A 56,678-nucleotide genomic window follows, 5' to 3' on the forward strand; every position below is an offset into this window, starting at 1 on the left:
GCCTATGCTGCGGGCGACCCGACGGTGCCGCCGTCGTGTCCTGAAAGGCGGACGAAGTGGACATGCAGCGGGTGGTGCGCATCCTGCGCGCCTATTGGAAGGCGATCATCGCTCTGATCGCCGTGGGCGGATTGGCGGGCCTCGGGTGGAGCTCTCTGCAACCGCGGGTGTACACGGCGGATGCGAGCGGATACGTCGCCGCCGTGGCGTCCGACGGCTCCACCGGTGCCGCGCTCGCCGGGGATCAACTCGCCCTGTCGAAGGTGAAGTCGTTCATCGACATGGGGTACTGGCGCAGTGTCGCCGAGACGGCACGGCAGGAGCTCGGGCTCACCGACAGCCCCGAGTCGCTCGTTCAGCGCGTCCGCGTCTCCAACCCGATCGACACCGTCAACGTGAGGGTGGATGCCACCGGGCCGACCCCGGAATCAGCGCGCGATCTCGCGGAAGCATGGGTCCGCGGGATGACGGCCGAGATCGATCAGCTCGAGACGGGCGGGGTCGGGCAGAGCGCGGTGAGCCTGGTCGCGGGCGACTCGGCGCGTCTTCCGACCGCCCCGTCGTCACCGAACGTCCGACTCGACGTCACCCTCGGCGCCCTCGCCGGCGGCGTGACGGGCATCATCTTCGCCCTCGTCCGCCGGGCGTTCGACCGGCGGGTCCGCTCCCCACGCGACATCACCGACGCCGTCGACGCCTCCGTCGTCGGGGTCCTTCCCGTCGACAAGGAGCTGGCAGGCGGACGGGCGGTGTTCTCCTTCGATGACATCAAGGACGGCCGGGGCTCGTTCGCCCACAAAGAGGCGATGCGGGAGCTGCGGACCAACCTGCAGTACGTGGATGTCGACCGGCCCGCCCGGGTCATGGTCGTCACGAGCCCGCTCCCGGGTGACGGCAAGTCGACGACCGCCGCCAACCTCGCGGTGAGCATCGCCGCGACCGGCCAGTCCGTGGTCCTCATCGACGCCGATCTGCGGCGTCCGGTCCTCGGCGGGATGTTCGGTTTCTCCGACGACGTCGGCCTGTCGGACGTGCTGGCCGGCCGCGCGCAGATCGAGCAGGTGGCGCACCAGGTCGACGAGCACGGGCGGCTGTTCGTCGTCGCCGCCGGCCGCACGCCGCCGAACCCGAGCGAGATGGTCGGTTCGCAACGCATGCAGTCCCTGGCCCGCAAGCTCGCCGACGACATGGTGGTCATCGTCGACTCGCCGCCGACGCTCACGGTCGCTGACGCGGCTGTCATCGCGAGCTGGGCCGATGGTGCCGTCGTCGTCGTAACCGCCGGGCGGACGACCGACGACATGCTGACCCGCGCCATCGACAACATCGCCAAGACGCGGGGTCACCTTCTCGGGATCGTGCTGAACCGGATGCCGCTGCGCGGTGTCGACTCGAGCTACTACGGCACGCAGTACGGCGGGTATTACGGGTACGGCGTTCCCCAGTCGTCACCTCGGCCGTGGTGGCGGCTCAGTCTTCGTCGACGGGGGAAGAACCCCGCCGGCACGGGCACGGAGACGGGGCCACGCCGGCGATCCGGGGGGCTGCCGCCCGAGAACGTCAGCGGGTTACGCACTCTCTCGCAGCGCAGGACCTCCGCGGTGGCGGAGGGTGACACCACGGGTGAAACCGGAGCGGCGGCCCCGGCCGGCGTCGAGACCGCGGAGACGGTGAGCAGCCGCCGCACCCGACGAAACTGATCGCCCGCACGGAAACGACGAAGGCGCCGGCTCAGATGAGCCGGCGCCTTCGTCGCGTTCAGTGGGCGGTGCCGCCGGGAGCCAGCACGGCTTTGAAGGTGCGGAGGAGGATGACGATGTCGCCGATGAGAGACCAGTTCTCGACGTAGAACAGGTCGAGGCGGATGGCGTCGTCCCACGCCAGAGCGGAACGACCGCTGACCTGCCACAATCCGCTCATGCCCGGTCGGACGATGAGGCGACGGTGGGCGTCGTCGTCGTAGAACTGCACCTCGGCGTCTCGCTGCGGTCGCGGCCCGACCAGGCTCATCTGGCCCCCGAGGACGTTGAAGAGCTGCGGCAGTTCATCGAGCGAGAACTTGCGGAGCCACCGACCCACCGGGGTGATTCGGGGATCGTTCTCCACCTTGAACAGCGGCGTTCCGTCGCGTCCCTGAGCGCTCAGCAGTTCCTGCAGACGGGAGTCGGCGCCGTCGATCATCGACCGGAACTTCAGCATGCCGAACGGGTTGCCGCCCTGGCCGACGCGCTCCTGCCGGTAAAGGATCGGTCCCGGCCCGGATGCGCGCACGAGGACGGCCAGCGTGGCGAAGATCGGGGCGAGGAGCAGCACCAGGCTGCCGGCGCCCACGATGTCGAACGCCCGCTTCATCACGCGCTGTGTGAGTGAGTACTGGGGGGTCTCGATGTGAACCAGAGGGAGCCCCGCCACGGGTCGTGTGTGCAACCGAGGACCGGCCACGTCGGTCAGGTTGACGGCCACGATGAGGTGCCGACGCCCCGGGTCGAGGCTCCAGCCGATCCTGCGGATGTCGTGCGCATCGAGGACCGCCCCACCCGAGACGAGGACGCTGTCGGCGCCGAGATCGTCGAGCCGCCCGCGCAGGAGGCGAGCTTGCTCTTCCGACCACGTGGATCCGAACTCCGCGCGATCAAGGGTGTGGACACCCACGACATGGAGGCCCGCCGATGGCTGGCGGGCGAGTTCGGTCGACACCCGCGCGTTCTCCTCGGCGCTGCCGACGAGGACGACGCGGGCACTCATGGCGCCGTACCGCCTCCGCCGTGCGAGCCAGCTCCGGCAGAGGAGTCTGCCCAGGATCAAGGCGAGGGAACCGAGGGGGAGTCCGAGGAGGAAGTACCCGCGCGACAGGTCGGCCCCGGTCAGGTACGTCACGATGGCCACGAGTCCGAAGAGCTGCACGGAGGCGCCGAGCACGAGTCGGTACTCGGCGACGCCGTATCCGATCACCCGCCCCTGACGCGTCCCCCACAGGGACAGGGCCGCCATCCAGGCCAGGCTCAGCCCCGCGGAGACGGTCGTGTAGGTGAACGGCGACGACGCGACGGCGACGGGGTGCGGTCCCAACCAGAGGATCTGTGTGCCGAAGGTGACCGTTGCGACGACCATCGCGTCGGTGATGGTGACCCACAGGGCATAGCGACGCGGCCACGGGGAGGGGCGCGGGCTGCGGCTTTGGATGACGCTCGGCCGCTGTTCGGGTGATTCGACGAGTGAGAGTGATGTTCGCATGTGAGCTCCGTGGTCCATGCCCGGGGGATGTTCACGAGACCGGCGCCCGGGAATGGACGCGACGGTGGGCGCGGGGACTCTCTCACCGCGCCGTCCGGTCGCGATGGACCGGAGCATCGGGCCCGGCGGGGTGAAGCGGGCATCGACGGTAAGGGATGCCGACCCTGGCGGGCCTGACAGACCCCGTCCGCCGGGGCGGGGAGCACAGGCGCGAGACACGATCGCCTCCGCGGTCACCCGAGGGGCTCGACTTCTCACCAGGAACGCCGCCGGTGCGCAGACGAGCCGCTCTCTCATACGGAGAATGTTTACATGTTCATGTGAGCGTAAGTGGGCCTGCAAGCTGGACGCATGAGCGACGAGCCCGACCCCTGGACCGACTTCGCCCGCGAACTCGGCGCCAGGATGCTCCGCGCGCGCGCAGAGAAGCGGATGTCGCAGGAGCAGGTGGCGCACGCCGCAGGACTCGCCACGTTCACCTATCGGAAGCTGGAGAAGGGCGAGTCCAACCCCGGAACGGCGGCGAACCCGAGACTTCGTACCCTGGTGGCGCTCGCCGACGTTCTCGAGGTTCCGCTGCGCGACCTCATCCCGGCGCCCCCGCAGGGGCTTCCTCCCGCTCGCTGACCGCGATGTCGGAGGTTCGCGATTCACTCATGTCGTGCCCACCGACGTTCGGGTCGTCGTTTCCGTCGACGTCCCCGCGAGAAAGGTGTGAGGCATGAGCAAGCGACTCCCGAGCGAGGTTGTCGACAAGAGTCGGTGCGTCTTCGCGTGGTGCGTCACCGAGCACGGGGCGACGGTGCATCCGGACGACGAAGATCACCGCAGCGTGGGCGTGTCCGTGACGGTGAGGGCCCGCCGAGGAGACGCCGGGGGCCCCGGAGAAGAGACCGAGCTCGAACTCGGAGCGCTGCGCCGCGCGGGTGATTCCGAGACGTGGATCGTCATCGAGACGGGGATCGGTGTGTCTCTGGCGTTGACGCGGGAGGGCGCGCACCTTCTGCAGCGCCGACTCCTCGGCGAGATCGGGACCGACGGTGCACTCAGCCGCGACGGCGACGACCGCTGAGAGACAGTCCCGTGGCGGCCGTCACCCGGAGGAGCGGGCGCGGCGAGCTAGCCGACGGTCATGCACCCATGTCCAGGCCGCCGCGCCCACGTAGAGGACGCAGAGCGGCAGGGCGATGATGAGCATGCTCATCAGGTCGGCCGGGGGCGTCACAGCCGCTGAGAAGATCACGATCACCACGAGCGCGATGCGCCAACCGCGCAGCACACTGCGCGCGCTGAGCACGCCGACCGCATTGAGCGCGATGATCGCCAGGGGCGAGACGAAGGCCAGGCCCACGCCCACCACGAGTTTGAGGAGGAAGTCGAAGTACTGACTCGCGGTCAGCATCGTGGTCGAGCCGGTGGGGGCGAATCCGGCGAGCAGCTCGACGATCTGCGGTACCACCAGCCAGCCGAAGCAGGCACCGCCGAGGAACAACGGCACGGCCAGACCGACGAAGACCATGCTCGTTCGTCGTTCGCGCGACGTGAGGCCGGGGACGAGGAACAACCAGATCTGGGTGATCCACACCGGCGACGCGATCACGATTCCGAGGGTCACGGCGATCTTGAACTTCAGATCGAACGCTTCTCCGATCCGGGTGAAGTTCAGCCCGGTGATCGACGGGCCGGTGACATGGGCGAGCGGTTCGGCAGCCGCCGCGATGACGGCGTCCGACAGGGAGAACCCCGCGATCCCGCCGATCACCACCGCGATCGCGGAGACGGCTGCGCGCCGGCGCACCTCAGACAGATGGGACAGGAGGGGCATGGCCCCACCTGTCCCATCTGCAGGACGCCGCGCTCGCGGACGACGAGGCTTCGAGGCGCGCGTCACGTTGCGGTCGGTGACCCGGGCCGACTGCGGTCCGAGTTCTCGGCCGCGGGCGCGGGTTGCTCGTCTTCGCCCACGGAGGCGGAGTCCTTACTCTCGGTCCGGAGAATTCGCACCGACTCCCCGACGCTCTTGGCCAGCCCGGGAAGCTTCGCCGCACCGAACAGCAGCAGGACGACGGCGAGGATGAGGAGGAGGTGCCAGCCCGAGAAGGCGTTACCGAAAATACCCATGACGGCCTTTCGTTGGGGTCAGGTCTCCATGTTCGATCGCGTCGGTGCCGCCTCGGCGAGAGGTCCGGCAACCTCGCCCGTCGGCACCCGGGATATCACCCTGTCGCGATGATGCGTGAATCGCCCACCGTCGGGCCGTCGCGCACCGGAGGTGCATTTGACTGGGCCGCGAGGCGACCTTGCACGGGCGAGTGGCGCTGGTGGGAGGAGATCCGTGGTGGGGAATCGTATCGTCGTCGTCTGCACGGCCAACAAGATCCGGTCACCCTTCGTCGCCGGGCTCGTGTTGTCCCGACTCCCGGCGTTCGCGGGGCAGCGCCCGATCGTCGAGAGCGCCGGGACGGCGGCGCGACCGGGCGATGAGGCGGCGCCGGAGGTGGTGGAACTGGGGCGCACGTACGGAGTCGACCTCGCCGGGCACCGCACACGACGGCTCGACGACGGAGTGCTCGCGACGGGAGACACGGTGCTGTGCGCGGAGCGTGCGCACCGCCGCGTCGTCCTCGATGTGCGCCCCGACCTCATCTCGAACGTCTTCACAGTGAGGGAGTTCGCGCGTCTGGTCGAGCAGCCCGCCGTTCGAGACGCGGCGTCGGACTGGGCCGGTCTGGTCAGCGCCGCATCTCGCGCGCGTCTGGCCGCGCGGACTACGGCGGACGAGACCGATGATCTGGTCGATCCCGTCGGTCGGCCGCGGGCCGTGTGGACCGAGTTCGAGCGCCAGGCCACCGGGGCCGTGTCGATCATCCTGGGAGCGGTGGCAGCCCTCCCCGCGAGATCGGCGGCGGCAGAGACGACCCCTCATGTGGGCGCCACGCGGCGTAGTCATCGGGCGCAACTCGATGTGCCGTCGACCCGCCGTGCGATGCGGAGGGGCTGAGATGTTCGGCATCGAGCTCGACAAGCTCCTCTTCGTGGGCGTCCTGGTGGGACTGATCGTGGGGCCGGCGCGGCTCGGGGAGTGGCGTCGGAAGCTGCCCCAGGTCGTCGGGCGAGTGCACGCCCTCTACCAGCAGGGCCGAGCCCAGGTGACTCGGGATCTCGACGATATGGCCCCCGACTGGCGCGAGTACGACCCGCGGCAGCTGCACCCCCGGCGCATCCTCCGCGAACTCGGCACAGATCTCCGCACGGCCGCGGAGAGCGACGACACGCGGATGAGATCGGGCACTCAGCCGGGTGAATCGCCGGTTGAGTCGGATTCGGGCACGCTCGTGGAGCGGGGCCGCCGTCGCCCGGCCGCAGGTGCGGGCGATCAGGGCGACGTCACCGTTCGGTCGGAGAACGAAGCGGAAGCGCTCGTCGGGTCGCTCCGGACGCCGGAGGACGACCTCGAGGGCGACGAGCGAGAGCGGCGCGTCGAGGGCGGGCCTGGAGACGGTCGCGACAGCTCGACGGCGCACGGACAGCCCGCACGCGGAACGCGCGACTCGACGTCGGCGGCATCGGAGGCAGGTCGACCTGTTGATCGCGATTCAGTCGCGACGAGTGAAGGTGCGGCGCACGATCCGCAGCAGCCCGAGGAATCCGAAGAGACCGACGACGGCGCCGAGGACCGCGAAGAGCGTGATCGATCCGCCGAGGACGGGGCCGCCGCCGGCGATCACGAGGACGACGGCGATCACCACCGCGGCGATCGACACGAGTGTGGAGGCGATCTCGCCCGTCACACGCGACAGGATGCCGCTGACGTCGGAGCCGTCCTCTCCCCGGAGCGTGATGCCGATCGACCCCTTCTCGGCGCCGGTCAGAAGGGCGTCTAGTCGGCGTGGGATCTGCTCGAGGCGCGCGAGGGCGATGACGGACTGCGCCTGCAGGTCGGTCGCCATCCTCGAGAGCGACAGAGTGCGCCGCAGGAGCGTGGGCATGAGCGGCAGGGCTCGACCGGCCATGTCGAAGTCGTCCACGAGCACGCGCAGACATCCCTCGAGGGTGGCGAAGCTCCGGAACGCCGACGCCAGCTCGCCCGGCAGCGCGATGCGGTGCTGTCGGATGACGTCGACCATGCGGGTGAAAATCGATCCGTGGCCGGTCGTGCGCAGATGCTCGGTCGTGAGGACGACGCCCACATCGTGGCGGAAGGCGTCGAAATCGAGATCGTCGGGGACGTCGACGATCAGCAGAAGGGCATCGGCTGCGGCGACGTCGTTCTCGCTGAGCGCCGCGAGGAGGAGCGCGGTCAGCTGCTGACGGCGACTGCGTTCGATGATGCCCACGGCGCCGAAGTCGATGAGTCCCAAGGTCCCGTCGGCGCGGAGCAGGACGTTCCCCGGGTGCAGGTCGGCGTGGAAGACGCCATAGACGAGGATCTGCTCGATCACCGTCGACATGAGGACCTGTGCGAGACGGTCGCGCTGCTCGGCATTCAAGGCGGACAGGCGTTCGGCGGAGTCGCTGAGCGCCGTCCCGTCGACGAGCTCCATCGTCAGCACCCGTTGGTGCGAGGCGGCCGGGAACACGCGGGGCGCCGTGACGACGCCGCGTCGTCCGGGTTCGGCTCGGTCGATCTCGTCGAGCGTCGCTCCGATCATCGACGTGTTGCGCGCTTCGATGCGGTAGTCGAGCTCTTCGAGCAGGGTGGCCGTGAAGCCGCGGGCCACGGCCTCCAGCCGCAGGTCACGGCCGACGCGGGTGCGCGCCTCGGCGCGATGGGCGAGTCGGCCGATGATGTCCGCATCCGCCTCGACCTGGGCGCGCGCGGCCGGGCGCTGCACCTTCACGACCACCGGAGTTCCGTCGAGCAGGTGTGCGCGATGGACCTGGGCCACGGACGCGGCCGCGAGCGGCGTGGGCTCGACGTCGGCGAACACCTCGTCGATGGGGGACCCGAGGTCGGCCTCGATGACCTGACGTACCGTCGACCACGGCAGCGTCAGGGCATTCGTCTGCAGGGTCGCGAGAGCGCTGAGGTAGGGCTCGGGGACGAGGTCGCGGCGGGTGGAGAGCACTTGGCCGAGCTTGACGAAGCTGACGCCGGCGTCGTTGATCGTCGCGACGATGGCGTTGGCCCGCTCTTCGGAGGTGCTGAGCTGATCTTCGACACGGGACCGGCCGCCGTGGAACAGCCAGCCCACACCATGCCGCGACGCGATGGTGAGGATTTCCAGATAGCGGCGCGTGCGCTTGCGCTGACGCAACGCCGCACGGATCAGATCGATCGGATTCGGCAGGGGACGGGTGGGGAAGATCGCCTCGCTCGCCACGAGGGCGGCGACTCCGAGGGCGAAGACCCAGGCGAGTGACAGAGCGACCAGACCGATCCACAACCACACCTCTTCGGCGGCGACGGCGTCTCCCGCCTCCCCCAGCCCGGTCTGTCGCAGCGTCCAGGCCGCCGACGGCACGCCCAGGACGAAGACCAGGAGCCCGACCACGATGCTCCGCGGCCAGCCCACCGCTGTGCCGATGATGCGGCGCGCGACGAAGCCGACGAGCACCGCCGAGACGATGGCGGAGATCGAGATGAGGATGCTGGCGACCACGGGGTCAGCGTAGCCGTCCGCGATCAGCCGATGAGGGCCAGTCCGCACCCCGGGCACCGCCACGCGACGGCGCGGCCCGCCTCCCAGGGCTCAGACGTGTGGAGGCACGCCGGACAACGCGGAGCGAAGCCGACGGCGTCGTCGTCGGGATCGCCCGCATCGTCGGTGCCGGGGGATGGGAGCGGAATGGTGCGCATGGGCCTCCTCGGTGTCGCATGCACATCTTTACATGTGCATGCAGCGGGGCTCGAGCGGTATCCACAGGTGACCCGGCGATCGATCGTCGGTCACCGCCCTCCTCAGCGGTGCAGACCGCGCAAGGCCTTCTTCGCGCGCTTCTCCGCGGCCGCCGCGGCCTTCTTGGCCGCCTTGCGGCGGCGTCTGCGAGCACTCGGGTCGTTCCACAGGCGCACCACCTGATGACCGACGGACTCCCGGTTCTTCACCTGGACCCTCGGCGTGCGGGTGCCCACCGCGTAAGCGATCAACGCGACGGCGCCGATCAGGATGATCTTGTTGCGCATGGCATCCTCCGTTCGGACGAGATGATCCGGCTCGCACGTCCCCTGATCGGGGCGGCGGAAGGGCTCGTCATCAACAAGACGTGTCGACGCGGCCATTCGTCACGCCGGTCCCCGATCCCTCTGCGCTGACGAACCGCCGGAGCCGGGGATCGCCCAGGTGAGGAGAGGGGGCGCCCGAGTCATGCGCTCCCCCGCAGGACGCCCCGACCCAACGGCCGGGGCGTCCTCGCGGGGAGGGGCGGATCAGGGGCGACCCATGCCGTAGTAGGTCCAGCCGGCGGCGCGCCAGGCGACGGGATCGAGGCAGTTGCGTCCGTCCACGACGACGCGCCCGCGAGCCAACGAGGCCGCGTGCTCGGGGGAGAGCTCGCGACGGTACTCGTCCCACTCCGTGACGACGATGACGGCGTCGGCGTCGCGCAGAGTCGCGTCGAGGTCCTCCTCGTAGGTCAGCTGCGGGTGGAGGCGGCGCGCGTTCGCGATCGCTGCGGGGTCCGTCAGCGTGACGTGCGCCCCCAGACCGTGCAACCGCACAGCCACGTCGAGAGCGGGGGAATCGCGGATGTCGTCGCTGTGCGGCTTGAAGGCGGCGCCGAGCACGGCGATCTTCTTCTCGAACGCGCTGCCACCGAGCGCCTGCGTGGTGAGCTCGACGGCGCGGTCGCGCCGGCGCAGGTTGATGGCGTCGATCTCGCGGAGGAAGGCGACCGACTCGCCGCGGCCGAGTTCTTCGGCGCGGGCCGAGAAGGCGCGGATGTCCTTCGGGAGGCAGCCACCGCCGAAACCGATCCCCGCGCCCAGGAAGCGTCGCCCGATGCGGGCGTCGTGTCCGATGGCGTCGGCCAGCGTCGTGACGTCGGCGCCGGTGACCTCGGCGATCTCGGCGATCGCGTTGATGAAACTGATCTTGGTCGCCAGGAACGCGTTGGCCGAGACCTTCACGAGCTCGGCGGTGGCGTAGTCGGTGACGATGAAGGGCGTGCCCTTGGCGATCGACGGGTGGTAGATCTCGCGCAGCACCTGGGCCGTCCGCTCGCCCTCGGCGGTCGGGGCACCGTCCTCGGTGGGCACACCCGCCACGAGGCGGTCGGGGTCGATGGTGTCCTGCACCGCCCAGCCCTCGCGCAGGAACTCGGGGTTCCACACCAGGGTGGCGCCGCGCTCGGACACGCGCGGAGCGAGGCGGGCCGCGGTGCCGACGGGGACCGTCGACTTTCCGGCGACGATGTCGCCCTCGCTGAGATAGGGGAGGAGGCCGTCGATGGCGGCATCCACGTAGGTCAGGTCGGCGGCGTGCCCGCCGGCCTGCTGAGGCGTGCCGACGCCGACGAAGTGCACCTTCGCCCCCTGCGCGGCCGAGGTGTCGGTGGTGAACGACAAACGGCCCGACGCGATGCCCTCGGCGAGGATCTCCTGGAGACCGGGTTCGAAGAAGGGCGCCTCGCCCTTCGACAGCGCAGCGATCTTGCGCTCGTCGACGTCGATGCCGACGACCTCGTGACCGATGGATGCCATGGCCGCGGCGTGCACGGCCCCCAGGTAGCCGCAACCAACTACAGACAGACGCAAGATGAAAGCCTTTCGGAGGGGTGACGCCCCGAACCGGCGGTGCCGGCGAGCGGGGGTGGGACGGATTGAGAGTGTGTCACGCGGCGGTCTCACCCGGAGCCAAAGCGGCCCGGGCGGTCCTGCCGAGGATGGCGAAGTCGCCGAGCAGGGTCCAGTTCTCCACGTACGACAGGTCGAGTCGAACCGACTCCTCCCACGACAGCGACGAGCGTCCGCTGACCTGCCAGAGACCCGTGATGCCCGGCTTGGCGAGGAATCGACGGTGGACGTGGTCGGCGTAGACGGCGACCTCCGACGGGAGCGGGGGACGCGGGCCCACCAGCGACATCGATCCGCCGATCACGTTGAACAGCTGGGGGAGTTCGTCGAGGCTGTACTTGCGCATGACGCGTCCGATGGGCGTCACGCGCGGGTCGTTCTTCATCTTGAACAAGACCTCGTTGCCGGAGTCGCGCTGCTGTTCGGCGAGCTGGGCGAGCAGCTCCTCGGCATTGACGACCATTGAGCGGAACTTGATCATCGTGAACTCGTGACCGCGGAAACCCACACGCGTCTGCCGGAAGAAGATCGGTCCGTCGCTCGAGAGGCGCACCGAGAGCATGAGGAAGACCAGCAGAGGGCTCAGCAGCACGACGCCGACCGTCGCCGCGATGAGGTCGACGGTGCGCTTGAGGAAGCTCTGACCACGGGAGAACTTCGGAGTCTCGACGTGGATGAGGGGAAGGCCCGCGACCGGACGCGTGTGCAGACGGGGACCGGCGATGTCGACGATGCTCGGCGCCAGCACGAGGTGCTGACGGCCGGCCTCCAGGCTCCAGGAGATCTCCTTGACCTTGTCGGCGGGCAGGTCGTCGGCGCTCGTGACCGCGACGGTGTCGGCGCCCGTGACGTCGAGGGCTCGGGTGACGTCCCCGACATGGCCCATGACAGGGATGTCGGTGCCGGGGATGACGTCGGCGATCTTGCCGTTCGGGACGCAGGCGCCGACGACGCGATACCCCGCGCTGGGCATGCGTGCGAACTCATGGGCCAGATGCGTGACCGAGCCGAGGGATCCGACGAGAAGGACGCTCGCCGAATACAGGCCTTTCGAGCGCTGGACGATCAGCCACTGTCGCCAGATCCACCGGGTGAAGAGGAGGACGACGATACCCAGCGGCAGACTGATGAGGAGGTAGCCGCGAGCCACGTCGATCTGTGTGAGGAAGGCGATGATCGCCACGGTTCCGAAGAGGCGGAAGCTGGCATCGGCGATGCGGACGTACTCGGCCGACCCGGTGCCGATGACGCGATCACTCCGTGACTCGACGAACGCCAGAGCCCACATCCAGGTGACGACGAGGATGGCGGAGAACGCCCAGTACGACAGGTCGCTGATCCGACCGTCGTGACGTGCGGCGAGCTGGGCGTTACCCAGGCCGAACCACAGCAGCTGCGTGCCGTAGACGACCCAGAGGAGCGAGGCGAGGTCGGTGATGACCAGGTTGCGGCGATAAGTACGACGCCAGGGATTGCGGGGGTGCATCGGGTCGGAGCGCGCAGCGGAGAGTGGTACCCCGGACGTCCGGGCGATCGCCGATTGCGACTCCGCTGCTGCCTCGCTACCCCGAAGGTCGACTGCCACGACTTCTGCCTCCCCCCGATCGACCTGCGTCGATCCCACCTCGCGAACAATAACAGGCGAATGTCACCTGGAAATTCACCCGTCGGAGGTCTTCATACGCCCGAAACGTGAACGGGTGGCACGGGATTCGCGGCGACCGTCGACGCATTCGCTGCCCCGGGTGGCCATCCCCTACACTCGGGCGCGCGCCGGTCGGGCACGGCTGCCGCGGAATCCCGCGTCGCGGGAGAGCATCCCGCCCCGTCCGTGAAAGGGACCTCGATGTCACGCGCGCCCTTCGGGACGCGGCGGTCCCGCCGCCGTCGCCGGTCAGCGGGCCTCTTCGCGGCGGTCGCCGTCGCCGCGGTCGTCGTGGCGGCAGTCGCCGGCGTATTCGGGTTCGCCCTCCTGCGTCCGGCTGTCTCGTCGACGGCACCCCCGGCTTCGCCGACGCCGTCGTGGTCGGCGGCCGCCACCGAGAAGCCCTCGCCGACGCCTCGGACGACCGCAGCTCCGGCGCCGACCCCGTCGGTCGCCGCGAGCTGCGACGGGACGGCGACGCTCGTGAGTGTCTGGGCGCACCCCGACGACGACATCATCTTCGCCAACCCCACCATCTCCGACGCGATCGCCGCCGGGGAGTGCGTGCGGACGGTTTTCCTGACCGCCGGCGACGCGGGGAAGGGCCTCGGGTACGTCGAGGCGCGCGAACTCGGCATCCTGCGCGCCTACAACGACATGCGCGGGACCGAGGGCCTCTGGGACACCGCGGACGTCGTGCTGGAGAGCGGCGTCCACGTGCGTCGACTGACACCCCACGGTAATCCGCGTATCTCGGTGCTCTTCTTCCGCCTCCCCGACGGCAACATCACCGGCGGCGGTTTCGCCTCCACCGGGTTCGCGACCCTGGGCCGGTTGCTCGACGGTCAGCTCTCCGCCCTCTCGCCGATCGACGGTGGCGTCTCCGTGTCGCGGGACCAGGTGCTCGCATCCGTTCGAGACCTCGCTCGAGAGTTCGCCCCCGAACGCCTCTTCACCCACATCCCGCGAGGCAGCTCCTTCGCACCGGGTGACCACCCCGACCATTCCGTCGTCGGCAGCATCGTGCGCGACGCGCTCTCGGGCGATCCGGCCATCGCTCCTGGCATCCGCTACGTCGTGGGGTATCCGTCGGAGACGCTGCCGCGGAACCTCGACGGGCCGGTCCTGGATGCCAAGGTCGACACGTACCGCATCTATGCGCAAGAGGACGAGGTGATCCGCTGCGCGGACCGCGCTTCGTGTCTCGGGACGCGGAAGTTCGGCGAGTGGCTGCGTCGGTCGTACCCGAAGACCGAGGCGGAGCTGAACCTCGGCTGACCATGATCGGCGCTCGTCGGGGGTCTTCTCGACGACCCCAGCGTCGTGCCGCCCCCCTCAGTGCCGATAGGTGCCGTGGATGACGGCGCGGCCGAGGGTGGCGAAGGCGAGGGCGAAGGACGCCGCCGCGGGGCTGGCATCGGGTTCGAGGCCGAGCGTGGGTTCGCCGACGGCGTGCACCACGAAGAAATACCGGTGCGGCTGGTCGTCCCGCGGGGGAGCGGCGCCGAGGAACCCGGCCACGCCGCCGTCGTTGCGCAGGTGGAACGCCCCCGACGGCAGTGTCGCGGACGCGGCTCCCGTGGGCAGTTCCCGAGCGTCGGCGGGAAGGTCGACCAGGACCCAGTGCCAGAAGCCGCTCGGCGTGGGGGCGTCGGGGTCGAAGCAGGTGACGGCGAAGGACTTGGTCCCCTCGGGGACGTTCGACCAGCGCAGATGCGGCGAGGTGTCGCCCTTGTCGGCCACCTGTGCGTCATCGAGCGGCTGGCCGTCGACGATGTCGTCGCTGGCGACGTCGAACGCGGCCACGGCCGGGAGGAGCGGATACGGATCAGGTGACTGCGGGCGGGTGAGATCGGCGACCATGCACGGCACGATAGAGCGGCGATCCGAACGGGCGGCAGGGCTTGTCCACCCTGCGTCGGGGGGATAAGGATGCCGCGCTCAGGGCACGAGAGCGAGTAACGCGCGGGCGGCGCCGCGGCATCCATCGGGGGCGGGGATGCCGTAATCCACCTCGACCACGGACCGGAGGTCACCGGCGAGCTGATCGAGAGTCGGTTGCGCCGAGAGGGCCTCGAGGATGGGCAGGATCAGGTCGTCGTACTCATCGTCGGGCCAGCCGTGGCCGATGTGGTGGACGCCGATCGGATCCCACTCGTTGAGCACCCCGCGGACGCGGAGGGCGACGGGCGACAGTGACCGTGGCGGTGAGGAGATCTGCATAGGGCGAGTGTCGCGATCGACCTTAGGTGCCCGCTGAGGATCACCGATGCGTGGGGTGCGGACCGCGACGCCGCCGCCGCCACCCGCTGGATGATCGGTTCAGCCGGCGCTCACGGCACGGTGCGGTGTGTTCGGGGGAGTCGCGTCGAGCGCGATAGCGTCGAGGGGCGCCCACGGGCGCGACGTACCCGAAATCCGTCGCCGGGGGGCGCATCACAGGACGGAGTCGCCGTGAGTGACATCGACGAGCCTTCACCCGGCGACGGCGCGGAGGAGGAGCGTCCGCCGAAGCGGCATTCCCTCGTCGGCCGCCGCGCTCTGGTGTTCGGGGGGATCGCCGTGGGAGGCCTCGCCGTGCTGGGGGGAGGGGCTCTGGTGTATCGCGACATCCGACGGTCAGCCGGGCCGGAGGGTGCGTGGGTGGAACTCGATCCGATCGTCGCCGTCCCGAGCAGGGCGCCGGGCGAGACGTCGCCGGCGTTCGAGGAGCCGGGGACGGACACCACCGTCGCGGTGTGGGCGCACGCCGACGACGACATCATCTTCGCCAACCCGCACCTCGCCGGCGTGATCGCATCGGGCGCCACCCTGCGGACGGTCTTCGTCACGGCCGGTGACGCGGGGCGCGGCCTCGATTATGCGCAACAGCGCGAGGCCGGCATCCGCGGAGCGTACGACGTGATGCGCGGGAGTACCTCCGCGTGGGAGACGCGAGAGCTCACCCTGCTGAGCGGCGCACGCGTGACGCGGTTCGTCCCCGTCGACGACCCGCGCCTGTCGATCACCGTGTTGCGCCTGCCGGACGGCAACCTCAGCGCCAAGGGATTTCCCGGCACGGGGGATGCCGGATTGACCCAGCTCATCAACGGGAGCGTCCCCGCCCTCCGCCCCATCGACGGCGGGCCGCCGATCGACCCGAACCGTCTGGCCGCGACCGTCGCCGAGCTGATCCACGCCGGACGCCCGGACCACGTCACCACCAACATCCCGCACGAGAGCGCGTTCGCGCGGGGTGATCACCCCGATCACGCCTGTGTCGGCTCCCTGGTGCGAGCGGTCGCGCCCGCCGCCGGGGTGGGAGCCGAGGCCGTCACGTACTACGTCGGTTACCCGTCGCAGCACCAGCCCGTCAACGTCGAGGGTGAGGACCTTGACGCCAAGGTGGCCGTCTATCAGACGTACGCCGCGCAGGATCCCGTGGTCACCTGCGACAGTGCGTCCGCCTGCCTCGCGCAGCCGGGATTCGGTCAGTGGCTTCGCCGTTCGTATGCGAAGACCGAGGACGAGCTGCAGGTGAGCTGACCCTCGCGAACACGCGTCGACGCCGCCTGCGGGGCAGACGGCGTCGACACCATGAGAGCCGGGACAGGGCGCGATACGTGGGCTCAGCGCCCCGCCCCGGTGTCGGGGGAGGTCAGTCCTCGGAGACCGTGACAGTGACCTCGATGTTGCCGCGCGTCGCGTTGGAGTACGGGCACACCTGGTGGGCCTCGTCGGCGAGCTGCTGAGCGAGCTCCGCTTCGACGCCCGGGAGCACGACCTCGAGCAGCACGGCGAGCTGGTAGCCGCCCTGGCCGTTGGATCCGATCTGTACGCGTCCGCCGACCGAGGAGTCCTCGAGAGTGACCTTGTGGCCGCGGGCGACCGCGTGCAGTGCGCCGTGGAAGCAGGCGGCGTAGCCGGCGGCGAAGAGCTGCTCGGGATTGGTGCCCTGACCGGAGCCGCCCATCTCCTTCGGGGGAGCGACCTCCAGATCGATGTAGCTGCCCGCGGTGACGTGGCCGGTGCGGCCGTGGCCGCTCGAGACGGCTTCGGCGGTGTAGAGGGCTTCCATGTGTGTGTCCTTTCGAAGGGGCGGTGGGGAGTGGTCGCGCTCACGCCGGGGGGCGAGGGGCGTCGACGGAGGCGAGCACCGTGTCGGGATGGTCGCGGAGGTCTTTCATGGCGACGGTGAGTCGGTGCAGCGCATCGATGAGGTCGCGCGCACTCTCAGCGTCGGTGAAGCCGGCGCCGGCGGCCATGCACCGGGGGACGTGCGCGAGTTCTTCGCGCAGCGCCGCGCCGCGCGCGGTGAGCGCGATGGTGACGACGCGTTCGTCGTCGGTTCGACGAGAGCGGGTGACATGACCGGCCGCCTCCATGCGGGCGAGCATGGGCGACAGGGTGCCGGAATCCAGCTGCAGGACCTCGCCCAGGCTCTTCACCGTCTGCTCGCCGTCGGCCCACAGTGTCACCAGGGCGATGTATTGCGGGTACGTGAGGTCGAACGGCTCGAGCAGGGCGCGATAGGCCTGGGTGGTCGTGCGATTGGCCGCGTAGAGCGCGAAGCAGACGAGAGCGTCGACGGCAGGCATGGAAAAGAGCATTGCACACAACTAAGTTGTGCACAACCGATTTTCGGGAAAGACCCCGGCGACCGGATGTCAAGCCCTCCCGCGACGCGCGCGACCCGCGTGAACATGGGCCGCATGATCAGCCGAAGCGACGCGGGCTCCACGGCACCCTCGACCTTCTCCCTCGAGGGTGACCGGGATCTTTTCGCCATCAACGGGCACCACTTCGAGTTGGATGGCGCCGTCGCCCCGCTCGGCGGCGCATCCGCCTGAGGCGCCGCCACGTCCCGCCGACGGGGCATGCGCCCTGCTCGCGGGTCAGGCGACGGACGAGGGGGCGGCTTCGTCCACCGGATGCCGTGTCACCAGCAGCTCGGCGACGCGACGACGCTCCACGGCACGTACCTGCAGGGTCGCACCGTCGACCTCCACGGTGTCGCCCACCTTCGCGAGGCGGCCGAGCCGCTCCACGACGAAGCCGCCGACCGTGTCGGCGGCGCCACGCGGCACCGTCACACCGGTCGCCTCCTCGAAGTCCTGCAGGTTGAGTCGTCCTTCGACGACGCCGTGCTCGCCCTCGGCGAGGGGCTGTTCCGCGTCCGTGTCGTACTCGTCGAAGATCTCGCCGACGACTTCCTCGACGAGGTCCTCGAGGGTGACGATGCCGTCGGTCCCGCCGTACTCGTCGACGACCACCGCGATGTGACTCCCGTCGGCGCGCATCGCGGTGAGGGTCGGCAGCACCCGCGCGGTGGAGGGGATGTACCGGATCTCCCGCATCACGGCGCTCAGCGGACGGGCGGTGTCATCGGACACGTCGCGCACGTGCACGAATCCGACGACGTCGTCGATCGACTGCTCCGCCACCGGGTAGCGCGAGTACGGAAGATCGCGCACCGTCTCCCTCGCCTCGGCGATGGTGCCCCCGGCATCCAGGGTCACCACTTCGGGGCGAGGGCGCATGACCTCGCTCACGTGGCGGTCGCGCAACGACAGCACGTCGTCGAGGATGCGCCGCTCGTCGGCGGGAAGACCCTCGTGGCTGGAGACGATGTCGCGGAGCTCCTCGTCGGTGAGCTCCTCGCCGGTCTTGTCCGGGTCGCCGCCGAGCCGGCGCACAAGCACATTCGTCGAGATCGACAACAGCCAGATCACCGGCCGCATGAGCTTCGCGAACCCGTTCAACACCGGGGCGACGGCGTAGGCGAACGCCGCGTTGCGCTGGATCGCGAGGCGCTTGGGCACGAGTTCGCCCAGCACGAGCGACAGGTAGGCGATCACCAGCGTCAGCGCGATCGTCGCCACGGTGCTCGCCGTCGCCGGCTCCATGCCCAGGTTCTCGAACAGCGGGGCGACCGAGGGGGCGATGGACGATGCGCCATAGGCGGCGGAGGCGAAGCCGGCGACCGTCACGCCGATCTGCACGGCGGAGAGGAACGTGTTGGGATTGCGTGCCAGGTCGGCGACCTTCTGTCCGCGCTTCCCGCGGGCGGCCAGGGCGTTGACCTGGCTCTCTCGCAGGGTGACCAGGGCCATCTCGGTCGCCGCGAACACTCCGCCGATGAGCACGAAGGCGACCACGAGAGCGATGTTGAGCGCGAGGTCGTTCATCGGCCGGTCACTCCCGACCGGGGAGAGGGGGCGCCCGGGGTCACCCGGGCGCTCGGACTGTGACCGTCGGAGTCGCAGGTGTGTCTCATGGCGCGAGTGTAATGAGGACCGCGCGCCCGCCCGCGGTCGGCCGGGAGGGGTTGCGTGCGGTCGCAGGCTCTGGCACCGGGTGCGTCAGAGGACCGCCCCGTCGGCGGCGGAGATGCGCACCGTCGTGCCGCTGATCATCTCCGCTTCCCAGGCCCACGTGTCGTCTTCACGGTCGAGTTGCACGTCGTCGAGGCGCTCGCGGCCGGGGTTCTGCGCCGTCGCGATCCGCACGGCGTCCGCCAGCGTCGTCACGGCCGCGTCGAGGGCAGCCCGCTCGTCGGCGTCGATGCCGTCGTCGTCGCGCGAGGACTGCACGCCCGTCCCGTCCGGGGCGACGCGCACCTCCACTTCGCGATCGCCCACCGCGACGTGCACCTCCCACGTGTCGTCGTCACCCCGCTCCAGTTCGAAGGCGCGGCCACCGGCCGTGGCCTCGGCGGTGTTGATCGCGGCGACGGCCGTCCTGCCGTCGTCGCCCCCGGCCGCGGACGGGGCGGCCCCGCCGGACGCGGATCCGCCGCCGGATGCGGGAGTGCAGGCGCTGAGTGTCAGTGCGCCGACGACGGCGAGCAGGGCGATGCCGGGGGTGCGGGTCGTAGTCATGCGGGCAGGCTAGCGAGGGCGGGCGGGCGTTCCGGAGCCGTTGCATCCGCGCCGCGGCTGTGCGTCGCTCGGGGAGGACCGCGTCGACCGGAGGTACCAACTCGAGACGCTCGCGTCAAGCAGGGGCTCGCGTTCAGGTGCGCCGCGAACGATGGCGCCCATGAGCGAGATCACCGCACACCACGGACTTCTGACCGACATCGATCTGCACGTCGACGACACCGGCGGAGCCGGTCGTCCCGTCGTCCTCATCCACGGCTGGCCCCTCTCGGGCGAGTCCTGGGCGCACCAGGTCCCCGCGATCGAGGCGGCCGGCTACCGCGTCGTCACGTACGACCGTCGAGGCTTCGGTCGCAGCGACAAGCCGCGCTCCGGGTATGACTACGACACCTTCTCCAACGACCTCCAGGCCGTTCTCGAGGCGCTCGACCTGCGCGACGCGACCCTCGTGGGCTTCTCGATGGGCGGTGGCGAGGTTGCCCGCTACCTCACCCGGTACGGCGCCGACCGCATCCACAGCGTCGTGTTCGCCTCCGCCGTGCCCCCGTACCTGGCGAAGACCGAGGACAACCCCGAGGGCCCGCTCGACGATGCCACCGCCGACGGCATGAAGCAGGGGCTGAAGGACGACGAGAAGGCGTTCTACCACCAGTTCACGACCGACTTCTTCTCGGTCAACGGCACTCTCGCCGTCTCGGAGGCCGACCGCGCCGAGGCGGAGCGCCTGGCGAACCAGGCCGACCACCACGCGGCCCTGAGGTCGATGGAGGCCTTCGCCACCACCGATTTCCGCGAGGACCTTCCGAACGTCACCGTGCCCGCCCTCGTCATCCACGGCGACAGCGACGCGACCGTGCCCTTCGAAGGATCGGGGAAGCGCACGCACGAGGCGATCGCGGGCAGCGAGCTGCACGTGGTCGCCGGGGCGCCCCACGGCGTGAACGTCAGCCACGCCGACGAATTCAACCGGGCGTTGATCGACTTCCTCCAGCGCTGAGCCGCCCCGACCGCGTCCTCACCCTCGCCCGCACCCGCGGTGGATGCGTCCGAACGGGAGATGCCCTGTCGCCCTCCGGCGGCGGGGCATCGTCGCGCCGGGGCCACGCTCGACGGGGCGGGGGTGAGCGCGGGGGTGAAGCCTGAAGCCGTCGCGCCCCCTCGGGCCGATGGCGGTGGACCGGCGTCCTACCCTGGCGGGCATGTCTGCGCTCGACACCCCTCGCGCCGCCCGTCGGGGTCGTCGCCATCGCCGTCGATGGCGTGAGGGGGGATCGAGCACCGCCCGGTGGGACCTCGAGATGCTCGGGTGGGCCGTGTGCGCGGTCGGAGCCGGAGCTCTCGGGGCGCATGTCGCACCGGTCGTGTTCCCCGTGGAGACCGCCGCCGGTGGCGCGCAGGGGATCATCTGGTCGTCGATGGCCGTTCCCGTGGCCGTTGCCTTCGCGCGTTCGCGACCGCGCGGTCTGCTGCGATTCCGCGCCGTCGACGTCGCGTACGGCGTCGTCTTCGGGGTGCTTCTGCGTCTCGTCCAGGGCTCGGTCGCACGGATCGGCGTCGGGGCGGCCCCGTGGCCGTCGACGTTCTCGAACGACGGGGGGTTGCCGCCGTCGTTCGCGTTCGAGGCGGTCGCCGGATCGATCGTGACCCCGACGCTGGAGGAGCTCCTCTTGCGCGGGGTCGTCCTGGTCAGCGTCTTCACGATCCTCCGCCGCGGGGTGGGCAGCATCGCCGCGGGGGTCGCCGCGGTCGCGATCTCCACTGTGCTCTTCCTCGCCGCGCACGAGCTGGCTGCGCCGCGCGACGTCTCGGAGCTGGTGGCCCTCACGCTGCTCGGCATCGTGGCGGGCTCATTCGTGATCGGCACGGGCCGTATCTGGCCGGCGGTCGCCGTGCACGTGGTCTTCAATGCGAGCGGCTTCGCCCTCGTCGCCGTCGGCACGCTGCTGGCCTGAAGGCCGGCCGCGTTTGGTTGCGGCATCCGGATGACGTAGTCTTGCTCTTTGGTGCCCGCCTCTCTGCGAGCGGGTTGCCCGAACGTGAGCCCTCCACCGGCCCTGGTTGCCCCGTCATCGACGAAGCAACGGACCACCGGAGCGGGATTCACGAACTTCTCCGTTCGATCAAGAAAGCAGCACTACTGTGACGCGCACTTTCACCCCCAAGGCCGCTGAGGTCACGCGCGAGTGGGTCGTTATCGACGCCACCGACGTCGTCCTCGGCCGTCTGGCCTCTCACGCGGCGGTCCTCCTCCGCGGCAAGCACAAGGCCACCTTCGCCAACCACATCGACTCCGGCGACTTCGTCATCGTGATCAACGCCGAAAAGGTGGCGCTCACGGGTCAGAAGCTCCAGAAGAAGAAGGCCTACCGCCACTCGGGTTACCCGGGCGGCCTCAAGTCCATCACCTACGAGGAACTCCTCGAGAAGAACCCCGTCCGCGCGGTCGAGAAGGCCATCCGCGGCATGCTGCCCAAGAACAGCCTCGGCGCGGCGCAGCTCAAGAAGCTCAAGGTCTACCGCGGCGCCGAGCACCCCCACGGTGCCCAGCAGCCCGCGGCATACACCTTCGACCAGGTCGCCCAGTAAGCGCCGCCGGATAAGGACGAAACAGTGTCGAACATCGACCCCAGCAACTACAGCACCGAGACGCCGGCCGAGCAGTCGGCCGTGGCCGCCGAGCGCCCCGTGCTCTCGGTTCCCGGCGCAGCCGTCGGCCGTCGCAAGCAGGCCATCGCCCGCGTGCGCCTCATCCCCGGCTCGGGCACGATCACGGTCAACGGCCGCGCGATCGAGGACTACTTCCCGAACAAGCTGCACCAGCAGCTGATCAACGACCCGTTCACGGTGCTCGAGCTCGCGGGCTCGTACGACGTGATCGCGCGGATCTCCGGTGGCGGTCCCTCGGGCCAGGCCGGTGCGCTGCGTCTCGGCATCGCCCGTTCGCTGAACGGCATCGACGAAGAGAACAACCGCCCCACCCTGAAGAAGGCCGGCTTCCTCTCGCGCGACGCTCGCGTCAAGGAGCGCAAGAAGGCCGGTCTCAAGAAGGCCCGTAAGGCGCCTCAGTACTCCAAGCGCTGAGTTCGACGCTCCGGATGCCTCTCTTTGGCACGGACGGGGTGCGGGGGCTGGCCAACGGCCTCCTCACCGCCGAACTCGCGCTGCACCTGGCCCAGGCGACTGCTGTCGTCCTGGGCCAGGGCCGTTCGGCGGAGGCGCGGAAGGCCGAAGGCCGCCGCCTCACCGCCGTCGTCGCGCGCGACCCGCGCGTCTCCGGGGAGTTCCTCGCGTCCGCGGTCGCCGCGGGCCTGGCCTCGTCCGGCGTCGACGTGCTCGACGCCGGGGTCATCCCCACCCCCGCCTTGGCGTTCCTCATCGCCGACCACGACGCCGACTTCGGCGTGATGGTCTCGGCGTCGCACAACCCCGCTCCCGACAACGGGATCAAGATCTTCGCGAGCGGCGGCACCAAGCTCCCTGACGAGGTCGAGCAACGCATCGAGGCCGCGCTCGAGGGCGAGCGCCTGCAGCCCACCGGCGCGGGAGTCGGACGCATCCGTCGCTTCGCCGACGCCGAGGACCGCTACGTCCTGCACCTGCTGGGCTCGCTGCCCCATCGCCTCGACGGCATCCACGTCGTGCTCGACTGCGCCCACGGCGCGGCCGCCGGTGTATCGCCCGAGACCTTCAAGGACGCCGGCGCAACGGTCACGGTCATCGGCGCCGAGCCCGACGGGCTCAACATCAACGACGGCGTGGGCTCGACGCACCTCGACGTGCTCGCCGAGGCCGTCGTGCGCCTCGGAGCCGACGTCGGCATCGCCCACGACGGCGACGCCGACCGGTGCCTCGCCGTCGACGCGCAGGGCGACGTCGTGGACGGCGACCAGATCATGGCGATCCTCGCGGTGGCGATGAAGGAGCGCGGCGCGCTCGCCGACGACACCCTCGTCGCCACGGTCATGAGCAACCTCGGGCTGCACCGCGCGATGGCCGAGCACGGCATCCGTGTCCTGCAGACCGGTGTCGGCGACCGCTACGTGCTCGAGGCCATGAACGAGGGCGGGTACTCCCTCGGCGGCGAGCAGTCGGGTCACGTCATCATGAGCGAGTTCGCCACCACCGGCGACGGCCTTCTGACGGGCCTGCACATCGTGGCGGAGATGGCACGCCAGGGGAAGACCCTCGCCGAGCTCGCGTCGCTCATGACGGTGTACCCGCAGGTCCTCGTCAACGTGCGCGGCGTCGACCGCGACGGTGTGGCCGACGAGGGAGTGCAGGAGGCGGTGGCCGCCTCGATCGCCGAGCTCGGCGACTCGGGCCGGGTGCTGCTTCGCGCGTCGGGTACCGAGCCGCTCGTGCGCGTGATGGTGGAGGCGGCCACGGAAGAGGTCGCCCGCACCCACGCGGACCGGTTGGCCGAGGTCGTGCGGACGCGTCTGGCGCTCTAGGGTCCGGTCCCTTCGACAGGCTCAGGGACCTCCGCGGGGGTGTAGCTCGCGGACCTGCGCGGGAGGTGGTTCAGGGGCCCGCCTCGGGGACCTGGGCGGGAGGCGGTTCAGGGGCCCGCGGGAGGGGGCTCGGGGACCTGGGCGGGAGGCGGCTGAGCCGGCCGGCCTCAGTACTCGAGCGACTCGATGTAGCGCAGCAGGACGCCCTCTCGAAGTGCCCACGGGGACACCTCGAGCTCCTCGACACCGAGCGCCTTCATCGCCCGCTCCACCACGACCGCCGCGGCCACGATCTGGAAGGTGCGGTCGGCGGTGATCCCCGGCAGCGCCTCGCGCGCGTCGGCGGGGATGCGGGCCAGGCGCGGAATCCAGTCCTTCAGCTCGCGGCGCGGCAGCACCATGCGGTCGATGCCCGACCACCCCGGCACGGGGTAACCCGCGAGCTTGGCGAGGGAGCGGATCGCCTTCGACGACCCGACCACGTGGTCGGGTCGCGGGAGCGCGGCGAAGCGCTCCGCCACCGGTGCCAGGACCGACATGGCGTGCTGGCGCAGCGCGTCGATCTCCTCGTCGCTGGGCGGATCGTGGGGGAGGAACCGCACGGTCGATCGGCCCGCGCCCAGCGGCACGGACTCGGCGAGATCGGGCAGCTCGTCCGCTCCGCCGGCGATCTCGAGGGAGCCGCCGCCGATGTCGAACAGCAGGATCTGCCCCGCCGACCACCCGAACCACCGCCGGACGGCGAGATAGGTGAATCGCGCCTCGGTCTCCCCGCCGAGCACCTGCAGGGGTTGGCCGAGGACGTCCTCGATCTGCGCGATGACGGCCTCGCCGTTGGTCGCCTCGCGGACGGCCGAGGTCGCGGTGGCGAGGAGCTCGTCGACCCCTTCGGCCCGGGCGCGTTCGCACGCGGCGGTCACGGCATCCACGAGTCCTCTCACTCCTTCGGGAGAGATGGATCCGTCGGGCTGGAGGTAGCGCATGAGTCGCAGTACCGACCGGTGGGAGGTGGTGGCCGTCGGCCGTCCCCCCGCGCGGGCATTGGCGACGAGCAGGTGGACGGTGTTCGAACCGATGTCGAGGACTCCCAAGCGCACGCTCCGAGCGTAGTGGTGCGATATCCCGTCGCTCACCGCCGGGGCACGGCATCCCGCCCCGGCGCACGCCGTCGGAGTGAGGGCGCGCCGGTAGCATGGGCGGGTGTCCGCCGCCGAGACCGCTGCTCCCGCGCCGTCGCTGAGCCCCTACCGTCAGATCGATCGAGACGACTGGTCACGCCTGGCCGGTGGTCTCGAGCAACCGCTCACCGAGAACGAGATCGTTCAGCTGCGCGGGATCGGCGATCGCCTCGATCCCCGCGAGGTCGCCGAGGTGTACCTGCCGCTCAGTCGACTGCTGAGCCTGTACGCCCGCGCCACCCGCCGGTTGGGCGCCGACACGAGCGGGTTCCTCGGCGAACCGGATGCCACGACCCCCTTCGTCATCGGGGTCGCCGGATCCGTCGCGGTCGGCAAGTCCACGATCGCCCGTCTGCTGCGAGAACTGATGAGCCGGTGGCCCGACACCCCGCGGGTCGAGCTGGTGACCACGGACGGCTTCCTCTACCCGAACGCCGAGCTCGAGCGTCGGGGACTCATGGACCGGAAAGGTTTTCCCGAGTCGTACGACCGGCGAGCGCTCGTGCAGTTCCTGAGCGAAGTGAAGTCCGGCGCGGAGGAGGCGAGGGCGCCGTTCTACTCGCACGTGCGGTACGACATCATTCCCGATGCCCACGTGAGCGTGCACCGGCCCGACGTCGTCATCGTCGAGGGGCTGAACGTGCTGCAGCCGCCACCCTTCCCCAACGAGGTCGCCGTCAGCGACCTGTTCGACTTCTCGATCTACGTCGACGCCGACGCTGCGCACATCGAGAAGTGGTACGTGGACCGCTTCCTCGCCCTGCGCGACAACGCGTTCTCGAACCCCACCTCGTTCTTCCGCGTGTTCGCCGACATCAGCGACGACGAGGCGGTCGAACGCGCCCTCGGTTACTGGCGCGAGATCAACCTCCCCAACCTCGAAGAGAACGTGCTGCCCACGCGGCACCGCGCGAAGCTCGTGCTGCAGAAGGGCGCCGACCATACGGTCGAGTCGGTGCTGCTGCGCAAGCTCTAGGTTCCGCCGCAGGGTTCGCCGGGCCGTCGCCCGTAGACTTGACCCCCATGTGCGGAATCATCGGTTACGTGGGTCCTCGGCAGAGCCAGGACATCCTCCTCGCGGGCCTCTCACGACTCGAGTACCGGGGGTACGACTCCGCCGGCATCGCCGTGATCGACGGCGAGGGCACCCTCGACATGCGCAAGCGCGCGGGCAAGCTGGCGGTGCTCCGTGATGACCTCGAGGCGTCGCCCATGCCGAACGGCACCACGGGCATCGGCCACACGCGCTGGGCCACGCACGGCGGGCCGACGGATGCCAACGCGCACCCGCACCTCGCCGACGACGACAAGCTCGCCGTCATCCACAACGGCATCATCGAGAACTTCGCCGAGCTCAAGAGCGAGATGGTCGGCGAGGGCTTCGCTTTCCGCAGCGAGACCGACACCGAGGTCGCCGCCGTGATGATCGGCCGCGAGTACGCCCGCACCAAGGATCTGGTGCAGGCGTTCCGTTCGGTCGTCTCGCGCCTCGAAGGGGCATACACGCTCCTCGCCATGCACGAGGACCACCCGGGCCTCGTCGTCGGCGCACGCCGCAACTCGCCGCTAGTCATCGGCCTCGGCGAGGGCGAGAACTTCCTCGGCTCCGACGTCGCCGCCTTCGTGGAGCACACCCGCAATGCCCTCGCCATCGGGCAGGACGAGATCGTCGCGATCACCCCCGACGGCGTCGAGGTGACCGATTTCTCGGGAGCGCCGGTCGAGGTCGAGGCATTCGAGGTCACCTGGGATGCTTCGGCGGCCGAAAAGGGCGGCTGGTCGTCGTTCATGGCCAAAGAGGTCTCGGAAGAGCCCGAGGCCGTCGCCAACACGTTGCGCGGTCGCATCCACGAGGGTCGTGTCGAGATCCCCGAGCTCGAGGGGCTCGACGACTTCCTCGTCGACATCGACCGCATCATCGTCATCGCCTGCGGAACCGCCGCCTACGCGGGAATGGTCGGCAAGTACGCGCTCGAGACGTGGACCCGCGTCCCCGTCGACGTCGAGCTGGCGCACGAGTTCCGCTACCGCGACCCGGTGCTCTCCGAGCGCACGCTCGTGGTGTCGATCAGCCAGTCGGGCGAGACCATGGACACGCTCATGGCCGTGAAGTACGCGCGATCCCGTGGAGCGAAGACGCTCTCGATCTGCAACACCCAGGGCGCGACGATCCCGCGCGAGTCGGACGCCATCGTCTACACCCACGCCGGTCCCGAGGTCGCCGTGGCCTCCACCAAGGCGTTCGTCGCGCAGATCACCGCGCTCTACCTGCTGGCCTTGCACGTCGGTCGCATTCGCGGAGCCATCGACCCGGTCGTCGCCGTCGAAGCGGTCACCGAGCTCGAGGCCGTGCCCGGCAAGATCGCCCGCGTGCTCGAGACCGAGCAGGCACGCATCGAGCAGCTCGCGCACTGGATGGCTGACACCCGGTCCGTGCTCTTCCTCGGGCGGAACGTCGGCTACCCGATCGCCCTCGAGGGGGCGCTCAAGCTCAAGGAGCTGGCCTACATCCACGCCGAGGGCTTCGCCGCCGGCGAGCTCAAGCACGGGCCCATTGCGCTCATCGAGCCCGGCCAGCCCGTTTTCGTCGTCGTGCCGTCGCCGCGCGGCTCGGGCGAGATGCACAAGAAGGTCGTGTCCAACATCGAGGAGATCCGCGCGCGCGGTGCCCGCGTGATCGCCATCGCCGAGGAGGGCGACGTCGCCGTGCTGCCCGCCGCCGACGAGGTGCTGCGCATCCCGCTGGCCGCGCCCCTGTTCGAGCCGCTGCTGGCCGTCGTGCCGCTGCACATCTTCGCGATGGGTCTGGCGGAGGCCAAGGGCCTCGACGTCGACCAGCCGCGCAACCTCGCGAAGTCGGTGACGGTGGAGTAGACCCGTCGTCTTCAGAGGGCCGGATGCCATGGCATCCGGCCCTCCGTCGTTCCCGGGGAGCGGGTACGTGGGGCTCGGCGCGGGGGCGGCGGCCCGGAGCCGGTGCGGGTCCCGGGAGCTGAGCCCGTGATCTTGGGGAGAGGATCCCGAGCTGGGCGACACGACGCAGGAGATCTGCGCACGGGGGAGCTCGGCGTCGCGCCGTGGCGACCGATGACGGGCAACCTTCCTGCGTTGTGCTCGGGCGGCGGCTCGAAAGGCCCCGGAATCTGCGTCGGGCGGCAGGAACGGCGGCCCGATGTCGGCGGGCACCGGCAGAATGGGGAGGATGCCAGGAAGGGAGGGCGCATGATCGTCGGAATAGGCGTCGACGTGGTCGACGTACCGCGGTTCGCCGCGACCCTGGCGCGCACTCCGCGGCTGCTCCCGCGCCTGTTCGCTCCGGCCGAGCGCGTGCTCAAACCCCGCTCGCTCGCCGCACGGTACGCGGCGAAAGAGGCGCTGATCAAGGCCCTCGGCGGATCCGACGGGGTGCACTGGATCGACATCGAGGTCGCCTCCGAACCGTCGGGGCGTCCCACCTTCGCTCTGACCGGTCAGACCGCCGCCACCATCGCCGGTCGGGGGATCACCACCCTGCACCTGTCGATGTCGCACGACGCGGGACTCGCGACGGCGTACGTCATCGCCGAGGCGGCATCCGCCGTGCCCGGCGTGGCGGCGCGGCAGGCAGTGCCCGCTGCACCCGATGCGGCGGGGGAACCCTCAGCGTGGGCCGTGCCCGACGCGGCGGCGGAGTCCTCGGCATCCGCCGTGCCCGACGTGGCGGCGCGGCAGGCAGCGCCCGCTGCAGCCGATACGGCGGCCGAGCCCTCGGCACCCGCCCCCGACACCGCCCGAGAGGACACCGCATGAGGATGCCGCGGGGAGTGCTGCGCGAAGCGCTGATCGACGTCGAAGCGATCGCCGAGAACGTGAGTCACCTGAGAAAGCTCACCGGGTCGCAGGTCATCGCGGTCGTGAAGGCCGAGGGATACGGTCACGGCGCGCTGCGCGCTGCTCTCGCGGCGCTCGAAGGCGGTGCGACGCGTATCGGCGTCTCCGACATCGACGAGGCGCTGGCGCTGCGGCGCGCGGGCCTGCGCGCTCCGCTGTTCGCGTGGCTGCACGCGCCGGGGGCCTCGTTCGCCGAGGCCGTGCGGCACGACATCGAGCTCGGCATCTCCGACCTCGACCAGTTGCAGCGCGCCGGAGAGGCGTTCACGAGCGGGCGACCGGCGAGCGTCCACCTGAAGATCGAGACGGGACTGTCGCGTAACGGCGTCGCCCCCGATCAGTGGCGCACGGTGTTCTCAGAGGCGGCGCGGCTCGAACGCATCGGGCGCCTGCGGGTGATCGGGATCTTCTCGCATCTGTCGAACACCAGTCTCGACGACGACCGCGCAGCCCTCGCCCGGTTCGACGAGGGGGTGGCGCTCGCCGCGGCCTCGGGGCTGAACCCGCCCTTGCGTCACATCGCGGCGACGAATGCGGCGATCACCCTTCCCGAAGCGCGGCTGGGCTGCGTGCGCATCGGCATCGGCCTGTACGGCGTCTCGCCCCTGGCCGACCGCACCCCGGCCGACCTGGGCCTGCGCCCGGCCATGACGCTGCGCGGTGCGGTGGCAGCGGTGCGGCGCGTTCCCGCCGGCACCGGGGTGTCGTACGGCTACGACTACCGCACCGAGCGCGACACGACTCTCGTGCTCGTGCCGTTGGGGTACGCCGACGGCGTTCCCCGCCAGGCGTCCGGCCGCGGACCGGTGTCGATCGGCGGGCACCGTTTCACCGTCGCCGGTCGCATCGCGATGGACCAGTTCGTGGTCGACGTCGGCGACCACCCGGTCGCGGTGGGCGACGAGGTCGTGCTGTTCGGCGATCCGACCCTGGGCGTGCCGTCGGCCCGCGAGTGGGCGGATGCCGCCGACACGATCGACTACGAGATCGTCACCCGCGTGGGCGCCCGCGTTCCCCGACGGGAGGTCGAGGCGTGAGCGTCCCCGACGAGCTGCTGGGCACGCGCGAGATCGCGGAGCCCTCCGACATGCACGAGCTGGGTCGCGAGATCGGCCGCGCTCTGGCGCCCGGTGACGTCGTCGTGCTCACCGGGGCCCTCGGCGCCGGCAAGACGACCCTGACGCGCGGGATCGGCGACGGTCTCGGCATCCGCGGCCCCGTTCAGAGCCCGACCTTCGTGATCGCCCGAACCCATCCCTCGCTCGTCGGCGGAGTGCCCCTCGTGCACGTCGACGCTTACCGCTTGGGTGCGGCGGTCGAGCTCGACGACCTCGACATCGACGTGTCCGGTTCGGCCGTGATCGTCGAGTGGGGGCGCGGCGTCGCCGAGTATCTGGCCGACACCTGGTGGGAGATCGAGATCGACCGCCACCTCGGCGGCCGCGGTGTCGACAACGCCTGCGGCGAGATCGCCGTGCACACCGTCGAACTCGACGTCGACGCCCCGAGGAGGGTGACGATTTCGCGTCGCCCCTGACACGCGACTCGGGCCGGGCGGCAGGACGCGTCGCCGTGATCAGTGACGACGCGTCGCTCCCCGCGGTGCGGAGAGCCGCCCCTCGGGCGCCACCGCGCTCGCACGTACCCGCTCCGCCGCGTTCGCGCCCGCACGCACTCGCGCCGGCGCGCGGTCGACCGCCCAGACGTCGCGCCGCGCCGGCGCGCGGTCGACCGCCCAGACGTCGCGCAACGCCCGCAGTGTCTCATCGGGCTGCTCGACGTGCGCGAAGTGCCCGCTGCCCTCGAGCACGACGTCCTGGTGGTCGTCGATCATCCGCGACCAGGCTCGGGGGTCGGTCGCGGCGACGAAGACGTCGTGACGGCCGCGCACCGAGCGGACCGGGCACGCAATCCGACGCCAGACGCCGTCGTCGTGCGTGCGCGAGATCCGCGCGGCGGCGAGGAAGGCCGAGGGGCGGATGTCGGTCGCGAGAGCGTCGGTCACCGAACGGTCGATCCGGTCGGGATGCCGGAACAGCGGCCGCGCGAGGAACCGGAGCATCCCCGACCGGGCCAGTGAGCGCAGGAGCGGAGCCGCGAGCGGTCCCAGCGCCCGCAGCATCCGCATCGCCACCACCATGCCGGCGAGCCAGGGGAGTCGCATCGTGCCCGCAACCGGACGGCGGATCACCGCTCGGGCGCCCGCGCCGCTGGGCGACACCACGCCGACGGCGACGGTCTCGTCGCGGAAGCGCGCGGCGATGTCGAGGGCGACCACGCCGCCGAGCGAGTGTCCGACCACGCGCCACCGCGGATACCCGAGGGCTCGGGCGACCGCGGCGACCGCGACGGCGAGCTCCGCCGGGTCGGGGACGGGACCGGGAGTGTCGCCCCACCCCGGAAGATCGACGGCGATCACGTCCGTGAGGCGCACACCGGAGGGCGACGAGAGCATCGGCGCCCACGTCGTCCACGACCCCGCCGCGCCGTGCAGCAGCAGCGTCGCGACGGGGCTCCCCGAACCGCGGCCCGCGCGCACGACGAGGGGTCCGACACCCGTGGGGACGACGAGGCGTCGCAGGCCGAGCTCGGTGGCATCCATGTTCGTTCTTCGGAGCCGAGGGCTCGCACGGATGCCGGGGTGATGCGCGGATGCCGTGTCGGAGGGGCCGGATATCCTGGGACGGTGATCATCGGCATCGACACCTCGCTCGGCACCGCCGTCGCGGCGATCGCGCGCGACGGAGAGGTGCTCGTCGACGAGCAGAGCGCCAACCCCCTCAGGCACGCCGAGGTGATCGGCGACCTGCTGCGACGGGCCGCGGCGGCGGCCCCCGCGCCGACCCACGTTGCGATCGGCATGGGGCCCGGTCCGTTCACCGGGCTGCGCGTCGGTATCGCCGCCGCGCGGGTCTACGCCCTCGGGCGCGGCGTCCCGGTCGTGCCCGTGCCCAGCCACGACGGCATCGCGCTCGGCGTGCTGCTCGCCGACGCCCTCAGCGGTGCGGACACCCCTCGCTTCGCCGTGGTCACCGACGCTCGTCGGCGCGAGTTCGCCTACAGCCTGTACGACGGGATCGACGACGACGGCCTCCCGGTGCGGGTGGCCGATGCCGCCCTCAGCCCCCGTGACGACCTCGACGAACGGCTGGCCGCACTCGGGGCCGCCCGAGTGGATGCGACCCGGGTGTCGGCGGCCATGATCGCCCTGGCTGCGGCCCGCGCGCTCGACGCTGGGCGCACGCTCGCCGGCGCCGAGCCCCTCTATCTGCGCAGCCCCGACGTGGTCGCGGCCCACGCCCCCAAGCGGGTGAGTTGATGGCGACCCGCGCCGCCGCGTCTTCCGACCTCGAGGCGATCATGGCGCTCGAACGCGCCGCTTTCCCGACCGACGCGTGGAGCGCCGCGATGATGCGCGAAGAGCTCGCATCGCCGCACGGCTGGTACGTCGTGGTCGAAGAAGCAGGCCGCCTCGTGGGGTACGCGGGGCTGCGCGCCGTCCGGGGAGCGCGCGACGCCGACGTGCAGACGATCACCATCTCCGAAAGCGCCCGCGGGCATGGGCGCGGGCGGGCGCTTCTGGGCGAGCTGCTCGGCGAGGGCGTGCGACGGGGCGTTCACGACGTGTTCCTCGAGGTGCGGGCCGACAATCCCGTCGCCCAGGCGCTCTATCTGTCCGAGGGTTTCGTCGAGGTCGGCCGCCGCCCCCGTTACTACCAACCCGACGACGTCGACGCGATCGTCATGCAGCTCGACCTGCGCGGCTGGGCGGTGCGCCGCCACGAGGCGGCCTCTCCGAGTGCTCCGACGGCGCCCGAAGGCCCCCGCGCCGCAGCCCCCGCCGCCACGACGTCGGCGACCCCGATCGGAAAGGTGTGGTGCTGATGGACGCGCCTCTCGTGCTCGGTATCGAGACCAGCTGCGACGAGACCGGCATCGGCATCGTCCGCGGCCGGCAGCTGCTGAGCAACACGATCGCCTCGAGCATGGACGAGCACGCCCGCTACGGCGGTGTCGTCCCCGAGGTCGCCGCCCGCGCACACCTCGAGGCCCTGCAGCCCTCCATCGACGCCGCGCTCGCCGAGGCCGGTGTCACGCTCGCCGATCTCGACGCCGTCGCGGTCACGAGCGGCCCGGGCCTGGCGGGCGCCCTCATGGTCGGCGTCGGTGCGGCGAAGGGTCTCGCCGTCGCACTCGACAAGCCGCTGTACGCGGTCAACCACCTGGTCGGACACATCGCGGCCGACATCCTCGACGCCGACGCCGGCGATCTCGAGTACCCGACGGTCGCGCTGCTGGTGAGCGGCGGCCACACCTCGTTGCTGCTCGTTCGAGATCTCACGAGCGACGTCGAACTGCTCGGCGAGACCATGGACGACGCGGCGGGCGAGGCGTTCGACAAGGTCGCGCGTCTGCTGAAGCTGCCCTACCCCGGCGGTCCAGAGATCGATCGCGCCGCGGCCGCCGGCGACCCCACCGCGATCCGTTTCCCCCGGGGGCTGTCGCGAGCCTCCGACATGGCATCCCACCGCTACGACTTCTCGTTCTCGGGACTGAAGACGGCCGTGGCCCGCTGGGTCGAGCAGCACGAGGCGGCCGGTCACCCGCTGCCGGTGGCCGATGTCGCGGCGTCGTTCCGCGAGGCCGTGGTCGACGTGCTCGTCACCAAGGCCCTCGACGCGTGCGCCCGCCATGGGGTGCCGCGTCTCTTGCTCGGCGGGGGCGTGATCGCCAACAAGCGTCTGCGCGACGTCGCCCTGGAGCGCGCCGCGGCTGCGGGTGTGGCCGTGCGTATCCCCCCGCTGCGCCTCTGCACCGACAACGGCGCGATGATCGCCGCCCTCGCCGCCGAGCTGATCTCCGCCGGACGGCGTCCGTCGACCCTCGCGTTCGGCGCCGATTCGACCCTGCCCGTGGTCGAGATCCAGGTCGCGGAAGATCCGGATGCCGAACCCCCGGCGCCGCGGTTCGAGCGGGGTCGGCATTCGGGAGCCGCAACGTGAGCGAGGTCCCGCCGCCGACTCGGCGCGCGCGGAAGGACACCGCGGCATCCTCCGAGGACAGGACGTCTGCCGCACCCGTCGCTCCGGGTGTCGACGGAGCGCCGGCTTCCGGGCTGCCCGTGGCGGCCACCGCCCCTCCGCGGTTCGACGACGACCCCGAGCGAATGCCCACGGCCCAACTCGAGATGGCCGCGTTCGGCGACCACCTGATCCCGTACATCCCTCCGACCCCGCCTCCACCGCCCTCGCTGGCGCCGTGGGGTCTGGCGCTGTCGATCCTGGGGCTGCTGGCGGCCCTCTTCACGGGGTGGCTGGTTCCCCTCGGGGCGGTCGCGGTCGTGGTCTCGGTCCTCGCCCTCCGGCGTCCGCGCGACAGCCGCCGTGTCGCCGGCTGGGCGTTGGCGCTCGCCGTCCTCTCACTCGCGTTCAGCGTCGGCTGGCTCGTCTGGGGTTTCTCGCAGCTCTCGGTCGTCTGAGCTCAGGGGCGCCGGAGCCGCGTCGTCGCCGGCTCGCGCCGTCGGGGGCCACCGCGGTCTCGGCTCGCGGTCGCCGGAGCGCGGGCGTTCCGGGTCTCGGGCACGGTGCCCGTCGTCGACGTTCCGAGCCGACGGACGACCCGACGCTCAGACGCGATCGGCCAGCAGAGCGAGGCGCTTCGACCCCACGCGGGTCACGATGAGCGTCGCGGACTCGTCGCCGCGCAGCGACAGCTTCTTGCGGAGGACGGCCGGGTCGACGTCGACGCCGCGCTTCTTGATCTCCAGGGTCCCGATCCCGCGGGCGCGCAGCGCCTGGGCGAGCTTCTTCGTATCGACCGGCAGCTGCTCGCGGACGCGGAACGTCGACACGAACGGGCTCGTGAGAGCGGCATCCGAGGTCAGATAAGCGATCCCGTCCGACAGCATCCCCGCGTCGAGGGCGCGGGCGACCTCCCCGATGAGGCGGGCGCGGATCACCGCGCCGTCGGGCTCGTGCACGAAGGCCCCAAGGTCGCGGGTGTCGACGTCGGGGCTGTCGGCCGGGGCGGTGAGCTCCCACGCGTCGTCGCCGCGCACCACGAGCGCCGCGCGGCGCACCCCCTCGCGCGCGAGGGCGCCGGACCACAGGACCAGCTCGATCGTCGCGCCGTCGGCGCTGATCCACTGCGCCTCGACATCGTCGGGAATCTGCGCGCGGTCGAAACCGGGGCCCAGCTTGACCCCGCCGGAAACCCGGCCCAGCACCGCGAAGACCCATTCGAGCGACGGAGACCACTCGGCGGACGCCACCTGCCGGGTCTCCGCGTGACCGGCGGTGCGTCGCGCGGGGTCGAGCCAGACGGCATCCACCCCCGTGAGGTCCACGTCCTCCGCGCGCGCGTGGGCGACGCGCACCCCGTCGCCGAAGGGGGCGAGGTTGTATGCGGCAATGGCGGCCGTCACTTCGTCGGCGTCGACGGCGTGCACCCGGATGCCGAGACCGGCGAGTCCCAGGGCATCGCCGCCGATGCCGCAACCGAGGTCGGCGACGCTCCCGATCCCCGCATCGCGGAACCGCCCCGCGTGTCGGGCCGCGATCGGTAGGCGCGTCGCCTGCTCGAGGCCGGCGCGGGTGAAGAGCATCCGGTCGGCGAACGGTCCGAACTTCGCTTCCGCCCGCACCCGTAGCCGGGCCTGTCCGACGACCCCGGCGACGAGGTCGGGGGAGTGGCCGGCCGCCCGGAGCCGCGAGACGGCTCGCGCCGCGTCGTCGGTCGAGGTGAGGCGCCCGGTGTCGTCGAGGAGACGGAGCCCCTCGGGGGTGAGGAGGGCGGTGAGCTCGGCGGTGTCCACCGAACCAGCCTAGGCGCGGGCTCCCGTGCGGTTCTCGCCCCTTGGCTCGCGCGGGTGGACCCGGCGCGGCCCGCGAGGCCAACGCTCGCGGCCTGCGGTCGTCGCCCCGCGACCCGCGGTCGTCCCCCCGCGACCCGCGGTCGTCCCCCCGCGACCCGCGGCATCCCCGCCAGAAGGACGCCGCACCGGGAGGGATGCGCCCCCGTACCCCCTCCCCCCTCCCCGAAACCCCGGGGTCCCCCGTACCCGATACCGGGGAGGCCCCCGATGCCGGATCCGCGGCCCGTTCTTACTCTCGAAGAACGAACAGTACTGCGGGCCGCGGCCCGAGAATGGGATGGAAGAAATGCCTACCACCGGCGACATCAACAACTCGCTCAACACGGCCGTCGCGGACTCGCTCAACGACACGAGCGTCGTCAACGAAGACAACTCGGAGAACGCCGACCTCAGCGCGACCGACTCCTTCAACACCGACAACTCGACCACCGACGCCAGCTCGACGACCGTCGATCTCGACGGCTCGTTCAACGAGGGCTCCTACAACGAGTCCAACGAGTGGACCGACTCGCTGAACACCGACAACTCCACGAACGACTCGGGCAACAGCCTCGAGTGGGCCGACGGCTCGTACAACACCGACAACTCGCACACCGACAACTCCGTCAACGCGGGTGTCCGCGAGTACAACACGGGCTTCGGCGCGTGGGGCGGCGCTTCGGCTGCGGAGTCCGGCGCGGCGGGCGGCGGCGGCCACACCGAGATCTGGAGCAGCTCCACGATCGTCGACCAGTCGGTCAACCAGAACATCGCGGCCGACGGCGACGTCGACCAGTCGTTCAGCAACTCGTCGGTCACCGCTTCCGGTGAGGGCTCGATCGCGGCCGGCGGCAACGTCGACTGGGACTACTCGGTCGACGAGTCCTCGAACTTCACCGCCGGCGGCGACATCAACATCGGCAACGAGACCACGATCACCACGATCACGGACTCGATGAACGAGTACAACCTGGACTACTCGTACACCGACAACTCCACCGTCATCGACGTCTCCGACTCGTTCAACGACTTCTCGGAGGACTACTCGGCCGACGGCTCGTTCAACTCCTCCGAGGTGTTCGAGAGCAGCACCGCGATCGACGTCGACATCACGGCGGTCGTGGACAGCTTCAACACCGCCGACCTCAACCTGCCCCTGGCCTGAGCCTCTTCGCAAAGTAAGGAACCAACATCATGGTCTGGAACATCGGTGACGTGGACGACTCGGGCAACACGGCCTGGTCGAACGTCGGCAACAGCAACAACACGACCAACACGAACAACAGCCAGAACCTGGCCGTCGACCTCGAGAGCGTCGGCAACGTCGACAACTCCTCGACCGACGAGTCGACGCAGGACTGGTCGTTCGTCGACTCCGGCAACGTCGATTCCAACAACCTCGACAACTCGTGGGACAACTCCGGCAACACGGACAACTCGACCAACAACTCGGGAAACTCCTACGAGATCGCGGTCGACTCCTACAACACCGACAACTCGGTGGAGGACAACTCGACCAACGCGGGTGTCCGTGAGTACAACACGGGCTTCTCGGGCTGGGGCGGCGCGGGCGCCGGCGGCGGCGACGCCTCGATCTACAGCCAGTCGACCATCGTCGACCAGTCGGTCAACCAGAACGTCCTCGGTGGCGGTATCGGCCAGGACTTCAGCAACAGCGCCGTGACCGCCTCGGGCGAGGGTGCCGTGGCCGCCGGTGGCGACGTCTCGATCTCGCGCTCGCTGGACGCGTCGACGAACTTCGACGCCGAGGGTGACATCAACCTCAACAACACCACCGAGATCACGACCTGGGACAACGTGGGCAACACGACCGACATCTCGGTCGAGCTCACCGACAACTCGCAGGACTGGACGGTCGACAACTCGTTCAACGACGAGTCCGTCAGCGTCGACCTGACCGACTCGTTCAACGACGACTTCAGCTCGACCGAGTCGGAGAACTGGACGATCAACGCCGACGTCATCTGGGGTTCGGGTAACTCCGAGGTCGTGGACGTGCAGGTTCCCGACGTCGATCTCGACGCCTGAGTCGCCATCCGTACCCACGGAAGCGTCTGAACGGTAGCCCTGGGCGGGTTTTCCCGCCCGGGGCTATCGTCGTTCCCAGATCCTTCGACGTCGAAGAGGCGTCGGCCCGACCGAGAGGTTCTCCGCGTGTCCGCACCGGCCCAGCCCACCACGTCTTCCGCGCCGAACGGCGCCGCTGCGGACGGGAGGAAGAACCCGGCGCCGGCAGCCGAACTGGCATCTCTCGTCGAGCGGGCGCGCAAGTACTCCGGAGTCCTCGGGCGAGAGGACCTGGTCGAGAAGCTGACCAGCACTCGCGCCCGGCTGCAGGACCCGCACGTGCGCGTGGTCATCGTCGGGCAGTTCAAGCAGGGCAAGAGCAAGCTCGTCAACGCCCTCATCAACGCCCCCGCCTGCGCCGTCGACGACGACATCGCCACCAGCGTGCCGACCTCCGTGGGCTACGCCGAAGAACCCTCCGCGACCGTGCTCGTGAAGCGCGAGAGCGGTGAGTCCCACGAGGTCCGCCGCGTCGACATCCCCTTCGAGCGTCTTTCCGACTACGTCACCTCCCGCGCCGACCACGAGCAGGACGGCGACGTGGTGGGCGCCGAGGTGCTGCTGCCCCGCGAGATCCTCAAGGGGGGTCTGCGCATCGTGGACTCGCCCGGTGTCGGCGGTCTCGAGTCCACCCGCTCCCTCGCCACCCTCGCCGCTCTCACGACCGCGCACGCCGTGCTGCTGGTGTCCGACGCGTCGCAGGAGTACACCGAGCCCGAGATCCAGTTCCTGCGCCACGCGATGCGCATCTCCCCGAACGTCGCCGCGGTGCTGTCGAAGACCGACCTGTACCCCGAATGGCGCGAGATCCAGCGCGTCGACGAGAAGCATCTGAACGAGCTGGGCGTCAACATCGACGACGTCCCCGTCTTCGCCGTCTCCAGCGACCTGCGCCTGCTGGCCGCCGAGCAGCAGGACCGCGATCTGAACGACGAGTCCGGCTTCCCCGAGCTCGTGGCGCATCTGCGCCGCGATGTTCTGGGCAAGGCGGAGGATCTGAACCGCCGTGCCGCCGTGCACGACTTGCTGACCGTGTCGGACCAGCTCTCCCTGGCGGTGAAGACCGAGCTCAACGCCCTGCTGCATCCCGAGGACACGCCGGGCATGATCGCCCGGCTCGAGGATGCCAAGGCGAAGGCCGACGATTTCCGCAGCCGCACCTCGCGCTGGCAGGTCACGCTCTCCGACGGCATCGCCGACCTGATCTCCGACACCGAGCACGACCTGCGCGACCGCCTGCGCAAGGTGCAGCGCGAGGGTGAGACCGCCATCGACGAGGGCGACCCGGGCCCCATCTGGGAACAGATCGCCGAGTGGGTCGATCAGCGGGTGAACGCCGCGGTCTCCGAGACGTTCGTCTGGACCAACGAGCGGTCGCAGTGGTTGGCGGAGCAGGTGGCCGAGGATTTCCGCATGGGTGAGGGGTCGATCCCGCTGATCGACGTCGCCGGCACGGATGGACTTCTCGACCCGGTCGAGGAGCTGCAACACCTCGACGACGGCAAGATGGGTGCCGCCGAGAAGATCTACATCGGTGTGCGCGGCTCCTACGGCGGCGTGCTCATGGTGGGTCTCGCGACCAGCATCGTCGGGCTTTCGCTCATCAACCCGCTGTCGCTGCTCGCCGGTGTCCTGGTGGGTCGTCGTGCCTTCCGCGAAGACATGTCCTCGCGCCTGCTCCGCCGGCAGAACGAGGCCAAGAACCTCCTGCGTCGTCACATCGAAGACACCGTCTTCCAGGTGGGCAAGCAGCTGAAGGACCGTTTGCGCATCGTGCAGCGCACCGCCCGCGACCACTTCGGCTCGATCGCCGAAGAACTGCACCGCTCGCTCAGCGATTCGGTGCTGGTGGCGAAGCAGGCCGCGGCCACGTACACCGCCGACCGCGACAAGCGCATCACCACGCTCCAGTCGCAGCTGCGTGACATCGAGGCCCTGCGCGGACGCATCCCGACGGCCGAGCTCGAGGCGACACGTCCCGCCCGCGCGGCGGTCACCCGATGAGCGCGGGGCTTCCCGAAGTCTCCCGCATCGTCGATGATGCTCTCGGTGTCTACGCTGACGACGCGGCGGCCGTCGAGGTTCTGGAGTCGTTCCGCGCGCGGCTGCGCGAGCCGCTGCGCCTGGCCGTCGCCGGCATCGTCAAAGCGGGCAAGTCGACGCTGTTGAACGCTCTCATCGGTGAGCGGATCGCCCCGACCGACGCGGGGGAGTGCACGCGCACCATCACCTGGTACCGCTACGGGTCGACCGCCCGCGTCGACCTGCGGCTTCACGACGGCCGTCGTATCTCGCGCCCGGTGCGTCGGCACGAGGGGCGCCTCGTGCTCGACATGGGCGGATACACCGCCGACGAGGTCGCCTGGATCGATGTGGCCTGGCCGAGCGAGAGTCTCCGTTCCACGGTGCTCATCGACACCCCGGGCATCGCGTCGCTGACGGTGGAGAACTCGGCGCGCTCGACCGACTTCTTCATCCCGAAAGACACCCCCACGGCGGCGGATGCCATCATCTACCTGCTCCGGCACGTGCACGCCGAGGACCTGAAGTTCCTCGAGGCCTTCCGCGACACCGCCGCGGGCGAGTCCCAGACCGTTAATGCCCTGGCCGCGCTCTCGCGCGCCGACGAGATCGGCTCGGGCCGCATCGACTCGCTGCTGTCGGCGGCCAAGATCGCCGACCGGTACCGCCGCGACGGAGAGTTGCGTGCCCTCGCGCTCGACGTGGTGCCGGTGGCCGGCCTGCTCGCCGAGGGCGGCCGCACGCTGCGCGAGAGCGAGTTCATCGCCCTCCGCCACATCGCACTGATGGACCGTGAGGCTCGAGACAAGCTGCTGTTGACCGTCGATCGCTTCACCCGGGCCACAGATGAGACCGCCCTGAGCGTCGAGATTCGCCGTGGACTGCTGCGTCGCTTCGGCCTGTTCGGGGTACGGCTGGCGGCGGCGCTCATCCGCGGCGGGGCGACGACGTCGTCGGCCCTGTCCGACCGTCTCGTGCAGCAGAGCGGCCTGGTCGAGGTGCAGCGTTTCGTCGAGGATCAGTTCCGTGGGCGAGCGTTCGCGCTGAAGGCGCGTGGCATCCTCCACAGCGTCGAACGCCTCGTGCGCGAGCGCCCGCGCCCGCAGACCGCGGGCCTGCTGTCATCCATCGAGCGCCTCACGGCGCAGAGCCACGATCTGCGCGAGCTGTCGTTGCTGGCCGAGCTGCGCACCGCCCCGCCCGAACTCGACGCCGAGGCGCTCGCGGAGGCGGAGCGGATCGTCGGCGCCGCGGGACTGGCTCCGGCCCGACGGCTGGGCCTCGGCGATGACGCACCGCCTCAGGCTCAGCGCGAGCGCATCGACGTCCTGCTCTCGCACTGGCGATCCCTCGCGGAATCGCCGTTGACCGACCGTCACACCGCGGAGCTGTGCCGTGGCGTCGTCCGCAGCGTCGAGGGCGCGGCATCCGAACTCGTCGGACGGGATGCCGCATCCCCACCGGCCAAGAGTCCGGACATCGTGCTCTCGGGCGGCCAAGGCTGAAGCGACGGCACCGGTCGATGAGAGGACCGCATGCCGCCGCGATCTCAGAGCTCGGGGGCGGGGCTTCCCGTCGTGCCGCGTCGGATGTCGTGCTTGCGAGCGGTCCACCGCAGAGCGGAGGGAATGACGGCGAACAGCATGCCGAGGGCCGACAGGCCCAGCTGGATGAGCAACAGCCTGTCGAGGGGGATACCCCGCTCGCCGACGGCGACGAACTGTCGCGCCGCCAAGACCGAGGCGGCGAAGAAGAGCAGGGTGCCGAGCATCCACCACCGCGCGTTGTTGCGGCGGTTGTTGAACGACACGAATGACGTGATCTGCACCAGCAGCACCGTCACGAGCGCACCGAAGACGCACCAGAAGACGATGTCGGCGGCGGTGCTCACGGTCTCCGCGGGCCGCGTGGAGTCGACCCCGCGCACGATCGCCTCGACGTCGGGATCGATGGACTGACGGATGATGAACAGATAGCCCACGGCGATGGCGCCGACGACGAGGCTCAGCACCCAGCTGATCTGCGCGAGGCGCACGGCGGCCGGTGGCGGCATCTTCACCATGACGGGCGCGGCGGCCTTGTCGTGCAGCGCGGGGCGCTCCGGCTTGGCGGCCTTGGCGGGCGGCTCGTACGCCGGAGGTGCCGGCGACCGTCGCACCTGCGCTTGGGGGGCGGACGCGCCGGAACGGCGGGTGAGCTCGTTCGAGCCCACCCGCCGTTCCGAGGGCGTGTCAGAGGGTGTCATCCGACGTGTCTTCGATGACGACGTCGTTGCCCGAGTCGAACACCACGGTGGTGTCCTCGTCGACGCTGGTGTCGACCGAGACATCGGTCGTGTCGTTGAACGAGTCCTCGACGACGACGTCGGTGGAGGAGTCGTTCGCCGAGTCGGTGAGGTCGACATCGGTGGAGTTGTCGGTGGTCTCCGTGCTCTCGGTGGTGTCGTTGTACGACCCGTCGATGTCGGTGTTCGTCTCGTCGTTGCCGATGTTGACGTCGTTGCCGGCGTTGATGTCGGTGGAGTTGTCGAGCGTGGTGTCCTGGTCGACGTCGTTGCCGGCCGCGATGGCGTCATCGCCGGATGCGACGACGGCCTCGTTGCCGAAGGTCTGGTTCACGTCGCCGTTGGCCCAGATGTTCTGGTTCACCGACTGGTCGACGATGGTGTCACGGTCGTCGATGTGCGTGTACTGCAGCTGGGTGGTGATCGTCTTGATCTCCTTCACCACCGGGTTCCACTCCGGCTTGGGACCGACCGGAACCGGCGCGGGCTGGGGGTTCACGATCACGTGGGGCTTCTCGGCGATGACCGGCGCGACCGAGCACACGTCCGCGTAGGAGACGTTGTTCAGCCCCCGTGCCGCCATCGCGCCTTCCGGGTCTTCTTCGAACTCGGCTGCGGCCTCCGGATCGCGTAGGAGGCTCAGGATGAATTCGATCAGCGCATCTGCCATGGTCGCCAGCGTGACGCTCATTGGGGTCTCCTCACGGTTGTTCCTTATGCTCGACGTTAGGTCGAAAGGGTTCTTGTGCGCGTCGGGGGGAACCCCCATAGCGCGGGGTGGGTCATAGGGGTTTGCCGGATGCGAGCACCCTGGCGGATTGCGCATTCTCGCCGGACGCCTGCGCGACCGGGTTCGAGGGGTGCGATTCGTCGTCGAGAGCCATGCGCAGGCGAGCCATGAGGTCGGAGCGCGATGTGGCACCCAGCCGTCTGCGGATGCGCGCGATGTGGTGTTCGGCGGTCCGCGGCGAGATGAAGATCGTCTCGCCGATCTCGGCGTAGGTCTTCCCCTGCAGCACCAGCGCAGCCACTTCGCGTTCGCGCTCGCTGAGGATGCCGGCGCTGTCCGTCCCCCGCGCGGGGAGGGGGATCGGACCGGTGTCGGTGGTCGGCGCCGGCGACGTCTCGACGCGCTCCCGAGGGTGCAGCTGACGGGCGCACGCGAGCAGACGGGCGATCACCCGGCGATCGGTCGATTTGCTCGCGCCGTGGCTGGCCAGGCGCGCGCCGTCCCAGGCGAATCCGCAGGCGGCGAGTCCCGCGGCCGCCTCTTCGATGGCATCCACGTCGACGGCACCCGTCAGCACGTCGGTCCACACGCGGCCCGCTCGCGCGAGACGGGCGGCCAGGGGCGTCCGCTCGGCGGCGGCGCGCAGGGCGCGGGCGTGCACGGTCAGTTCCTCGGGGCTGCCCAGCAGGATGCTCGCGTGCAGACCCGACCACTGCAGGCTGGTCGCCCACAGCGGCGGCTGATCGAGGTCGCTCAGCAGCCGCTCGGCGTGATCGAACGAGGAGCGGACGGCGGCATACTCGCCCACGCGCGCCGCCGAGACGACGAACTCGCCGAGCGGAATGAGCGTGAACAGGTCGATCTGCACGCGCAGCAGGGATCCCTGCGCACGTCGCCAGACCGGCGGCAGCTCGGACGGCTGGCCGTTGCGGCGCACGAGCCCGAGCTCGACGGCATCCGCGAGGAGGCGATCGCGCGCTCCGAGCGGGCGTCCGCCGGTCGCCGTCCGCAGGGCGTTCTCGGCTTCGACGGGGTGCTCGCGTTGCACGGCGACCCAGGCGCGCCAGAGCAGCAGGCGGGGGGCCGCCCACGCGCCGCCCTGCGCGCCGGCGATCGCCGCATCGAGCACCCGCTCGGCCACGGACGCCTCGCCCAGGTGCAGGGCGACGAGGGCCGCCACGACGGCGGGGAGCTCGGGCAGGGGGGCGTCGCTGCCCGACGCGGTGTACATCTCGCTCGCACGCACGAGGTCGTGCAGACCGTCGTGATCGCCGGTGTCCAGCGAGGCGCGCAGCCCGCGGGCCAGGAGTTCGAGCGAGACGCCGCGCGCCGTGGGGATCGTCCGGACGGCGTCGGGGGCGGGTGTCGCGGCAGGGTCGGGGTGACCGGCTCCGGCCGCGGCGATCGCCCATTTGGCACGGCTCTCCGGCGTGCTCGGGCCACCGCCCCGGTAGACCTGTGCTCCCAAGTCCATGTCGCCGCGCATCGCCCAGACCGCGGCGGCCATGTCGAGCGCCTCGTCCCCGGGCGCGTTCGGACCCGCGAGCAGGCGGTCCACGAACGACCCGGCGGCATCCACGTCGCCCAGCGCCCAGGCGGCGCGTGCCCGTCTCACGGCGAGGGTCTCCGACGGCGCGCCGGCGCGGTCGGCCGCGCCGTAGAGTTCCGCGGCCTTCGCGGGATCGCGGGGCAGTTCGCGGTCGCCGTCGGCGATGAGAGCGGAAGCCACTCGCTCGTCGGTGGTCCCGCCGAGCAGCGCCTGCACCGAGGCGGCGTCGCGCACGAGTCGCGCCGAGTACAGCTCGAGCAGGCGGTCGGCGGTGAGCCGTGCCCGGACGGCGTCGCGCACCAGGGGCACCGTGCGCCCGCCGCGCTGCAGCAGACCGGCGTCGTAGCCCGCGGCGCAGGCGGGGCCGGCACCGGCGTCCAACGCGGAGCGCTCGTCGAGGCAGAGCGCCTCGACGGCCAGGCGCAGCGACGGATCGAGCGAGTCGATCCGGTGCGAGACGAGGTCGTCGAGCGATCGGGCGATCTCGTCGTGGTCGCACTGCCCGTCGCAGATCGCGTCGCCGTGCAGCATGAGCGCCTCGGCGGTCAGCCACGCCAACCCCCCGGTGGCCTCGAGCAGACGCACGAGGCATTCCTTGGACGGGTCGGTCGTCTCGCGGCCGAGGTGCGCGGTGACGTCGGCCATGGTGACGTGACCGAGCAGCATCGGCGGTTGGTGGCGTTCGATGTCGTCGATCAGGGCGCGGAGGACCGGCGAGTCGGGGTCGGGACGGGTGGAGAGCAGGACGGTCGCGGTTCCCGCCCGCAGACGATCCGTCAGCGCCAAGAGCGCGCGGTCGTCGAGCAGGTGCGCATCGTCGACCACTAGGACGGCATCGGTCGCCGACGGCAGGTCACCGAGATGCGTCAGGGCAACGGGTGACGCGCCAGACGCTCGCAGGGCGGTGAAGAGGTGCCGGAGCACCCTCGACTTGCCGGAGCCGGCCGTCCCCACGACGGCGAGCGGCGCGGGTTCGGGCGCGGTGATCGACGCCTCGAGGAGGGCGCGGGCGACGCGCGGGAGCAACAGCGACTCGAGGTCGCCGTGGGCAGCATCGGAGGACGTGTTCGAGATCGACATCGGTGGTGCTGTTCCGACGGCCGCGGGTCAGGGCGTGGGCTCGGCGGCCGGCGGGGTCTCGGTCACCGGCGCGGTCGTCTCGGCCGGCTGTTCCGACGGTGGCGGGTTCTCCGTCGACGGGGACGGCTGCGGGTTCTCCGTCGACGGGGTCGGCTGCGGGTTCTCCGTCGACGGGGTCGGCTGCGGCTCCTCGGTGACCGGAGGGGCAGTCGTGGGTGACGGGTCGACCGGGGCGGGGGAGTCCGTGGTCGGTGCGGTCGACGGTGTGCCCGTGGATGCCGACGGCTCGGTCGACGTGGGAGACGAAGGCTGGGTGGCCGCCGAGTCGGAGCTTCCACCCGTGCCGCCTCCGCCTCCACCGGACGCCTGCTGCGAGGCAGGGGGAGACGCGGAGGGGCTCCGCTGTTCCGCGGTCTGCGGGGTCAGTCGCTGCGGCGTGCGCGGGCGTTCCTCGCCCCGGGTCGTCGCCCGGGACTCCTCGGGGGCGGCGGCCTCCTGCGGTGCCACGGGCTGGGCGGCGGCGGGCTCCACCGCGGGGGCGGCGATGCTCGCCGGGGGAGAGGACGGCATGTCGATGGGGTCGAACAGGCGCACGTCGAGATCGGCGGCGAGGGGCTGCGAGGTGACGGCCATCCCCGTGCGGGCGAGGATGCCGACGCCCAGGGCGGGCACGCTCACGACGCCGACGGTCACGGTCAGCACGGCGACCCCCGCCGCGACGTAGGCGGTCGCGGGAACGCGACGGAACCACGGAGCACGCTTCGCGGCCCGATCGGCGGTGAAGCCGTCGTCCGCGGTCGGGTCGCCGTGATCGTCGTCGTCGGGGGCATCGTCGTCGACGTCCGCGACGGGGAAGGTCTGCAGACCTCCGCCGGCGGCGGTGCGGGCAGCGCCGAGGGCGATGATCGCCTTCGGGTCGGCGTCGACGGCGATCGGGCGGTCGAATCGCTCCGACAGCAGCTGCGCCACGCGCGGGATGCGGGAGGTGCCGCCGGTCAGCAGGATCGCGTCGAGGTCGTCGGCCGTCAGACCGGACTGCTCGAGCGCGATCTCGAGCACCTCGACGGTGCGCGCGATCTCGGGCTCGATCATGTCCTCGAACTCGGCCCGGGTCAGGCGGACGGCCCCGTGGCCGTCGCCGATGAGGACCGGTACCACGGCCTCGCCGTCGAACGACAGCGATTCCTTGGCGTCGACGCACTCCCGTCGGAGCGATGCGAGCGCCATACGCATCCCCGGGTCGGTGTGCACGCCGGCGAGCGCGGATGCCGGTATGCCGGCGGCGCGCACGGTGTGGCGCAGCACCATGTCGTCGAAGTCGGCGCCGCCGAGGTCGGGGATGCCGACGGGGCTGCCGACGAAGTCGACGTGGCCGTCCACCGTCTTCTGGAGGATGACGGTGTCGAACGTTCCGCCACCGAAGTCGTAGACCGCGAGGGCTCGGCCGATGTCGAGGGGGTGCGTTGATTCGTAGTGACGCGCAGCGGCTTCGGGCTCGGTGATGACCTGCACGTCGTTCCAGCCCAAGCGACCGATGGCGTCGCGCACGAGTTGCGTGCGGTACTCGCCCCAGGTGACGGGCACCGACACGGCGATGCCTTCGGGGTGCTGCCCCTCGCGCTCGACCGCGGTGCCGATCACCCATCCGACGATGAGGGCGAAGAGGTCTTGGGGCGAGAACCGGCGGTCGCCGGCGACGATGGGGACGTCGTCGCCGATCCGGCGCTTGAACTCCCGGACGAGTCGCTCGGGCTGCGCGGTGCCGCGACGCTCGGCCGCCTCACCGAACAGAAGTCCGCTGTCGGAGACGAAGACCGTTGTCGGTGTGCTGTCCGCGTTGCGCCCCAGGGGAAGCGGCGCTGCCAGCAGCGCACCATCCGGTGTGGAGCGCGCGGTCGCAGCCGCAGTCCTGCTCGTCCCTACATCGATCGCCAAGAAGTACGGCGTAGCCATGTGTTCGACCCCCCGAGGGTGCACGGCAGTGCCGCGTGGCACCACTGAATCCCCCGACTCATCGAGTTCGACAACGAACCCGTTCGTGTTCCACCGACGCATACCCCCTGTATGTGTCGACGCTGTGCCTGAAGTGTTGCACACCCGTAAACAGGATGAAAGGGCGGGTGAGATGGGTATGACTCGCGGCGTAAAGATGCAATACTTCGCGCCGCTGCGGCGCCCGTTCGTCGCCGTCTGCGTGTGGGCGCCGAGGAGGTCGTCTCCCGTCTCGAACGCCTCGGTTCGAGATGCGCTGGCACTCGCATTGCACGAGTGCCAGCGCTTCTCTAGACTCGACTTAGCACTCTCCACGTGTGAGTGCTGACAAGTCTTCCGTAACGAGAAAGAGGTAGACCGTGTCGGTTTCCATCAAGCCGCTCGAGGACCGCATCGTCATCAAGCAGGTCGAGGCTGAGCAGACCACCGCGAGTGGTCTCGTCATCCCCGACACTGCCAAAGAGAAGCCGCAGGAGGGCGAAGTCGTCGCCGTCGGCCCCGGCCGTATCGACGACAACGGCAACCGTGTCCCCCTCGACGTCGCCGTCGGCGACCGCGTGCTGTACAGCAAGTACGGCGGCACCGAGGTCAAGTTCGGCGCTGACGAGTACCTGGTGCTCTCGGCTCGCGACGTCCTGGCGGTCGTCGTCCGCTGATCGCGCGACTCTGAGGAGACCCTGGATGCCACGGCATCCAGGGTCTTCCTCTTTGTCGGCACCGCAGCGGAGCGTGGCAGGAAAGGGTGGGCGCTCGGCGACCCCCGCCTCGACGCCGCGCATAGGCTGAACCGGTGACCCCCGCTCCTCCCGCACCCGCCGGCGGGAGCACACGCGGTGCGCTGTACGCACTGGGCGCCTATCTGCTCTGGGGCGTCCTGCCGATCTACTTCCTGCAACTCCAGCCGACCGACCCCTTCGAGGTCGTCGCGTGGCGCATCATCCTGGCGTTCGCGTTCTGCCTGCTCCTGCTCACGGTGCTGCGCATGTGGGGCCCCTTCCTGGCGATCGTGCGGCAGCCCCGACTCATGGCGCTCACCGCGCTCGCCGGCGTGCTCATCTACGTCAACTGGCAGACCTATCTCATCGGGGCACTGACCGGTCACGTCATCGAGACGAGCCTGGGCTACTTCACCAACCCGATCGTCACGGTGCTGCTGGGGGTGATCGTGCTGCGCGAGCGCCTGCGCGTCGTGCCGTGGATCGCCGTCGGCATCGCCGTGCTCGCGGTCGTCGTCATCGTCGTCGGGTACGGACCGTTCCCCTGGATCGCGCTGACGCTGGCGTTCTCGTTCGGTGTCTACGGTCTGGTGAAGAAGCAGATCGGACCCTCGGTGGATGCCGTCAGCGGGCTCACCCTCGAATCCCTCTGGCTGCTTCCGGTCGCCGCGATCCAGTTGGCGATCGTCGCGAGCATCTCCGGGATCACCCTCGGGACCGTCGGGGTGCTCCACACGACCCTGCTGCTTTCGGCCGGCGTCGTGACCGCCGTCCCGCTGTTGTTGTTCGCCTCGGGGGCCAGGCGGGTGCCGCTGACGGTGATCGGGCTGCTGCAGTTCGTGGCGCCCATCATCCAGTTCGTGATCGGCGTCTGGGTGCTGCACGAGCCCATGACCTTCGAACGCTGGATCGGCTTCGGGCTCGTGTGGGTGGCCCTGGTGTTGCTGAGCGTGGATTCGGTCGTGGCATCCCGGCGCCACCGTCACGTCGTGCGCGACGTCGCCGAGCCCGTCTGACGGCGCGGATTCCTTCGTTTACCGGCCCGTCGTTGCCGCGCGAAAGTAACGATTGGGTCGCGTAATCGACCGTTAACACATTGCAACAACGTGGCCACAGGGGCGCGGTTAGGTTTGTGACAATCCGCGGGGGTCATCCGCGCGGTTCCTACTCACCAAGGAGCACCCATATGAGTGTCCTCTCCCGTTCGCGTACGGCGAAGATCATCGGCGGACTCGCCGTGGTCGGCGTCAGCGCGCTCGTCCTGGCCGGTTGTTCCGGCAGCAGCACCCCTGCCGAGACCGGCGACGCTGCCGGCGGCGACTTCCCGATCGACTGCAACGCGGCCGAGCCGGCGGCGTACACCCCCGAGTACTCCTCGAGCTCCACCGGGCCCGCGAGCGGCCTCACCTACAACATCGGTACGGCTCTTCCCGTCACCGGCAACCTCGCCTTCCTCGGCCCGCCCGAGATCGCCGGCACCGAATTCGCCGCCTCCGAGATCAACGCCGCCAACAAGGGCGTGCAGATCAACCTCATCCAGGGCGACTCGGGCGACACCGACAACAAGGCCTACGAGACCGAGATCCCGCGCCTGCTGGGCGCCGGCGCCACGGCCATCGTCGGTGCGGCGTCTTCGGGCACCTCGCTGCAGTTCATCGACCAGGTCATCGCGGCCAATGCCGTCCAGATCTCGCCGGCCAACACGTCGGCGGCCTTCACCGGATACGACGACAAGGGCCTGTACTGGCGGACTGCCCCTTCCGACGTCCTCCAGGGTGAGGTGCTCGGCAACCTGATCGCTTCCGAGGGCAACGAGACCCTCGGCATGATCGTCCTCAACGACTCCTACGGCACCGGCCTCGCGTGCTTCACCAAGAAGGCCTTCGAGAACGCCGGCGGTTCCGTTGTCGCGACCAGCCTTTACAACACCGGTGACACGAACTTCTCGGCTCAGATCGAGGACGTGCTGGCTCAGTCCCCCGACGCGATCGCCCTGATCACGTTCGACGAGGTCTCCACGATCATCCCCGACCTCACCGCCAGCGTCAGCCCCGACAAGCTCTTCTTCGTCGACGGCAACCTGAAGAACTTCGGCGACCAGTTCCCCGCCGGCACGCTCGCCGGAGCCAAGGGCACGTACCCCAGCGTCGACCCCGACTCGACGGCGACTTTCCGTTCGTCGCTGGAGTCGTTCTGGAGCGGCAAGGGCAACCCCGCGCTCGAGGACTTCACCTACGCTCCCGAGTCGTACGACTCGGTCGTGCTGCTGGCCCTCGCGGCGCTCAAGGCCGGCTCCGCCGCCGGTCCCGACGTCGCGGCCAACCTGCAGTCGGTCTCCGGCGGTAGCGGCAGCGGTACGAAGTGCACCACGTACGCCGAGTGCGCCGACATCATCGTCGGTGGCGGCGAGGCCGATTACGACGGCGTCTCCGGCCCGATCACGTTCGACGAGGTCGGCGACCCGACCGAGGCGACCATCGGCGTCTTCGAGTACGGCGACGACAACGACTACAGCTGGCTCCGCGCCGGTTGATCGGTTCTCTCGAAAGGCCCCGGAACTTCGGTTCCGGGGCCTTTCCCGTTGCCGCGACGTGCCGCGACCGAGCGGTCATGGATCCGTTGCGGTGAGTGGCGGGGGCCGTGCGTCAACCGCGGAATCGGCGGCGAACGCAGCGGTGAGCATCACCCGGCGCGGCGTCAGTCAGCGTCGCAGCGGGCCCGTGACGTGCTCGAGGATCCGATCCACGACAGTTTCCAGCGGTGCCGTCGCGTCGATGGGAACTCCGCCTCGGGGGAGTTCTTCTCCACTGATGTGCAACCGTTCGATCAGCTCCCGTTCGGCAACCCGACCGGGACCACCCCACTCGTCGGCGGGACGGGCGTCCAATCGTCGTCGGAGGGTGTCGAGGTCGACCTGCAGGACGAAGACGATGTCGAAGAGCTCCAGAAACCGGGAGGCGTTCCTCGAGCCACCGCAGAAGAAGGTGACAGGTTCGTCGCCGCTCGCAACCAGTGCCCGTACGTGGTCGATTCGCCACAGGTGATATCGATGAGCCGCGACGCCCGCTACCCGGGGAACCGGCTCACCGGTCTCCGGATCGCCTGCATAGGCGAGCTGCCGATCGCCGTTGACGGCGTGGAAGCCGCGTCTGCGCAACTCGCGGCACACGCTCGTCTTGCCCGTACCCGAGCCGCCTTCGATCAGGTAGTTTCGCCTGCCCACACCGAGAGGCTAACCCCGCGCGGGACCAGCCGGCCGCGGCCACCCCGGGGGAGCGGCGCGCGCGCGAAGAAGGCCCGGGCCCCGCAACGGGTGCCCGGACCTTCCGGTGGTGACGCGCGGCTCAGGTGCCGAGCGTGCCCAGGTACAGACCGATCACGGCGGGATCGTCCATCAGTTCGCGGCCGGTGCCGGTGTAGGCGTCGCGGCCCTGGTCGAGGACATACCCTCGATCGCAGATCTGCAGGCAACGACGGGCGTTCTGCTCCACCATGATGCAGGTCACGCCGGCCTTGTTGATCTCGGAGACGCGGATGAAAGCCTCGTCCTGACGCACGGGCGAGAGCCCCGCCGACGGCTCGTCGAGCAGCAGCACCTTGGGGTCCATCATGAGGGCGCGGCCCATGGCGACCATCTGGCGTTCGCCGCCCGAGAGCGACCCCGCGCGCTGCTTCAAGCGCTTCGCCAGGTCGGGGAAGATGCTCGTGACGAAGTCGACGCGCTCGCTGAAGCCCTTCGGCCGCTGGTAGAGCCCCATCTGAAGGTTCTCCGCGATCGTGAGACTCGGGAACACGTTGTTCGTCTGCGGTACGAACCCGACGCCCTTGGCGACGAGCTTGTTGGCGCGCAGCCCCGTGATCTCTTCGCCCTGGAGCAGGACGGACCCCTGGCGCACCTTGACCTGTCCGAAGATGGCCTTGAGCATCGTCGACTTGCCGGCGCCGTTCGGGCCGATGATGCCGATGAGCTCTCCGGGGGCGGCGGTGAGGTTGGCGCCGTTGAGGATGTTGACGCCCGGAAGGTATCCGGCGTGCACGTCACGGAGCTCGACAACGTTGGCGGTCATCGGCCGTCCTCCTTCTTGTGCGACGACGTGTCGTCGATCGCGGCGTCGACCTGCTGTGCGGTCTCGAGCAGCTCTGCGGCCGCGGCGGAGTCGACGGTGCCGGCGTGCCGGCCCGTCACCACGCCGAGGTCGACGTCCTGGTGGGCGCCGAGGTACGCGTCGATGACCGCCTGATCCTTCATGACCGTGTCGGGCGGACCCTCGGCCACGATCTTGCCCTCGGCCATCACGACCACCCAGTCGGCGATGTGACGGACCATGTGCATGTCGTGCTCGACGAACAGCACGGTCATCCCGAGGTCCTTCAGGTCGAGGATGTGATCGAGCAGCGACTGCGTGAGCGCGGGGTTCACCCCGGCCATCGGCTCGTCGAGCATCACGAGGGTCGGGTCGCTCATCAGCGCGCGTGCCATCTCGAGCAGCTTGCGCTGACCGCCGGAGAGGGAGGCGGCGAAATCGCCCTCTTTGCTGTCCAGCTTGAAGCGGGCGAGCAGGTCACGCGCCTTGGCCTCGTTGTCGGCCTCCTGCTTGCGCCAGACGAAGGGAAGGATGCTCGAGAACAGGCTCTCGCCCTTCTGCTTCGTCGCTCCGAGCTTCATGTTCTCGAGCACGGTCAGAAGACCCAGCGCCTTGGTGAGCTGGAAGGTGCGCACCTGTCCCATCCGGGCCGCCTTGAAAGCGGGGATGCCGGCGAGGTTCTTGCCGTCGAACGACCACTGGCCGCTGTTGGGCTTGTCGAAGCCGGTGAGCAGGTTGAACAGGGTCGTCTTCCCGGCTCCGTTGGGTCCGATCAACGCCGTGATGGCATTGCGTGGGATCTCGAGGTGCTTCACGTCGACCGCCGTGTTGCCGCCGAAGTCACGGCGGACGTTGTCGGCGATGATGATCGGATCGACTTTGGCGACGCCGGGAGCGACATCGCCCTTGTGCAGGCCGGTCGCTTTCACGCGCGGCGCCGAGGCGCCGGGTGCGACGGGCGTGGACTCATCGGACAAAGGTCATCTCCTTCTTGCTGCCCAGGATGCCCTGGGGGCGGAAGATCACGAGCAGCATGAGCGCGACGCCGACGATGACGAAGACGAGCATCTGCGACTGGTCGGCGCTGAGGAACGGCAGCAGTCCGATGGAGGACAGGGCCGGCAGCAGGTTCGACAGGAACGCGCGCACGACCCAGAACAGCACGGCGCCGAGCACCGGGCCGAAGATCGTGGCCGCGCCTCCGAGCAGCAACGCCGTGTAGACGAAGAACGTCTGCGACGTCACGTAGACGTTCGGGTTCACGTTCGTGTCCATGGCGGTGATGATGCCGCCGGCGGCGATGATCACACCGCCGATGACGAGCGCCTGCATCTTGAACGCGAAGACGTTCTTGCCGAGCGCACGCACGGCATCCTCGTCTTCCCGGATGCCGCGGATCACGCGGCCCCACGGGCTGCGCATCAGCATCCAGACCAGCAGCACCGCGACCGCGACGGCAAGCAGGCCCAGGATGATGACGTACCAGCGGTTGGCGTTGTAGGTCCACGGGCCGAGGCCGTAGTCGCCCGCCGGCAAGGGGTTGTTCTCGCCGCGCCAGCCCGACTGGAAGTTGAACAGGCCGTCGGCCGAGCCGGTGACGCTGCGGAAGGTCGACGTCAAGAAGATCAGGCGCAGGATCTCTGCTGCGGCGATCGTGACGATGGCGAGGTAGTCGCCGCGCAGGCGCAGCGTCGGAATGCCCATGATGAGCGCGAAGACGACGGCCGCGGCGAAGCCGATGAGGGCGGCGAGCGGCCACGCGAGACCGAACGTGAGGATCGAGATCGCGAAGCCGTACGCGCCGATGGCCATGAAGCCCGCGACGCCCATGTTGAGCAGACCGGCGAAGCCGAAGTGCATCGACAGGCCGATCGCGGCGAGGGCGTACCCGAACGTGGCCGGCGCGAGGATCTGCGACGCCGTGTTGGAGAGGATCTGCAGGAAGTCCATGGTGTACCTACCCGATTCGCTCTCGGCGGCCGAGGATGCCCTGCGGCCGGAAGAGGAGGATGACGATGAGCACCACGAGAGCGCCCACATACTTCATGTCGGAGGGGATCCACAGCGTGGACACCTCGACGAGGAGGCCGACGATGATCGAGCCGATGAGGGCGCCGAACGCCGTTCCGAGGCCGCCGAGCACGACGGCGGCGAACATGAGCAGCAGGATGCCGGAACCCATGTCCCACCGGATGCCGGGGCGGAAGTAGGCCCAGAGCACGCCGGCGAGACCGGCGAGCGCGGAGGCCAGGACCCACACGATGCGGACGACGTTGTCGACGTCGATGCCGGATGCGGCCGCGAGCGAGGGGTTGTCGGACACGGCACGGGTCGCGCGGCCGAGGCGCGTGCGGGTCAGCCACCAGGCGAAGGCACCGATGACGATGATCGAGATCGCCATGCTCGTGACGTCGGTGATGCTGATGCGTACCGGCCCGAGGCCCGGGATGATCTCGCTCGAGGCGCCGGGCAGCTGCTGCGTTCCGCCGCCGATGAAGATCTGGAAGACGTAGCGCAGCGCCAGCGACAGACCGATCGAGACGATCATCAGCTGGACGATCCCGAGGCCACGCCGTCGCAACGGCCGCCAGATCCCGGCATCCATCGCCAGCCCGAAAAGGCCCGACAAGATGATGGCGAGCGGGATGGCGACCCAGACCGACCATCCGGTGCCCGCGCTCAGGAACAGGGCGGCGATGGCGCCGAAGGTCACCATCTCACCGTGCGCGAAGTTCGACAGTCCCGTCGTGCCGAACACGAGCGAGAGTCCGATCGCGGCGAGGGCGAGCATGAGGCCGAAGTTCAGACCGTTCACCGTGCGCGAGAGCAACTGATCGAGGAAGCTCGTCGTCTGCCGCTCCGCAGCTCCGAGGGTGAAGTTGCTGGACACGGTGCTGGAGCTTCCGAACTCCACCGTGCGCTCGAACTCCTGACCGTCGGGGACCGAGATCCCCGTGAGCGAACTCTGGTCGAGCTCGAGCGTCCAGGCGCCGTCCTTCGTCGGGACCTTGATGGTCGCGCGGCCGCGTTCGTCGGTCGTGCCCTCGCCGGTGAAGGTGCCGTCGGTGGCGGTCACCTTCGCCTGCGCGACGGGCTCGCCTTCGGAACGGACGTTCACGTTGATCGAGTAGGGAAGATCCTCATCGTTGACGGCTGCCACCGATGACGGGGCGAGCCCGAACACCAGAGCGGCAGCGAAGAAGCCTGACAACAGCGTCAGGATCGAACGTCGACGGCGAGGCATCCTTGGGGATGCTTGCCGAGTGGTCACGGAACCTCCTGGTCTTTCAGCGACGTGGCCCGTCGCCGCCCGGACACCGTAGTCCGGGATTATTGCCGCGGTGTTTCCCACGCGGCAGTCGATGCCAGAACGATACCCGTCGCGCAGGTATTCGCCGCATACTGCATGATCACGGCGTCCGCGGCGGTGCGGAATGAGGCCAGAGGGCCCTTTCCTCGCGCGGAACGAGACGCGCGCGGGAAGAAATCGGCACGGTCGGGCGCTTACACTTTCAGGCGGAGCGCGCGGTGCGCGCGCCGGCCGACGACGTCCCTTTTCAACAGGCGCCGCGTGCGCAGGAGGATCCATGGAGCAGCACGACCCCTTCGGTTTCATTGGACTGACCTACGACGACGTGCTGCTCCTGCCGGGGCACACCGACGTCATCCCGAGCGAGGCCGACACGTCGTCGCGCCTGACCCGCCGCATCACGGTGGCGACCCCCCTGCTCTCGAGCGCCATGGACACCGTCACCGAGGCGCGCATGGCCATCGCGATCGCCCGACAGGGCGGCATCGGCATCGTGCACCGCAACCTCTCGATCGAGGACCAGGCCAGCATCGTCGACCAGGTCAAGCGCAGCGAGTCGGGAATGGTCTCCAACCCGATCACCACGAACCCGGATGCCACGGTGGCCGAGGTCGATGCGATGTGCGCGCAGTACCGCATCTCGGGTCTGCCCGTGGTCGACCCCGACGGCGTGCTCGTCGGCATCATCACCAACCGCGACATGCGCTTCGTCTCGGGCTTCGAGCGCCAGACCACCCTCGTCAAAGACGTGATGACCAAAGACGGCCTCATCACCGGACACGTCGGCATCCACGCGAACGACGTCATCGCCACCTTCGCGAAGCACCGCGTCGAGAAGCTCCCCCTCGTCGACGACCAGGGCAAGCTCGCCGGACTCATCACCATCAAGGACTTCGACAAGAGCGAGAAGTACCCCCTCGCCACGAAGGACGAGCAAGGCCGTCTGCGCGTGGGCGCGGCGATCGGCTTCTTCGGCGACGCGTGGCAGCGAGCCGA

53 protein-coding genes and 1 pseudogene (1 of these 54 running past the window's edge) are annotated in these 56,678 nt (G+C 70.0%); 29 read left to right on the top strand and 25 right to left on the bottom strand.

Translation table 11 applies throughout. The features are described from left to right. The first annotated feature begins 62 nt into the window (after window positions 1-62). The gene (locus MT347_RS01955) at window positions 63-1,700 is read left to right on the top strand and encodes a polysaccharide biosynthesis tyrosine autokinase (protein ID WP_243497543.1); all 1,638 of its coding nucleotides are present in this window, start codon (window positions 63-65) and stop codon (window positions 1,698-1,700) included. Window positions 1,701-1,758: 58 nt separating this feature from the next. On the opposite strand, the gene MT347_RS01960 is transcribed toward MT347_RS01955, so the two are convergent. Beyond that, window positions 1,759-3,234: a sugar transferase gene (locus tag MT347_RS01960; protein ID WP_243497546.1), complete on the bottom strand. Its 1,476-nt coding sequence runs from the start codon at window positions 3,232-3,234 to the stop codon at window positions 1,759-1,761. Between the two features lie 351 nt (window positions 3,235-3,585). On the opposite strand from MT347_RS01960, the gene MT347_RS01965 reads away from it, so the two are divergent. Next, a complete protein-coding gene (locus tag MT347_RS01965; protein ID WP_243497547.1) occupies window positions 3,586-3,861 on the top strand; it encodes a helix-turn-helix domain-containing protein in 276 nt (91 codons plus the stop codon). Window positions 3,862-3,955: 94 nt separating this feature from the next. After that, window positions 3,956-4,306 carry a hypothetical protein gene (locus MT347_RS01970; protein ID WP_243497548.1) on the top strand — a complete coding sequence of 117 codons (351 nt, stop codon included), beginning with the start codon at window positions 3,956-3,958 and terminating at the stop codon, window positions 4,304-4,306. 21 nt (window positions 4,307-4,327) lie between these two features. Here the strand turns inward: MT347_RS01970 and tatC are convergent, their stop codons facing one another. Next, a complete protein-coding gene (tatC, locus tag MT347_RS01975; protein ID WP_243497551.1) occupies window positions 4,328-5,059 on the bottom strand; it encodes a twin-arginine translocase subunit TatC in 732 nt (243 codons plus the stop codon). A gap of 62 nt (window positions 5,060-5,121) precedes the next feature. Further along, window positions 5,122-5,355 carry a twin-arginine translocase TatA/TatE family subunit gene (locus MT347_RS01980; RefSeq protein WP_243497554.1) on the bottom strand — a complete coding sequence of 78 codons (234 nt, stop codon included), beginning with the start codon at window positions 5,353-5,355 and terminating at the stop codon, window positions 5,122-5,124. Between the two features lie 214 nt (window positions 5,356-5,569). On the opposite strand from MT347_RS01980, the gene MT347_RS01985 reads away from it, so the two are divergent. Continuing rightward, window positions 5,570-6,235, top strand: a complete 666-nt coding sequence (locus tag MT347_RS01985; RefSeq protein WP_243497555.1) for a hypothetical protein — start codon at window positions 5,570-5,572, stop codon at window positions 6,233-6,235. A 595-nt stretch (window positions 6,236-6,830) separates the two neighbouring features. Here the strand turns inward: MT347_RS01985 and MT347_RS01990 are convergent. The 4 genes from MT347_RS01990 to MT347_RS02005 form a co-directional block, all read right to left on the bottom strand. Further along, window positions 6,831-8,837 (bottom strand): AarF/ABC1/UbiB kinase family protein, encoded by a 2,007-nt coding sequence (locus MT347_RS01990; RefSeq protein WP_243497561.1) that lies wholly within the window; start codon window positions 8,835-8,837, stop codon window positions 6,831-6,833. Between the two features lie 299 nt (window positions 8,838-9,136). After that, on the bottom strand, window positions 9,137-9,361 hold the full coding sequence (locus MT347_RS01995) for a hypothetical protein (protein ID WP_243497563.1): 225 nt from the start codon (window positions 9,359-9,361) through the stop codon (window positions 9,137-9,139). A 243-nt stretch (window positions 9,362-9,604) separates the two neighbouring features. Next, entirely contained in the window at window positions 9,605-10,930 is a 1,326-nt protein-coding gene (locus MT347_RS02000; RefSeq protein WP_243497564.1) for a UDP-glucose/GDP-mannose dehydrogenase family protein, read from the bottom strand. Between the two features lie 76 nt (window positions 10,931-11,006). Then, the gene (locus MT347_RS02005; RefSeq protein WP_243497565.1) at window positions 11,007-12,554 is read right to left on the bottom strand and encodes a sugar transferase; all 1,548 of its coding nucleotides are present in this window, start codon (window positions 12,552-12,554) and stop codon (window positions 11,007-11,009) included. A gap of 261 nt (window positions 12,555-12,815) precedes the next feature. Between MT347_RS02005 and MT347_RS02010 the strand changes: the two genes are divergently transcribed. Next, window positions 12,816-13,892 (top strand): PIG-L family deacetylase, encoded by a 1,077-nt coding sequence (locus tag MT347_RS02010; protein ID WP_243497569.1) that lies wholly within the window; start codon window positions 12,816-12,818, stop codon window positions 13,890-13,892. Between the two features lie 57 nt (window positions 13,893-13,949). On the opposite strand, the gene MT347_RS02015 is transcribed toward MT347_RS02010, so the two are convergent. Beyond that, the gene (locus MT347_RS02015; protein ID WP_243497571.1) at window positions 13,950-14,477 is read right to left on the bottom strand and encodes a YbhB/YbcL family Raf kinase inhibitor-like protein; all 528 of its coding nucleotides are present in this window, start codon (window positions 14,475-14,477) and stop codon (window positions 13,950-13,952) included. 78 nt (window positions 14,478-14,555) lie between these two features. Further along, window positions 14,556-14,837 carry a hypothetical protein gene (locus MT347_RS02020; RefSeq protein ID WP_243497573.1) on the bottom strand — a complete coding sequence of 94 codons (282 nt, stop codon included), beginning with the start codon at window positions 14,835-14,837 and terminating at the stop codon, window positions 14,556-14,558. 231 nt (window positions 14,838-15,068) lie between these two features. Here MT347_RS02020 and MT347_RS02025 point away from each other — a divergent pair, with 231 nt between their 5' ends. Next, window positions 15,069-16,139 (top strand): PIG-L family deacetylase, encoded by a 1,071-nt coding sequence (locus tag MT347_RS02025; RefSeq protein ID WP_243497575.1) that lies wholly within the window; start codon window positions 15,069-15,071, stop codon window positions 16,137-16,139. A 112-nt stretch (window positions 16,140-16,251) separates the two neighbouring features. Here MT347_RS02025 and MT347_RS02030 read toward each other — a convergent pair whose 3' ends face one another. After that, a complete protein-coding gene (locus tag MT347_RS02030; RefSeq protein WP_243497577.1) occupies window positions 16,252-16,671 on the bottom strand; it encodes an organic hydroperoxide resistance protein in 420 nt (139 codons plus the stop codon). A 40-nt stretch (window positions 16,672-16,711) separates the two neighbouring features. Continuing rightward, window positions 16,712-17,191, bottom strand: a complete 480-nt coding sequence (locus MT347_RS02035; protein ID WP_243497579.1) for a MarR family winged helix-turn-helix transcriptional regulator — start codon at window positions 17,189-17,191, stop codon at window positions 16,712-16,714. A 114-nt stretch (window positions 17,192-17,305) separates the two neighbouring features. On the opposite strand from MT347_RS02035, the gene MT347_RS02040 reads away from it, so the two are divergent. Next, window positions 17,306-17,443: a hypothetical protein gene (locus MT347_RS02040; RefSeq protein WP_243497581.1), complete on the top strand. Its 138-nt coding sequence runs from the start codon at window positions 17,306-17,308 to the stop codon at window positions 17,441-17,443. A gap of 45 nt (window positions 17,444-17,488) precedes the next feature. Here the strand turns inward: MT347_RS02040 and MT347_RS02045 are convergent, their stop codons facing one another. Further along, window positions 17,489-18,781, bottom strand: coding sequence for a hemolysin family protein (locus MT347_RS02045; RefSeq protein ID WP_243497583.1), 1,293 nt, complete (start codon window positions 18,779-18,781; stop codon window positions 17,489-17,491). 174 nt (window positions 18,782-18,955) lie between these two features. Next, window positions 18,956-19,474 carry a PepSY domain-containing protein gene (locus MT347_RS02050; RefSeq protein ID WP_243497586.1) on the bottom strand — a complete coding sequence of 173 codons (519 nt, stop codon included), beginning with the start codon at window positions 19,472-19,474 and terminating at the stop codon, window positions 18,956-18,958. A 160-nt stretch (window positions 19,475-19,634) separates the two neighbouring features. On the opposite strand from MT347_RS02050, the gene MT347_RS02055 reads away from it, so the two are divergent. The 5 genes from MT347_RS02055 (at window position 19,635) to glmM (ending at window position 23,925) form a co-directional block, all read left to right on the top strand. Continuing rightward, window positions 19,635-20,471, top strand: coding sequence for an alpha/beta fold hydrolase (locus tag MT347_RS02055; protein ID WP_243497595.1), 837 nt, complete (start codon window positions 19,635-19,637; stop codon window positions 20,469-20,471). 202 nt (window positions 20,472-20,673) lie between these two features. Further along, on the top strand, window positions 20,674-21,426 hold the full coding sequence (locus MT347_RS02060; protein WP_243497597.1) for a CPBP family intramembrane glutamic endopeptidase: 753 nt from the start codon (window positions 20,674-20,676) through the stop codon (window positions 21,424-21,426). Window positions 21,427-21,613: 187 nt separating this feature from the next. Then, window positions 21,614-22,060, top strand: coding sequence for a 50S ribosomal protein L13 (gene rplM, locus MT347_RS02065; protein WP_243497604.1), 447 nt, complete (start codon window positions 21,614-21,616; stop codon window positions 22,058-22,060). Window positions 22,061-22,084: 24 nt separating this feature from the next. Further along, window positions 22,085-22,555 carry a 30S ribosomal protein S9 gene (gene rpsI, locus MT347_RS02070; protein WP_308194194.1) on the top strand — a complete coding sequence of 157 codons (471 nt, stop codon included), beginning with the start codon at window positions 22,085-22,087 and terminating at the stop codon, window positions 22,553-22,555. Window positions 22,556-22,569: 14 nt separating this feature from the next. Continuing rightward, window positions 22,570-23,925 (top strand): phosphoglucosamine mutase, encoded by a 1,356-nt coding sequence (gene glmM / locus MT347_RS02075; protein WP_243497605.1) that lies wholly within the window; start codon window positions 22,570-22,572, stop codon window positions 23,923-23,925. A gap of 167 nt (window positions 23,926-24,092) precedes the next feature. On the opposite strand, the gene MT347_RS02080 is transcribed toward glmM, so the two are convergent. Continuing rightward, window positions 24,093-25,022, bottom strand: coding sequence for a Ppx/GppA phosphatase family protein (locus tag MT347_RS02080; protein ID WP_243497606.1), 930 nt, complete (start codon window positions 25,020-25,022; stop codon window positions 24,093-24,095). Window positions 25,023-25,125: 103 nt separating this feature from the next. Between MT347_RS02080 and coaA the strand changes: the two genes are divergently transcribed. The 5 genes and pseudogenes from coaA to tsaE all read left to right on the top strand — a co-directional run bounded on the left by coaA (window position 25,126) and on the right by tsaE (window position 30,510). Further along, entirely contained in the window at window positions 25,126-26,079 is a 954-nt protein-coding gene (gene coaA, locus MT347_RS02085) for a type I pantothenate kinase (protein ID WP_243497607.1), read from the top strand. 47 nt (window positions 26,080-26,126) lie between these two features. Further along, on the top strand, window positions 26,127-27,977 hold the full coding sequence (gene glmS / locus MT347_RS02090; protein ID WP_243497611.1) for a glutamine--fructose-6-phosphate transaminase (isomerizing): 1,851 nt from the start codon (window positions 26,127-26,129) through the stop codon (window positions 27,975-27,977). 348 nt (window positions 27,978-28,325) lie between these two features. Continuing rightward, a pseudogene (locus MT347_RS02095) lies at window positions 28,326-28,676 on the top strand (holo-ACP synthase); the annotation flags it as partial. A gap of 212 nt (window positions 28,677-28,888) precedes the next feature. Then, the gene (gene alr, locus MT347_RS02100; RefSeq protein WP_243497613.1) at window positions 28,889-30,010 is read left to right on the top strand and encodes an alanine racemase; all 1,122 of its coding nucleotides are present in this window, start codon (window positions 28,889-28,891) and stop codon (window positions 30,008-30,010) included. Then, the gene (gene tsaE, locus MT347_RS02105; protein ID WP_243497617.1) at window positions 30,007-30,510 is read left to right on the top strand and encodes a tRNA (adenosine(37)-N6)-threonylcarbamoyltransferase complex ATPase subunit type 1 TsaE; all 504 of its coding nucleotides are present in this window, start codon (window positions 30,007-30,009) and stop codon (window positions 30,508-30,510) included. The genes alr and tsaE overlap by 4 nt, the downstream gene beginning before the upstream one ends. 39 nt (window positions 30,511-30,549) lie before the next feature. Here tsaE and MT347_RS02110 read toward each other — a convergent pair whose 3' ends face one another. Continuing rightward, entirely contained in the window at window positions 30,550-31,575 is a 1,026-nt protein-coding gene (locus tag MT347_RS02110; protein ID WP_243497619.1) for an alpha/beta fold hydrolase, read from the bottom strand. Between the two features lie 84 nt (window positions 31,576-31,659). Between MT347_RS02110 and tsaB the strand changes: the two genes are divergently transcribed. The 4 genes from tsaB to MT347_RS02130 are packed head-to-tail and all read left to right on the top strand — an operon-like array spanning window position 31,660 to window position 34,452. Next, a complete protein-coding gene (gene tsaB / locus MT347_RS02115) occupies window positions 31,660-32,292 on the top strand; it encodes a tRNA (adenosine(37)-N6)-threonylcarbamoyltransferase complex dimerization subunit type 1 TsaB (protein ID WP_243497627.1) in 633 nt (210 codons plus the stop codon). After that, a complete protein-coding gene (gene rimI / locus MT347_RS02120) occupies window positions 32,292-32,858 on the top strand; it encodes a ribosomal protein S18-alanine N-acetyltransferase (protein ID WP_243497632.1) in 567 nt (188 codons plus the stop codon). Before tsaB ends, rimI begins: the two co-directional genes overlap by 1 nt. Then, complete coding sequence (gene tsaD / locus MT347_RS02125) at window positions 32,858-33,976, top strand: tRNA (adenosine(37)-N6)-threonylcarbamoyltransferase complex transferase subunit TsaD (protein WP_243497637.1); 1,119 nt, start codon at window positions 32,858-32,860, stop codon at window positions 33,974-33,976. The genes rimI and tsaD overlap by 1 nt, the downstream gene beginning before the upstream one ends. Beyond that, window positions 33,973-34,452 (top strand): hypothetical protein, encoded by a 480-nt coding sequence (locus MT347_RS02130; RefSeq protein ID WP_243497639.1) that lies wholly within the window; start codon window positions 33,973-33,975, stop codon window positions 34,450-34,452. Before tsaD ends, MT347_RS02130 begins: the two co-directional genes overlap by 4 nt. A 147-nt stretch (window positions 34,453-34,599) precedes the next feature. Here the strand turns inward: MT347_RS02130 and MT347_RS02135 are convergent, their stop codons facing one another. Further along, window positions 34,600-35,787: a class I SAM-dependent methyltransferase gene (locus MT347_RS02135; protein ID WP_243497640.1), complete on the bottom strand. Its 1,188-nt coding sequence runs from the start codon at window positions 35,785-35,787 to the stop codon at window positions 34,600-34,602. 346 nt (window positions 35,788-36,133) lie between these two features. Here MT347_RS02135 and MT347_RS02140 point away from each other — a divergent pair, with 346 nt between their 5' ends. The 4 genes from MT347_RS02140 to MT347_RS02155 all read left to right on the top strand — a co-directional run bounded on the left by MT347_RS02140 (window position 36,134) and on the right by MT347_RS02155 (window position 41,441). Then, a complete protein-coding gene (locus MT347_RS02140; protein ID WP_243497641.1) occupies window positions 36,134-36,991 on the top strand; it encodes a hypothetical protein in 858 nt (285 codons plus the stop codon). Between the two features lie 29 nt (window positions 36,992-37,020). Next, the gene (locus MT347_RS02145; protein ID WP_243497642.1) at window positions 37,021-37,875 is read left to right on the top strand and encodes a hypothetical protein; all 855 of its coding nucleotides are present in this window, start codon (window positions 37,021-37,023) and stop codon (window positions 37,873-37,875) included. Between the two features lie 126 nt (window positions 37,876-38,001). Next, entirely contained in the window at window positions 38,002-39,918 is a 1,917-nt protein-coding gene (locus MT347_RS02150) for a dynamin family protein (protein ID WP_243497644.1), read from the top strand. Beyond that, on the top strand, window positions 39,915-41,441 hold the full coding sequence (locus tag MT347_RS02155) for a dynamin family protein (RefSeq protein ID WP_243497646.1): 1,527 nt from the start codon (window positions 39,915-39,917) through the stop codon (window positions 41,439-41,441). Before MT347_RS02150 ends, MT347_RS02155 begins: the two co-directional genes overlap by 4 nt. A 44-nt stretch (window positions 41,442-41,485) precedes the next feature. Here MT347_RS02155 and MT347_RS02160 read toward each other — a convergent pair whose 3' ends face one another. From MT347_RS02160 to MT347_RS02175, 4 genes are all read right to left on the bottom strand, one after another. After that, on the bottom strand, window positions 41,486-42,181 hold the full coding sequence (locus MT347_RS02160; RefSeq protein WP_243497648.1) for a hypothetical protein: 696 nt from the start codon (window positions 42,179-42,181) through the stop codon (window positions 41,486-41,488). Then, window positions 42,168-42,911, bottom strand: coding sequence for an IniB N-terminal domain-containing protein (locus MT347_RS02165; RefSeq protein WP_243497649.1), 744 nt, complete (start codon window positions 42,909-42,911; stop codon window positions 42,168-42,170). Before MT347_RS02165 ends, MT347_RS02160 begins: the two co-directional genes overlap by 14 nt. 91 nt (window positions 42,912-43,002) lie before the next feature. Then, window positions 43,003-45,579, bottom strand: coding sequence for a helix-turn-helix transcriptional regulator (locus MT347_RS02170; RefSeq protein WP_243497650.1), 2,577 nt, complete (start codon window positions 45,577-45,579; stop codon window positions 43,003-43,005). 27 nt (window positions 45,580-45,606) lie between these two features. Continuing rightward, window positions 45,607-47,532: an Hsp70 family protein gene (locus MT347_RS02175; RefSeq protein ID WP_243497653.1), complete on the bottom strand. Its 1,926-nt coding sequence runs from the start codon at window positions 47,530-47,532 to the stop codon at window positions 45,607-45,609. 398 nt (window positions 47,533-47,930) lie between these two features. Between MT347_RS02175 and groES the strand changes: the two genes are divergently transcribed. The 3 genes from groES to MT347_RS02190 all read left to right on the top strand — a co-directional run bounded on the left by groES (window position 47,931) and on the right by MT347_RS02190 (window position 50,820). Next, a complete protein-coding gene (groES, locus tag MT347_RS02180; RefSeq protein ID WP_039394204.1) occupies window positions 47,931-48,227 on the top strand; it encodes a co-chaperone GroES in 297 nt (98 codons plus the stop codon). A 134-nt stretch (window positions 48,228-48,361) separates the two neighbouring features. Continuing rightward, on the top strand, window positions 48,362-49,303 hold the full coding sequence (rarD, locus tag MT347_RS02185) for an EamA family transporter RarD (protein ID WP_243497658.1): 942 nt from the start codon (window positions 48,362-48,364) through the stop codon (window positions 49,301-49,303). Window positions 49,304-49,473: 170 nt separating this feature from the next. Further along, entirely contained in the window at window positions 49,474-50,820 is a 1,347-nt protein-coding gene (locus MT347_RS02190) for an ABC transporter substrate-binding protein (protein ID WP_243497659.1), read from the top strand. A 168-nt stretch (window positions 50,821-50,988) separates the two neighbouring features. Here the strand turns inward: MT347_RS02190 and MT347_RS02195 are convergent, their stop codons facing one another. The 5 genes from MT347_RS02195 to MT347_RS02215 form a co-directional block, all read right to left on the bottom strand. Then, window positions 50,989-51,510, bottom strand: coding sequence for an AAA family ATPase (locus MT347_RS02195; protein WP_243497660.1), 522 nt, complete (start codon window positions 51,508-51,510; stop codon window positions 50,989-50,991). A 121-nt stretch (window positions 51,511-51,631) separates the two neighbouring features. After that, window positions 51,632-52,354, bottom strand: coding sequence for an ABC transporter ATP-binding protein (locus MT347_RS02200; protein ID WP_243497666.1), 723 nt, complete (start codon window positions 52,352-52,354; stop codon window positions 51,632-51,634). Then, window positions 52,351-53,301: an ABC transporter ATP-binding protein gene (locus MT347_RS02205; RefSeq protein WP_243498001.1), complete on the bottom strand. Its 951-nt coding sequence runs from the start codon at window positions 53,299-53,301 to the stop codon at window positions 52,351-52,353. The genes MT347_RS02200 and MT347_RS02205 overlap by 4 nt, the downstream gene beginning before the upstream one ends. 37 nt (window positions 53,302-53,338) lie before the next feature. Then, on the bottom strand, window positions 53,339-54,322 hold the full coding sequence (locus MT347_RS02210) for a branched-chain amino acid ABC transporter permease (RefSeq protein ID WP_243497667.1): 984 nt from the start codon (window positions 54,320-54,322) through the stop codon (window positions 53,339-53,341). A 7-nt stretch (window positions 54,323-54,329) separates the two neighbouring features. Beyond that, a complete protein-coding gene (locus MT347_RS02215; RefSeq protein WP_243497668.1) occupies window positions 54,330-55,616 on the bottom strand; it encodes a branched-chain amino acid ABC transporter permease in 1,287 nt (428 codons plus the stop codon). Window positions 55,617-55,959: 343 nt separating this feature from the next. Between MT347_RS02215 and guaB the strand changes: the two genes are divergently transcribed. Beyond that, a protein-coding gene (gene guaB / locus MT347_RS02220) for an IMP dehydrogenase (RefSeq protein ID WP_243497670.1) crosses the window boundary here: on the top strand, window positions 55,960-56,678 show its beginning. Its footprint extends 784 nt past the window's final position; only the first 719 of its 1,503 coding nucleotides appear in the window; the start codon lies at window positions 55,960-55,962; the stop codon falls past the right edge of the window.

This window comes from Microbacterium sp. VKM Ac-2923 (assembly GCF_022815605.1).
Classification (GTDB): domain Bacteria; phylum Actinomycetota; class Actinomycetes; order Actinomycetales; family Microbacteriaceae; genus Microbacterium.

Bases quoted from the DNA above. Each gene is read 5' to 3' on its own strand.
- MT347_RS02175 (WP_243497653.1), bottom strand. From the start codon at position 47,532: ATGGCTACGCCGTACTTCTTGGCGATCGATGTAGGGACGAGCAGGACT.
- MT347_RS02200 (WP_243497666.1), bottom strand. From the start codon at position 52,354: ATGACCGCCAACGTTGTCGAGCTCCGTGACGTGCACGCCGGATACCTT.
- MT347_RS02170 (WP_243497650.1), bottom strand. From the start codon at position 45,579: ATGTCGATCTCGAACACGTCCTCCGATGCTGCCCACGGCGACCTCGAG.
- glmM (WP_243497605.1), top strand. From the start codon at position 22,570: ATGCCTCTCTTTGGCACGGACGGGGTGCGGGGGCTGGCCAACGGCCTC.
- glmS (WP_243497611.1), top strand. From the start codon at position 26,127: ATGTGCGGAATCATCGGTTACGTGGGTCCTCGGCAGAGCCAGGACATC.
- MT347_RS02050 (WP_243497586.1), bottom strand. From the start codon at position 19,474: ATGACTACGACCCGCACCCCCGGCATCGCCCTGCTCGCCGTCGTCGGC.
- MT347_RS02110 (WP_243497619.1), bottom strand. From the start codon at position 31,575: ATGGATGCCACCGAGCTCGGCCTGCGACGCCTCGTCGTCCCCACGGGT.
- MT347_RS02030 (WP_243497577.1), bottom strand. From the start codon at position 16,671: ATGGAAGCCCTCTACACCGCCGAAGCCGTCTCGAGCGGCCACGGCCGC.
- MT347_RS02215 (WP_243497668.1), bottom strand. From the start codon at position 55,616: ATGCCTCGCCGTCGACGTTCGATCCTGACGCTGTTGTCAGGCTTCTTC.
- MT347_RS02210 (WP_243497667.1), bottom strand. From the start codon at position 54,322: ATGGACTTCCTGCAGATCCTCTCCAACACGGCGTCGCAGATCCTCGCG.
- MT347_RS02060 (WP_243497597.1), top strand. From the start codon at position 20,674: ATGTCTGCGCTCGACACCCCTCGCGCCGCCCGTCGGGGTCGTCGCCAT.
- MT347_RS02140 (WP_243497641.1), top strand. From the start codon at position 36,134: ATGCCTACCACCGGCGACATCAACAACTCGCTCAACACGGCCGTCGCG.
- MT347_RS02160 (WP_243497648.1), bottom strand. From the start codon at position 42,181: ATGACACCCTCTGACACGCCCTCGGAACGGCGGGTGGGCTCGAACGAG.
- MT347_RS02010 (WP_243497569.1), top strand. From the start codon at position 12,816: ATGTCACGCGCGCCCTTCGGGACGCGGCGGTCCCGCCGCCGTCGCCGG.
- MT347_RS02190 (WP_243497659.1), top strand. From the start codon at position 49,474: ATGAGTGTCCTCTCCCGTTCGCGTACGGCGAAGATCATCGGCGGACTC.
- MT347_RS01995 (WP_243497563.1), bottom strand. From the start codon at position 9,361: ATGCGCAACAAGATCATCCTGATCGGCGCCGTCGCGTTGATCGCTTAC.
- MT347_RS01955 (WP_243497543.1), top strand. From the start codon at position 63: ATGCAGCGGGTGGTGCGCATCCTGCGCGCCTATTGGAAGGCGATCATC.
- MT347_RS01980 (WP_243497554.1), bottom strand. From the start codon at position 5,355: ATGGGTATTTTCGGTAACGCCTTCTCGGGCTGGCACCTCCTCCTCATC.
- tsaD (WP_243497637.1), top strand. From the start codon at position 32,858: ATGGACGCGCCTCTCGTGCTCGGTATCGAGACCAGCTGCGACGAGACC.
- rimI (WP_243497632.1), top strand. From the start codon at position 32,292: ATGGCGACCCGCGCCGCCGCGTCTTCCGACCTCGAGGCGATCATGGCG.
- alr (WP_243497613.1), top strand. From the start codon at position 28,889: ATGAGGATGCCGCGGGGAGTGCTGCGCGAAGCGCTGATCGACGTCGAA.
- MT347_RS02035 (WP_243497579.1), bottom strand. From the start codon at position 17,191: ATGCCTGCCGTCGACGCTCTCGTCTGCTTCGCGCTCTACGCGGCCAAT.
- MT347_RS02015 (WP_243497571.1), bottom strand. From the start codon at position 14,477: ATGGTCGCCGATCTCACCCGCCCGCAGTCACCTGATCCGTATCCGCTC.
- MT347_RS02045 (WP_243497583.1), bottom strand. From the start codon at position 18,781: ATGAACGACCTCGCGCTCAACATCGCTCTCGTGGTCGCCTTCGTGCTC.
- MT347_RS02020 (WP_243497573.1), bottom strand. From the start codon at position 14,837: ATGCAGATCTCCTCACCGCCACGGTCACTGTCGCCCGTCGCCCTCCGC.
- MT347_RS01960 (WP_243497546.1), bottom strand. From the start codon at position 3,234: ATGCGAACATCACTCTCACTCGTCGAATCACCCGAACAGCGGCCGAGC.
- MT347_RS02165 (WP_243497649.1), bottom strand. From the start codon at position 42,911: ATGAGCGTCACGCTGGCGACCATGGCAGATGCGCTGATCGAATTCATC.
- MT347_RS02145 (WP_243497642.1), top strand. From the start codon at position 37,021: ATGGTCTGGAACATCGGTGACGTGGACGACTCGGGCAACACGGCCTGG.
- MT347_RS02155 (WP_243497646.1), top strand. From the start codon at position 39,915: ATGAGCGCGGGGCTTCCCGAAGTCTCCCGCATCGTCGATGATGCTCTC.
- MT347_RS01970 (WP_243497548.1), top strand. From the start codon at position 3,956: ATGAGCAAGCGACTCCCGAGCGAGGTTGTCGACAAGAGTCGGTGCGTC.
- MT347_RS02040 (WP_243497581.1), top strand. From the start codon at position 17,306: ATGATCAGCCGAAGCGACGCGGGCTCCACGGCACCCTCGACCTTCTCC.
- MT347_RS02055 (WP_243497595.1), top strand. From the start codon at position 19,635: ATGAGCGAGATCACCGCACACCACGGACTTCTGACCGACATCGATCTG.
- tatC (WP_243497551.1), bottom strand. From the start codon at position 5,059: ATGCCCCTCCTGTCCCATCTGTCTGAGGTGCGCCGGCGCGCAGCCGTC.
- MT347_RS01965 (WP_243497547.1), top strand. From the start codon at position 3,586: ATGAGCGACGAGCCCGACCCCTGGACCGACTTCGCCCGCGAACTCGGC.